Here is a 55,279-nt window from a genome sequence, read left to right as displayed (position 1 = left end):
GGCCGGTGATCCGCAACCGCGCCATGCTGGAAGAGGTGCGCCTGCATCACGCCCGCAGCGAAGGCTGGGACTCACCCTACATCGTCGCGCATCGGCCATTGGGCAAGGATTGCGTGACCTTGTTGGCGGTCGACTACCCAGAAACCACGTCCACCCTGACCAAGGGCCCGCAGGATGATTGGGGCATCAGCTTCGACGAAGCCTTGGCCATCGCCCTGGACAACCTGCGTGCAGCTACGCCCGATGCATTTGAAGAGGTCATCCCCGGGCTTTACCAGGGTGCCTGGAAGGACGGCTACGACACCAGCCGAGCGCTGCTGCCCGATGTTCTGCAGCGCGCGCCGATCAAGGGCCAACCGGTGTTTATGATGCCCACCCGCGATGTGCTGATGGTCACCGGAGACAAGGACCCTGAGGGCCTGCGCCATATGATCGAACTGAGTTGTCAGGCCGTGGAAAACGGCCGCGTCCTTTCCGGCCAGATCTACACCTACGATGAGCGTCAGATCATTCCTTTCGTCCTGCAGGATCCGGAACTTACAGAGCGGCTGGACGCCCTTGCACGGCTGATGTCCCAAGGTATCTACAGCATGCAAAAGGAGATGCTGGACAAGGTCCATGAGGATCAGAAAGAAGATGTATTCGTCGCCACGTACATGCTCTACGAAAACGCTGAAGACAATGGCAAGACCTTCTCCATAGCGGCCTGGACAGAAGGGGTCGAGACTTCCCTGCCCAAGACTGACCGGATTGTTCTGGTGCAACCCCATCATGAAGGCTCGGCAGTGACCGAGGTGTTCGCCTGGCAAGACGTCGAGTCGGTACTGGGGGAACTGCTTGCACCCGACAAAGACCTCTACCCGCCACGCTATCGCACCCTGGGTTTCCCCAATGCCGAGCAACGGAGTCGCCTGACGCCCATCGGCTGAGCAGCGGTTTAGAATGACGCTTGTGGCGAGGACGCCTGCTCGCGCTGGCCGGCAGGCATCACGGAGCGCGCAGGCCCGCCCCTTCACACAACAGTAAACCTGCCACAGGCAGCAGCTCGAACTTCATCCCCCCTGAACGGATTAAGGGAACACTTGAACAGCCTTGCCCGCCTCAGAATCAAATTGACCATCGGCGCAATCATTGGCCTGCTGCCGGTCACACTGGTGTTTATCCAGGGGACGTACGCGGCCCTGGTGCAGATCGTGGGACGGCTAGGCGTTGGCTCTGACACCTTTGTGCACGCGCTTATCATCATTGGCATTGCGACGTTCAGCCTTGCAATGGGCTGGAAGATCTATGCCATCGCAATGAGTTCCCACCCCAGGTTCGACAACAAATGCCTGCTGGTGTCGGGTGTCTTGACGGGAACGGCATTGGGCCTGCTGATGGTGGCGCTGGAGATGGGCTCCGACAGTCTGTATTGGATCACTTACCTGACGCCCGGCATTACCGCGACGGCGATGCTGGTCGTGACCCAGAAACGCATCGCTTTGGCGTCCAGAGCCGAGGATTGAACCAGGGGCCACGAGAAGTATCGAGTTGGGAAATGGCGGCCCGGGCCCCACTCGGGCAACACTTTTCCCCGCTATCGCTCACCGACTCAAGAACTTCACGAAAATCAGCTCGGGATCACCGGCGTCAAGATTCTCGATTCTGCCGCTGTCTTGATAGCCGAGCTGCCTGAGCAACTGGCGCATCGGCTCGTTCGAGGTGTTGGTCGAAGTGAAGATTTTTACCCCAGTGGAGCAGCGCTCCAGATGAGTCACCAATTGTTGGCCTATGCCACTGCGTCGCCATGCGCTTGAAACCACCACCAGCGAAATAAACCACTCTGCAAAAAAGCTTCGGTCGAGACAGCCATAACCGACCGGCACCCCAGGCTGGTTCGCAGCACAGGCCACCCAGCATTCTCCCGCAACTACGGCGCGCTCGATGTCATCCCGGCGGCCGGCATCGATCCGGGTCACGGGATCGATCTCCACCAGAAATTCTATGTCGCTCAAGACCGCCTGCCTGATGTGCCAACTCATTCACTTGCCCTCCATGCCGTGTATTTCAGCCCCACTGTTCACCCTCACTCCCGGCCGATCAGCGTCAGCAGTTCGGCAAAGCTGCCTGCCACCCGGCACAGGCTTGCATCCGGATCGACACCGTCGAAGGAAACGATTGGCAGCGGAGCTTCACCCCGGGTATCGAACGCGAACAACTGGCCGCCGCCATCGCTGCCAAATACAAACAACCCGGGAGCGATGTCCGCGAACATCTCGATTTGCTCAAGATCCGAGGCTGTTTCAGCCGGGTCCAGGCACAGGGTGAAAAAGGGATCAGGTAGCTCGCCTTCACCACCGTTGCTACCGGCCAGCAACTGGTAATACTCCAGAGGTAGAACCGATGGGGCCACGGATCGGAGGCGCTCCAGAGCGTCGACAGACGCGCCCTCATGTCCAACCCAGCCAGAATTGATCTGCACCGATAAAGCTCCTTGATTCGGCTTCGCGCCGGTCTGAACACCAATGTCCACCTCAGCCAAGCCTGTCTCGGCCTGCGACCTCAGGTTTAACTGAGCAGGCCCGAAGCTTGGGGGCACGCGAAAATCAATGCAACGAGATTTGCACGACGCTCCGCTGCGCCGTCCAGTGGTAGCCGGCGCATCCAATCGATGAACTATGATTCTTGCTCCACCCGAGGAAAACCATGATGTGTGGACGCTTGAGCCAGTACCGCGGCATTCACGACTTCGTCGCGGCCCTGGGCATGCCCGGGGCCATGGTCAACAGGGTCGGCGAGCAGGCCCTTGGCTGCTACAACGCGGCGCCGACGATGCAATTGGCCCTGCTCCATGTTGCCGGCGACACCTTGCATGCCGATACCGTGCGCTGGGGTTGGCGTCCGCACTGGGCCAAGGATCGGACCGTACCGATCAATGCCCGAATCGAAAAGGTCGCCCACGGCCCTTTTTACCGGCAAATCTGGCCGCACCGGGCGATATGCCCCATCGACAGCTGGTTTGAGTGGGTCGACGAAGGTAGCCCGAAAAAACAGCCCTACCTGATCAGGCATCGCGACGGGTCGCCTATCTTCTGCACATCGATCGGACAACTGCCCGGTCTCGATGAAGGCCACGGCCAGAGCGGCGGCTTTGTGATCATCACTGCCAACGCTCAGGGCGGCATGGTCGACATTCACGACCGACGCCCGGTGGTGCTTTCCCCCGAAATGGCCCGGGAATGGCTGGACCCGGCAACACCTGGAGAACGCGCCGAACAGATGGCGCTGCATCAAGGGGAAGCCGCAGAGGCCTTCGAGTGGTTCAAAGTCGGCACCGCCGTGGGCAATGTTCGAAACCACGGGGCGCAATTGCTGGAGCCACTGGCAGACACGGTCAGTGGCGAAGTGAGCCAAGCCAACGCCGATTTGATGTCCATCGGCCCTCTGCATGAATAACCTGTAGACGCGTCGCTCACCGCCCGAACAAAATGACGCACTCCCTAAAGGGCCGCCGCGGAATTGTTATTGAATGGCAAAGAAACAACAGATGCACACCGAGGCCGCGACTGCTGCCGATATTGAACGATCCATTCAGGCCCTTAACAAAATGGCCGAGCGCCTCTGGGGAGATGGCCGAGAGGTCGAAGCGAAAGCGCTCCTGGACGCACTGGATGGATTAAACAGGGCGTTGGACCGTATCAGAATCGGCGAAAGCCGAAGAGTCAAAACCCTTCATTAAGCCCCCATGCTGACCGCAAATGATGTGCAAATCAGGCCGACAACTTCGCTCCTCTGGTGCTGCTCTCTGCGCAAGCAAACACCGGTTCCACATCATCATCAGCCTGTGCCTGGCACTGAGCATGACGACTTAGTCACCCAGGAATTTCAAGAGTTGAGTCAATACCGACTCTTCTTGAACATCCAATGCGGCTTTGATCTCGCTACACCGGCCCTTCAGCGACACGCTATCGCCAGCCAGTATTTTTCCATTTGGCCTGCATATATCCCAGCGCAACACAGAAAATGCCGGCACCGACTTCCTCACCATCAAAAACAAGCTCAACTTCCGTGGGGAAAAACGTGACATAGACACATATCTTTTGACCCGAGTAGAAGTAGTGACCCTTGTTTCTCGTCAGTGAAATATTTTGACTTTTCGAAGCCTTCCTATAGAGGCCGTCTAAAAAACCTTCAAGAACATTAACAATGTCTAGCCCTTCACTCACTATCCAGCTCCTTGCGACTCAGGTATTTCAGTACGCCTCCAACAGCGCTAAGCCGAAGCCAAGAGCACTTCTATAAACGCCGGGCCTGGCAAATCCCTCACCTGCCCTTCATCAGTAACGACACAGCCAGCGGCGCCCGCGAAGAGTTCCTGATCTTCAGAAGCGATGTTCAGCCTGCAAACTACTCGATAGCGAAACAACCAGCCCTGCGCGACGCGACCGCACAGCTCCACCACCTGTTCATACCCGTCAATGCCCAAAGGCCCGGCACCATGAACTGCTGCAAGCCGGGTGGCCGCGTTAAGCGCCTGGATATCGTTATTTGCAGTATCTTCGTGCATCCGGGTTGGCCTGGATTGGTAATAGGGCTTGGCGTACGTGCGGCCCGCGGATGGTCGTTTTGCTAGAAAAGCCTGCGGTCGACCCAGGGCAGCACGCGCATGGGCTGCTGTTTTACCCGAACCCTGCACACGAGAACAATCGCATGCAGCGTCAAACCTCCTGAACCTCGGCAGTTCTGGCATGCAGCCGAACCACCCGCAGCACCGTAAAAACACCCAGGATCGGCGCCAATGCAAACACGCCAAACAACCAGCCGGCGGCGCTTGCCGTGCCGGCGATACCGCCGGGGTCCGTGAGGCCTGCGACGTTGGCCACCATCCCCGCCAACGCCGCACCGAGCGCAGTGGCGAACAACTGCACGGTGGTGATGGACGCTGCCGCCAGAGCCTGCTCGCCTACCGAGGCGACCTGAAACACGCGGGTCAGCAGATGGGGCCAAGCCAGCCCCACCCCCAATCCGATGGCCACAAGCGCAAGGCAGATCGGCGTGATCGCGAGCCCGCCGCTGGTACTTTCGGTGGGCATCAAAACGGCAAGCGCTGCCATGCCGGCCAGGCCGAGGATCGGACCGGCGAGGATGGCGTACCGGATGCTTTTACCCGTCGCCCCTGCGCTGGCAATTGACCCCAGCGTCCATCCGGCCGCCATAAGCGCTGCAAGATAACCGGCGGCAAGCGGGGACTGATGGTGAAGGACCTGCAGGAACAGCGGCACGAATATCTCGCCACTGGTAACCGCGACCGCAAGCAGCGACATCGTTGCATACAGCGCACCCAGCGCTGTTGTAATGCGCAATGCACCTTCCGGCAGCAGCCTATGGCGGGCGCGGCCTTCAGTGGCCACCAGCAGAGCCGTCAGGACAGCGGCGGCGACCAGGCCTGCGATGTTCCAGGACAGGGTCGAGGAAACACTGCCGAATGAGACGGCGAGAACCGCCGACGTCAGGAGAACGAGTTGGGCGAGTGGAAGCGGCGAGCGTTCGCCTTTATCAGCCCTGCGCTTGGGCAATACGGCGACAGCCAGCAGGGCAAACAGCACCGCGGCTGGGATCAGCGACCAGAATGCCGCTCGCCATACACCCAGTTCAGCGAAGATCCCGCCGACGGCAGGCCCGACCAGGGTGGCCACGCCCCACATGCCCGAGACTAACGCCATCGCGCGCGGCCATAAGGCTTCATCGAACACCAGCCGGATCATGGCGTAGGAAAGCGCGAACAAAAAACCACCGCCCAGCCCCTGAATCAGACGTCCCGCCAGCATGACGGGCATTGACGGGGCACTTGCACAGATGAAGGTGCCGATCGCAAACACCAGCGAGGCAATAACGTAGGCGCTGCGCGGTCCGGCGCTGGTGAGCAACCTCGCCGACAGGGCCGATCCGAGAATGGAGGCTGCGACGAACAGGGTGGTGTTCCAGGCGTAATAGTCGATACCGCCGATGTCCGAGACGACGGAGGGCAGAATCGTGGTGGCGATATACACATTGATCGCATGCAGCACGACACCCCCCGCGAGCGCGAGCGAACGAACACCATTCCAGCCAGACAGCAAGGCGGCCCACCCGGTTCTTGAGTGACGGTCCTGCGTCAAGGCGCTCGTCTCTGACGCAGTTTGCGAATAGTGACCAGAAGGAATATGACGCTTGTCCATGTGCACTCCACTTCGAGAATTCACCCGCTGCGGCGAATGAAGGCTTGCAAAGGCAAGCCGACGCTCTTTATAAAACCTCATGTATAGATGAGGTCAAGAGAGAGCAGACAGTCATGATCGATGTGCACGTGCCACTTTCGGTTGGAGAGTTGGCCCGCAGAAGCGGGGTCACTATCGCAACCGTGCACTTCTATGAAGCAAAAGGCCTGATTCAAGGGCAACGTAGCGCGGGCAACCAACGTCGTTATGCCCGGGACACTCTGCGCCGCATTGCCATCATCAAGATCGCGAAACGTGCGGGTGTGCCGCTCGCGGCGATCAAGGACGCGCTGGATGGACTTCCTTGCGGACGACCGCTGACGGCAAAAGATTGGACGCAGCTCTCAACGATCTGGAGGGACATGTTGACTGAGCGCATTCGCAGTCTCACGCAACTGCGCGATCAGCTCGACGGTTGCATAGGCTGTGGCTGTCTCTCCATGGACGACTGCCCTCTTCGCAATCCAGGCGATCGTCTGAGCCAGCTCGGGGAAGGTGCCGTTTTGCTCGAGAAAGACACCACGCCACCCGCGTGAACGAATCGACGAGCGTCATAACCGGCAAAAATAATACGGTCTTATTTGTCGTACGGGTCGTTGCGCCGACTCCCAAGCCGCATTTTTTCTAGGCCTTGTCTTGCTGCTGGTATTGAGCAACCAGCTTGTCCAGAAACTCAAAGAGCTTCAGGTTCATCTCGGCATAGGAATGGCTGCGCAGCGTCGCCGGCTGCTGTACGAAACGACGACCTGCCGACGCCGCAAGTTCTTCGCTGGAAGCGTTGATCAGTTGCTCCACCACGTCCGCCGTGAACTCCATATGGCACTGGAAGCCATAGACCAGATCGCTGTACTCGACAATCTGACGCGGGCAGCCCTCACTGTAAGCGAGGACCTTCGCATCCGGCGTCAGGCCCGGCATATCGTTGTGCCAATGCCCCACTTCAAGCACATCGCCAAAATGCGCAACCTTGGCATTCCCCTTCCCCGCCTCCGTCAACACGATCGGGAACTTGCCGATTTCTTTTTCCGGACTGTGGCCATGCGCAGCACCCAGCGCCTCACCGATCAGTTGCGAGCCGAGGCAAACACCCACCACGGCCTTGTTGGCCTTGACGGCTTTCACGATCAAATCGCACTCGGCCGCTGCGTCAAAATGAGCGCACTCCTCCTTCGTCGTCGCAGGAGACTGTGGCCCGCCCAGCACCACCAGCAAATCAATGTTCTCCACGCTCGCGGGCAAGGCATCCAATCCATGGACGCGCGAATAACTCGCTTCGTATCCACGCTCCCGAACCCAGGTCTCATAGGCACCGGGCGACTCGAATACTTCGTGAACCACGAAATGGACGTTCATTAAAATTCCTCGATGGGCAATTGCGCGGTGGGACGGATCGAATGACACGCAAAATACTATATGACACATTGTGTCACTAGCAAGTCTGACGTTTCCAAGATGCCGCCCTAAAGCCCCTGGCTCGAGTCACGTTCTAGATCGAAGGCCTGCGCCGCGCGCTCAGACTTCGCAGCAGCTGCGCTGCTCAAACGAGTCCATTTACTTCCCTGTCTTTTTCAGGGAAACCGGAATGCCCCAAACCAAGTCTTCCATGCCCACACTTCCAAGCATCTGGGTTTTCATCGGCTGAATGCGAGCAAGCACCTGGCGGCTTTTCTCGTTGAGCGTTGGCTGCGCGTTATCGACGAACTTCTTCGTCAGCTCGACTGGAGCAGGCCTCACATAAACCTGAACGTCGCGCAGTGCGCATTTTATGTTTTGTGTGTCGACGGCTTTGCAGGTTTTCTTGTCATAGCTCACCGCCGGCGTTTTCAAGTGGAAGCGGTCGCTGAGCAGTATCTGGCCTGGTTGGATGTTAAAGGCCAATGGTGCATAAGCGTCTGGTATCTGCGCTTGCAGTTTTATGGACTGGACATCCCTCATCTTCGTGCCGTCGGTCCAGCCAGCGTCCGATACCTTCTCGCGCGTGTTGTACTTTTGCTCTGTCCAGCCAACGCATTGGCCGGAGGCCACGTGCACCGTACTGCAAACATTCTGCGAGTTGGTCTTGTCCTGGTAGGTCTCACTACGCCAGTACTTCTCCTTGAGAAATTGGCGATACAGCACTGCGGACAGATTCACCATTCCACGGCCACTGGCCTTCGGCTGCCCTTTTGCGGCTCCCACTTGGGCAAGGGAGCTGTCTATCTTGTAATCGATCCCGCCAGACATCAGATAGGTTCCGGGCGGGACAATGTGGACTTCGAGGAAGTCCCACAGAAAGACTGTTTCCTTGATTTTCTCCAGGTCGTTATTGGCGAACGCCTGCATATAGCCTTTATCTGGCTGGTCCTTGTTCTTGAAAATGACGCGATGAGAGTAGCTTGAGAGGTCCGTCACACTCTTGTTCGGCATGAGTGCCGGCACCAGCACCACGGACATGCCGTCCCGAGTAGCGCCATCGATGATATCCAGGAGTTGATTGGTCGGGTCCTGCATGGCATTGCCATTGATGCCGGAGTTGCCAAGAGGTACACAGGCCGTCAATAAGGTCGCTGCACCCAGCACAGCGAAGGAGAACGGGTGCTTTGACAGAGTCTTCATTGGATATCCTTATCGGTAACGGGGCGATGGCTAAATCGCGCTATTTTGCGGTCGAGCCTATGCAGCGACAAATAGATCGAATGTGCTAATGGCAGCTAGCCATATCTGCCGCAGTACTCCAGGCCCGACACCGTGTCGAAGAGATCGTTAAGCCAAGGAAACAAGGAGAAACTTGCGCAGCGCCTGCCGATGGTTGCGGACCATCTGGCAAAAAACGGGGCGATAAAAATCGCTGCCGTAAGGGCTGTGGGACGATGCGTCAGTGAGCAACTGCAACGGCGCCAAATACATCGTGGTGCCAGAGGGAAACCACCCTATGTCTCCCGCGCGATGTAATTTCGTCGCCGCTGGATCGATGGTCTCGATCCCAAGGGGTTTAAACATGCGGCGCAGGGTCCAGGATCAGGGTCTCTACCTGGAACAGAGGCACGTGAGTGAGGACGGCGAAAGGTCGTTGAACAGGCACCCGCTGAAGTGTGTGGTCCGCTCTTCCATGAGCCTAAACATCGTGAAAATTCTTCAATCGAAATAAACCATAACCCACCAGGCAACAAACCCACTTAACGCGACTGTATGGACAATGAGTAAATCGCGTACACCTATTGGTCTGTCGGAAACTAACCAGTAGGCGATGACCAACGGATAGGAAACCAGACAGGTAACGCCTAAAACAGCCATCGCCAGCACAAATCTGAGGTCAGTTAAAAAGCCGGGTGGACTGGCCAAGCAGCCAATGAAAGCGACTGCGCCCAATGAAGCAACGATTATCAAAAACGCTATGATCACTCGCTGCGCATCAGTCTGATACTCCATAACTCTCAACTTTCAATCCTTTAAAGGGGGGGCTTGACCGCCGGCCATGATATCGCAGCCAGCGTTCAATAAGTGCCGAACGTAATACCAGATCTGTTGCAGGGGGCCAGGGGCAGTACAAAGGCGTATGCAAGAGGATGCCGCGCCGGCACTAAGTAAAAAACCTCAAGTTAACCCCTGAATGACAACTTGCTCAAAGCGCCGCATAGACGAGGGATGATAGCCGGCTAGGTCGAGGATCGATCATCGTATGGCTGCCCGAGGTCGTGGTGACAAAACCAAAACTCACTTGCCTTTCGGGATCGGCGAAACTTATCGGACCGCCAAGCCCGATATGACCAAAGGTGCCTGGGCCCATTGCGTGGGAAGCCGCTGGATCGAGTTGCTGCTCCAGCATGCAGCCTAATCCATAACGCATTGGGCGCATCCATATCCGATCCATGCCATGACTGTGCTCTCGAGTGAATTCACTGAGCAGTTCACGGCTGATGAAGTTTCCCGCCATTAATGCACTGTAGAAACCGGCCAAGCCGTGAGCCGTGCCATGTCCGCACACAGCCGGCTGCCGATAAGCCCACCAGCGAGGGTCACTGGTCCGTTTAGGCACCATTCCGGGATTGGTGAAGGCGTATGTCGCGATATGCGATGGCTCGTTTTTCAGCACTGTTCGCAGCGCTTGCGAGTAAGGATCACCGACTCGGCCCGTGGCATTGTCGAAACGAGCGATACGATGAAAGTGTTTCTCGTCCACGCCAAGGTGAACGTCGAGGTCATGGGGGTCCAGAATCTCTTCGTGGATAAAGACACAAGGGTCTCGTCCGTCCACACGACGAATCAACTCACCGAGAATCCAGCCAAAGGTAGTGGTGCCGTACCCCAGGTCTGTGCCCGCTTCCCACCAAAGCGGCTCGGCCTCCAGGACCCGTACCATGTGCTCCCAGTCATACATCATGGCGTTATGGTCGGGTGCTCGCAGCGCCGGCAGGCCCGCGGTGTGGCTCATCACCTGACGCAGGGTGACCTTTGCTTTCCCGCTCTGGGCGAATTCAGGCCAGTAACGCGCCACAGGCGCATCCAGCTCCAGCTTGCCCTGCTCAACCAACATCAGAACGGCCACCGCAACATAGGGCTTTATAACGCAAAAAGTATTGGCCAACGTATCGCGCGTCCAGGGCTTAGTGCCCTCTTGATCCGCCATACCGGCCCACAGGTCGACGACCACCTCTGCGCCTACCTGCACGCAGAGCCCGGCCCCACGCTCCTGCGGATCATCAAATATGTCCTCGAAGGCCTGCTTGACCGCTTCGAACTGCTTCGCACACATCCCTTGCGCTTTCATGCTAAGACTCCTCGTATTTGAAGTGTTGCCTTGATACTTGCCAAACTTGACCATCATCAAATCTGCCAGGCGATAAGAAATATCCCGCCGCCTGGCAGACCAGTACTTAAGTAACAACACGCTCTTGGACTGTAAAAGTTATCGCCTATCGGCGGCGCCCGCCATCAAGCAGATAATGTTTATGGGAGAACTCACCCCCGCGACCGAGTTTGAGAGTGCGCCATGGAAAAACGGTTGGCTCGCTTGTAGGTGCCGAAGTCATTGAATCTGACACCGGCCTGCGCCATGACTTTATGAGCATAAGGTGCCGTCATCTGGCGAAGATAGAACGGGTCTCTCACAACGAAGTGGTGAATACTGTGAGTACTACCGAAGTTGAAACAGAACATTTGAAATGGCCATAACCACCAAGGGTTCATCACCTGAGTTTGCTGCAATGCATTACGCGGAGCAACATCACCATAATAGTGCATATTTGAACTTATAAAAAACAGGCAGAACTGCCGTATCAAATTTGGAGCGATCAGAATAACGACCACGCTATTGACGACATCCATAATCGCCAATGTTGCAGCAGAACTGTGAACCTCCTGTCCCATGACTGACCCAAGCCAGACATACAGGTGGTAGCCGAGGAACACATACCAGCATCCCCAATACAAAAGGCCGAAAGGCGTATTGAGCCGAATAATCTTGCCTAACAATTTTACCTTTTGCCGCCATCCTGGCGCGAAAACCGCATTTAGAAAACCAAATACAAATCCATCCATCAGTTTCAATAACCGTAGTATTCCCCATGGGCTACCACTGGTCGTGATCCATGCTTCAACATCCGAGTCAGTTCCGGACTCCTTATGATGATGAAAATGCAGACTGCGTCTCAGCCAGGGACTGGGCATCCCCGGCCGAGCCAGCCAGCACATAAACATCATGACGTTATGGGCCAGCGGTTGCTTTCTGAAATAAAGGCGATGAATCAAATCATGTTCGATTTCATGAATGAATGAAGTCAGCAGCGCATTGATCAAAATACAGCTCCATCCTGGGATAAAACCCTTTATGTAGAGCCCTCCCGTGACGATCATCCCTACTAGGGAAAACGCCATGACACTCGCACCCAGAGCATTCTGATACTGCAAGATCGGATAACGCTTGCGTAGCTCATTTCCATGTTCGGTAATTCTCCGAGTTACATGATCAATCTTTTCCTGATCGGTATTTAGGCGATCAATTTCGATGGCTTTTTCCAAGACCTTCATCAATTCATCCTCTGCTTGCGTCGGGGAAGTACCAGCTTCATCAAGCCGGCCAAGTCAATTGTTGCAGCTATAAACAGTACGCATTGAAATTCACCGCGTGAATTCACGCGCATCATTCAAGAAATACGAAATCGACTGTTTGCCAAAAAAAAGTTGCCAGAATCATTCCAAGCTTTAAAATGATAAAACAAGTTAAATTCTTTGCAACTGTGTATTTTGGGTAAGCTCAGCGTTACAGGTATTTGTGTAAGGATTTAATAATTTAGTTACAGTTTGCATAAGTATAAAACGACTGCGTACAAGTATTGCCAAGGAGGCACCATGAGACTGCATCGCATCAAATATTTCCGGCTCTCTCTACAAGAACCCGAGGGCACCGTAGAGAAAACAACCAGCCATGATGTATTTGACGCCATGTTTTGCGATGAGCCCGCAGACAATGCCGTAAATCGCGCAGGCCTCGAAAGGCTAATCCGCTACATACAGTGCGGAGATACTGTGGTAGTGGACAGCATGGCAACGCTCACCTCCAGTACCGAGCAGTTGTGCACCATCATTCGCCGGCTGATTGAAAAGCAGGTAACACTTGAGTTTTTGAACGAGAACCTGATTTTCCGGCATGACTGCCTTGAAGTTGTGGAGCCCATCATCGCGGTAATGGAGCTGCTCGCAGAGTTCGAGCGCGCTGCTAGAAGGGAAAAACAGGCAGTCGGAATTGCTACCGCAAAAAACCGCGGCTCTTATAGAGGTCGCAAGAAGAAACTGTCGGACAATCAGGTTGTAAGTTTAATTGACCGCGCCTGCGCTGGAGAAAGCAAATCTAAATTGGCGCGTGACTTTGATATCAGCCGTCAGACGCTTTATCGATACTTGAGATCTACATAGAGGCCTCTGCAGGCACTTACTGATTCGATACCTATTTCGTGATTTATTTGAATTTAGGCTTTTCGCCGGCCGGTGCATCGTAGACACCTTGGGCGACAGTCGCCGGTCATGGCTGAACGATTTCACCGCCTGAGGTATCAACTCGGTACGACTATCAATCGGTTTCTGCGGATGGGGACTCGTCCCCTACCACCGAATGCCGAAGCCGCTTCAAGCGAGCAAAATTCGCCTTTTTGCGCATCGGAAATGGTGTGCAGCAGTCTCTGACAGTGCCGGGGTTTCCCAATTTTTACCTTAAGTGGTTTCGTCCTTATGGCCGCTATTATCTAGTACCAAAAAGGGCACCGCCGCGTTGGCGGAAGGGGAAAGGTAGGTACTGAAATCCAATTAGTGGCTGGATGTATGTACTTTCCTCATTTGTCCAGATTCAGTACATGGTGCATCCGTAAGCCAATTATTTCCCGCAACCACGCAGCATGAAACTCCATGTCTTCCAGAGAAGTGCCCTCAGCCAATCGATATTCAAACTCCTTGTCCCTCGGCCCCTGACACACGACGCTAAAATAGCCATGACGGTCATAACTGGCTAACACGTAAGGGCTGATACAAATAATGTCGCTAAATGGCACCTGCACCTCGGTGGGCTTACGACCGCGACGGGTGACCGTGAGGGTAAGCAGTTGCTGGTTTTCGTCGAACGTGAAGGCCAGCACTCTAGCGGCAGAGGAAATCCAGGCGAAGACCAGCCCCATGAGCACAACACAACCAATCAGCATCAGAATGAGCGTCGACATTTTGAGACTTGACCCATCGCTGTTCGGTTCACTTTGCATCGCGTCGAACCCGAGAAGGAGCAAGATCGTCAGCACTAAGCCTGGCAACAACCAAAGCACCACAAAGCTGAAACCCAAAACGGCCGCACCCGTGCTGCCAACGGTCATTAAGTCCGGGCCGCGATGCCAAATTGGGGGGTGGGCGACGGGGCTGTCAATGCTTGACGCGACTAGGGGCGCTGCGGCGCGGTGAGGGGGACTTTGACGAGGCATCTAGCGGGCTCCAGGATGGCTGCGTAGACGGTACCACTACTACCAGACCGTCTGCCCCAGGATCATCAGGCTTTTTTCACTGCATTTCATCCGTTTCGCACTCACCTGCGGCACATCTTCCGCGCCCCACATGGACCATGTACCTGAGCTTTTTGGAGGCTAACACCTTCCAGAATTGTCATGAGTAGCACCTTGAAGAAGCCGCGCCACTTCCCTCCCCCACCTTTTCGCCCAAAGCCTGTCTCGACACATCCAAAAAAATTTGAACTGCTTTTGCCCGCACTCGCCTAATGTTCAGCCTGTGAAAAATCTCACAGGCAATTTGCCAAAATCGGCATACCCGAGAGGTGGGCAACATGGCTAAAGATGAGAAGAAAAGCAAAGGTGAAGCTTCGAAAGCCAGCAAGGAATTAAAAGACAAGAAGTCATCACCGGCAAAGAAATCAACTGCGGCTTCGGCTCTTTCGAAATCATCCGAAAAGAAAGACAAGAAAAAAGACGTCGAACCAAAGAAATCTGCAAAAAAAACTGATAGCAAGCCAGAAAAAGCTAAGAAATCAGAGAAGGCGGAAAAGCCTGCTAAAAAGAAAAAGTGAAACCTGCTAGGGCTTTACGCCCTAGCTTTCTCAAGCGGTGCGGCCTTTAAAAGCCCCGATACTCGTCGCGCGCCGCGCCGTATGGCTTTTACGTCTTCAGTTATTTGTCATGTTTGCTAAGGCGTTTTAAATCCTCACTAGGCTTTGCCCATTCAGCGGTCATTCAATCGATATATTGAACTGCTTTTGCCATAAGGTTCGGGCGATCAAAGGTATCTATGGAGTCGATTTTTCCAAGCATCTCCTTAACCTTTGTTTTGAAGGTGTGGTTCTCCATATCGATCCAATAACGCGTTGGGCGATTGTTTTTTTCGTCGTATTCAGACGTGGTCGGATCTTGGCTCCGGTAGGGCTCATACAGTGGAATTTCAGGTAATGGACGTTGAATATCCATAAAATTTTGCAAGAAATCCCACAGCGCACATGGCTTTTGCGTCGTATTATCAGGGGTTATCAGGGCACTCAAATTGATGGTAGCGGCACTGTAGCGATGAGCCAGTTGCAATCCATTCGTCGGTAATCCTTGGCGATCCGGCGAAGTTACGATATATGCATCGAACTCGTGAAATGGCGCAACTATGTCGTGGGTTTGACCTTGTGTTTTAACATCCGCGCTATTGAAAATAGTCACCTGTCCTGTAACACGGTTCAACTCCCATAGTGGACCGCCAGGAGGTCGAAACCAAACTCGCGGGAAGTAATTGACAATGACGCTGCTAACCAGCCAAGGGGGAAGTAGTATTTTTGAAACAAGTACGGTAATGGAGTTATTTAGTAGCTCTCTTATATTGAGTCCCGCTGAATCCATTTCGAACAACAAATCAATCAAGATGCACAGTGGAAGGAGAATAATTAACCCCCACTTGCAAAACGTCCTAAGTGAGAGCCAAAACTGAGACCGGAAGGGCAACTGCGCGAATCGAAATCGCTCATGATCATATCGACAGTGCAGCTCTACGTCTTCGAATGGGCGTGGCACGTATTTCCCATTCGCTTTCATCTCAGCCTTTTCGTTCTCCCACCGCTCCCAGAAACGCAGATTTTCTGGTTTTGGATCTTCCATGATGTTGTCTGGAACCACATCCTGCGTGTAGCCCCAAGGCAAGCGGGTGCCGGTGAATTTGTGCAGGACACTTCGCTTTTCGGAGCCTGCCTGCACGGGTATGCGGTCCGACCGGTAAGCTTCGTGAGAATAGTAGAGCTGTGGTTCAGCGGTTTTTGACATGATCAGTCCTTGGTCGTGAGCTCGTCGACCCTGAACGGGCGGTTGATTTTGTCAAGCTCAATTGCGCACGTACGGCTCAGTAGTCGCACAGCTCCATTGCATCCTTGTCCATACGCTGTGCTTTATAAATTGCAGGGCTATCAGACGTTTTTTTTAGCTGATTGCGGAAGTGATTGCCTAAATCCAAGGCAATAAAAAACCCCTTAGATCATTGATCTACGGGGTCTTTAGAGTGGAGGCCGAGGTCGGAATCGAACTGGCGTAGGCGGATTTGCAATCCATATAAAACCTCCATAATTTCAGTAAGTTAATGAGAAACCGGTTCCGCAAGTGCCCTACTCTAGCAAGACTGGAGCGCACGGCCTATGGGGGGTAGGATTTTGATTGCGGAACTGATTTCTTAGGGGCTTCGAATGGTCAAAAGAGGTCAGTCATGAGCTGCTGCTTTCAGCCAATCGCGACCTCGCTCCACGACAACTTGGTTGCTCCCTCGACATTCTTGTGAGAGGTTTAAGTTTCGCTAATTTTAGGAAGAACATGGACATTCGATCGACGGAAGTAAAAGACTGGATGCTTTTGAAGCAAGTTCGTCTCGCAGCCCTTTTGGACACACCAACCGCGTTTGGTGTGAGCTACCAGACTGCCGCCCAATACAGTGACGAACAATGGAAAGACAGAGCCTCGTCGACCGGAACTGAATTCTGGCTGGCCTTGAAGGACGATAAACCGGTTGGCATGATCGGTGCGGCGGTCAGTGGCGCGAATCGCTGTAACTTGATCGGGATGTGGGTTGATCCTACTGCGCGGGGCTCTGGTGTGGCAGCTCAGCTGGTTGAGGCAGTGAAATCTCGCGCGATAGAGAAAGGCCATGATCGTGTTTTTCTGGACGTCTCTCCCGACAATGCCAGAGCCTCAAACTTCTATCTGAACCAGGGGTTTTCGTTCATAGATGAATGGGAACCTTTAGAAAGTCATCCCCATATCATGGTTCAGACAATGCTCTGGACTATTCAAAGCTAACTGGCAAGCTCTTCTGCTGGCTGGCCGTTGTTTGCGGATGTCTGCTATCGGCCATTTCCTGCCTCTCGCGGAGGTAAAATAGCGGCCCGGTTCGTCGAATCGCAGGGTGTTACTCCGGTGGAGATTCAGACACCCAATTAGAGCCCACAAGCTGAGCTAGAGTGGTAACCAGCGAATCGCTCTCACCAGTACCTTCAATGCAGGCTACCTAGCTTATGATTTGGAATCACTTAATTACCGCTCACTTAATCGCTGAAATAAGAGAGCTTTCCGCGTCAGAGCGCTGGCTGTATCCAGACGACCCTGGAGGCATACAAGTAGTGGAATTGAGCACGCGCGTTAGTTCTCCAAAGGAGTACAGTGCCTTCCGAGATACCCCTGAAGGCGCCTATTTGTTGTATGTAATCGAGGCATACGAGAATGCCATGAATGATGATTGGCTTCCCTATAAAATCATCGGCCTTCCGCTTGAGCGCGCACGGGAATTTATCATACAAGTCGCAAGTGAGTTGGAGTCGGGCCCGACACCTCAATTCATTCCAAACCTAAGGGCAGTTTATTCAGCACTCTCTGCTCTCTAAATCGACTTAACATGTCTGGTCAAGAGGGCTGCTTCTGGCCGATTACTGCCGTCGTAACTGGCAGGTATAGGTTGAAGGCAACTCATCACCTAGTTTTACCCATACACCGATTGTGCTCGGGCCTTTTCAATAAAGGGCATTGATTAGCGTAAAGATTGCCCCATTTTTGCCCCACTCAAACACATCCTTTTCCAGCAACCAGGTAGCCATATTGAAACCAGGGGAATAAGGATAGGGATTTACCCTCCTGCTACTGAACCTAACGGCAGCTATCGGCCAATAGCAGTCGTTCGTGGGCGGTTGCTTTCGATCCAATGCAGCCCTTCTTTTTCATTGCGTTTGTATCTGTCGGCTCTCGACAGGCCCGGCGCATCGGGCTTGCATTGAACTAGCGGCGTTCCAATGTATGCGTATTTGAAGGACATACTGGCGCGGCTGCCGATGCAACGGGCGAGCGAGATCGCCGAGCTGTTGCCGCATAACTGGAAGTCGATTCAGTCTTTAGAAACATGAGCGTTCGCGCTAGCCTGTGCATCAACGACTAAAATTTCGGTGAAACCCTCGCTCAAGCGTGGAGGCTGAAGTGCTTTAAAAACGTTTCTAATAGCATTCTCAGGAACCATCTCATCATTAGGACGCAATTGATTACGTGCCAAACAGTCTTCCAGCGAAGTAGTGAACCAAGTAGCTACCACATCTACCCCATGCTTCTTGGCAGCCTGTATGAGCGATTCACGCTCACAGCACTGAACCAGGATGGCATCAAAGATTACAGCGCCAGGCTCAACTAAAAGCGTCGATTTGGCCCAAGTGCTTTTTCCTGCACCCTGAGCGCCTATCAACAAATACAGACGAGAAGGCTTGGGAGTCACTAGCAGAGTCTCTGATAGGACAAGGTGAGCCCTCTGCCAAGCCAGTCTATTTAGCTCAGCATTAATAATGCGGCCCTTCTCCGTCTGTAGGAAGTGATCAGGATTGATGTGCATGAAGACGGCCTGCCAGGAAAAGCGTGAATGTAGCAATTGAAAGCAGGGCACGCCGGAAACTGTTTTTACGCAGGAGTTCGGAAAGGTCAGCCCTAAGCCGTGAAAATCTACGTCTTACACAACAGCATCGAAGGTGTGATAGCCAGACGCTTACGCTCCAATTGCTGCTGGGACTGTTTCAGTCGAAAGGTCAGGTGAGGACTTAGAACGCGGCTTAGCGATTCTTTCCTTGCGTACATGGATTAAAAATCTGGTTAATACTCTCGCTGGTACCTACATAAGTTTTGGTACCTGGTACTGCCACAGCCGAGTAACTCTTACGATCGGTTACCTGAATAAAATTTCCTTGCCCAGCCGTGAAGCTCTCAGTGTTTGGCGGCACTAGCACGCTAAGAAACTGGGCTTTCTTGTCGAGGGCTAAGGCACCTCCCACCGTAACTGGCGCCAGCATGGCGGCCCAACGTTTACTGAAAAGGTAGAAGGTGTCGGCTGCGGCTCTGCCACTTTGCATGTGGGCACACTGTACATCGCTGGCGTTGATGACTTCAGCCTGCTGGTAGACGCCACCCTTATAGAGGGCCAGCACTAGCTTGCTCTTTGTCAGCACACCTAGGCCTTGCTTGGGTCTGCACACTTGCAAATCACCATAGGGAAATAAGCACCAGTTGGTTTCGGTGATAGTGACGATTTCGTCTGCGCTGAGCTTCAGATCGCGTTCAATATTGGCGCGGGCTTCCGGGGTTTCGTAAGGGATGGCGCATGCGCTCAATAGAGTTGCGAGGGTAACGGCGAGTAGCGGGGTTCTCATCAAGCGTCCTTTGCTGTTGTAAGGCAGATGTAAATGACGAATATTTTTTGCAAATCTCTTCCTTCAACACTCTACGAGTCAAGCAATCGCGAGAGCGGAGAAAATAGCCGTCGTTGAGATTGGGTTCTGAGACAAGAACATCAAAGCAGACGATGTGATCGACAAACTCTGGCCGCTGATGACGGCTGAGCAGATCCTCCACCGGTCTACGCAATGGGAAAATTATACAGATCGCGCTGAGCTTAAGGAGCTGTTGGAGAGTCTGCTAAAAATAGTCGTTTGAATTTCTCGACAGCTAGCGCGCGACTGAGATCCATTTTGTGTCAGATGCCGCGTCGTGTACTGGCGTCCAAAAAGCAGTTATCGTGAGTGTCCTCTTTTGGCCGAAAGCTGTCGCTTCCACGAACCTAGCTTGAATACAACAATGGCTGAGGGGCAAGGTCGTTCATAGCCAAAAACGGCAATCATTCAAGCCAACATCCACCCTCAACTCATGCTCAATTGAGAGAGACTTCTCTTCAAATCGACGCTAAAAAGAGGCTAATTGCGGAAGCGATCTAAAAAATTGCGGAAGCGATTTCCCAAATCCCAGGCAATAAAAAACCCCGTAGATCATTGATCTACGGGGACTTTAGAGTGGAGGCCGAGGTCGGAATCGAACCGGCGTAGGCGGATTTGCAATCCGCTGCATAACCATTTTGCTACTCGGCCCCAAGTATCCAATACCCATGAAGCAGTGCTGGACACATACAAACTTGAACAGCGAACGAGATCTTTATCACCTCGCAACTCTTTGTTTTATAAAGAGTTTTTCCGCTTTCCCGTTAAGGAGTGGTCGCAATTATGGACTTGTTTTTCGTTCATGGCAACTCCCTCTGTGATTTTTTTCAACATTTCCCGTGACTTGCGTGATTTCACCCTGGAGAGGGGCAATGCGGCACCTGCTCCAGCGGGTGATGCCCCCCGCAATGATTGAGATTGGGCGTCGTTGCTTATTGCTCTCGCCGCAGTGTCTATACGCCGACGCGCTCGGGACCCGCTAGAATCCTGCGACTATCCGAGCAGATGAGAGCCAGGTTCATGAGCATCGATTTCGACACGGTTTACCCACGCCAAGGCACCGGAAGCACTAAATGGAGTCGCTACCCGGCGGATGTCCTGCCGATGTGGGTTGCTGATATGGATTTTGCCGTGGCGAGCGAAATCGTTCAGGCCCTGCAACAGCGTCTGGAGCATCCACTGCTCGGCTACAGCGTGGCCCGCGATGAAGTGCGCGAGGCGATAGTGGCTGACTTGTGGAGCAAGTACGCCTGGCGGGTGCAGCCCGATGAGTTGCTGTTTCTGCCCGGCGTCGAGCCCGGGTTCAATATGGCATTGCGGGGTTTTGTCGAGCCGGGACAGACGGTGGTGGTGCAGACGCCCAATTACCGTCCGCTGCGCATGGCGCCGGATAACTGGAACTTGCCAAAAATTGAACTGGCCTTCGAGCGCGACGCTCAAGGTGATTACCTCACGCCTCTACCGGCCCTGCGCCAGGCCCTGCATGGCGCAGGCGCACTGCTGTTGAGCAACCCGCACAACCCGCTGGGCAAAGTCTTTCCGCGGGAAGAGTTGCTGGCCGTAGCCAACGCCTGCCTGGAACAGGGCGCGCTGATCATCTCCGATGAAATCCACGCTGAACTCTGCTTCGACGGGCGCCGGCATATCCCCACGGCGTCCCTGAGCCCGGAGATTGCCAAGCGCACCATCACCCTGATGTCGGCCAGCAAGGCTTACAACATTGCCGGGATGAAAACCTGCTTCGCCATCATTCAGGATCGATCCACCCGTGAACGCTTCAACAATGCCCGGGCCGGCATGGTCGATAGCGTCAGCCCCCTGGGGCTGGAAGCCACCCTCGCCGCCTACAGCCACGGTGGCCCCTGGCTGAAGGCCCTGATCGAGTATCTGCAAGCCAACCGTGACTACCTGTTGCACGCCGTGCAGACCCGTCTGCCGGGCGTGGTGATGCACGCGCCGCAAGGTACTTATCTGGCCTGGCTCGACTGCAGCGCACTGGGCCTGGACGATCCCCATGGCTTCTTCCTCAGCCAGGCAAAAGTCGGCCTGAGCGCCGGCCTGGAATTTGGCGACGATTGCGGCCAGTTTGTGCGCCTGAATTTCGGCTGCCCGCGAGCCCTGCTCGAGGAAGGGATCCAGCGCATGGAGCGCAGCCTGCAACAACGTTGAGTGAAGTCCGGCGGGGAGGTGCAATGCCTCCTCGCACACGGGTCAGCGCCTCATTTATCCAGGCTCAGCTCCCCCGCCCCATGGAAATCAGACAATTCGTAGACAGCATAAGGATTGGTCTTATTCCCAGGTCTACGCCAGTTCCGCGAGCATGTAGCGCTCATTCACTCCGTGCCAACGAATGTCCGGGCCGCTCTGTAGCAGGCCAATTCAAGCTTCCCTGTCATCGATGTCGATGACCGGCCATCTCTCGGAGTACGCCCATCACCCCCACTGGACGAAGCAGTCTATGGAAGTTACCAACAACTGGTTCACCCACAGTCATGCCCAGCATGATGTGTACCTGATGATTGTGTGTGAACCGGGCCAGGACCGTTCGGCATTCAGTTATGTGGGACGGGTCAACTGCAAGGGCCATCATCCCTGCTACGCCTTGCGCTTCAGCTCGCCGCCCTTCGGCCATGACTACCTGTCCGCCGTTGCCGCACTTGAAGCGGGCCTGGCCCACAGCCATGCGATTATCGAGCGCTGGACCAGCCAAAGCCTTTGCTACTGCGCACGCTAGCGTGTAAAAAACTTCAGTCGCCGAGCTGAGCGCCCCTCGGGCGATGCAAGGTGCCGGACAGCCGCATCACCGCCCTTTCACTGAAGGAAACTCACCCGATGCCTTATATCAATCTGCAAATCACCAAGGGCGCCTCCCGCGAGCAGAAGGCCCAACTGGTCAAGGAGTTCACCGATTCCCTGGTGCGGATCCTGGGCAAGAAGCCCGAACAGACCCATATCGTGATTCAGGAGATCGACCCGCAGGACTGGGGCTTTGGTGGCTTGTTGAGCGACGAGCCCGAAGACTAGGCTTTATACGGCATCCGCCCGATCTCACTCGGTTGGTTCATCCGCCGCCGAAGCCTGCATGGCGGCGGCCGCACCGACCGCAGCGTCCAGGCCGGCATTGACTGAGCGCACGAAACCCGCGCTGCTCATCCCTTCCAGACCTGCCGCAGTGACACCTCGATAGCTGCGCAATGCATCCAGCAACTGCTCGGGGCGGTACGTGTCCAGTAACTGGCTAGCGTCCATCACCACCGCATCCACCGCCCGCCGGGCAATGGCTTGGGGCAGCCCCTGGGCCAGGGCATGCTCGAACATGGCCTGGGCCAACAGCGCCGGATACGCCGGGCCAGTCCCCACCAGCGCACTCAAATAGTTGAGGTCGGCTTCAGTGAAGACTTCGTCGGCGCCACCGCAGGTTTCAAACAGGCACTGGGTAAAGGATTTCTGCTCGGGTGTCACACTCGCGGTCGCCAACCAGGGGGTATAGGACTTGCCGATTTCAGCCGCCGCATTGGGCATGGCGCGAATCACCTGGGAGCAGCCGGTGTGACGCACCAGGCTGGCCATGGAGACCCCGGCCATCAGCGAAATCACCAGGCGCTGCACGCCGTCAAAACTGACCGCGGGAAACTGCTCGGGGCGTACCGCGACAATAATGACCTGGCACTGCTCCAGCAGCTCCTGGTTACTGCGGGTCATGCGCACCTGCGGCCACCGGGCATGCAGCGCCAGCTCACCGGTGGAACGGCTCGACAGGATCAAGGCCCGAGGTTGGACAAAGGCTGTTTCAAGCATCGATTGCGCAAGCGAACGGCCAAGCCATCCGCTGCCACCGATAATGCCAATCGTGGGTTCGCCGAACATAGTCGCCTGCCTTTCAGTCGGTCATGGCGCGATCCTAGAGGCTGCCCCCCCGCCCGGCAAGAATAAATGTACAGCAGCGTCCACCTTGTTGACACCGCTGTACATTCATCCCGCAGGCATACCGCTATCAGTGATTCAGTGGTTCGCCGAGCACGGGCTGGGCCGCCCTGAACTGCGGATGAGCATCGGCATCCCACGGAAAGAGACCACTGCGCGACGGCCAGACCACCTGGTACAGAGGGAAGTCATTGCCTTCGTAGTACCAGCGGGCAAAACCCACGAACTCGCGGTAGTGGGCCTTGGGCACCGGCACAAAGCAGCATGAATACCCCTCCAGCAAGGCGTCGGTGGGTTTATTCAGGTCAATCGGTTCGCCATCGCGCAGCGCCTGGCCGACGATATTCAGCAGTTGCTGCCCAAGGCGCGATGGCACGCCGAAGATGATCAGCTCCGGATGTTTGAAGGTTTCAAACAGACCCACAGTGAAGCTGTAGGCTGGCTCCTCGCCCTCTTCCAGAATGCCTACGCAATGCCAGCCAAACTCGGCCACATTGTCCAATAGCTTGCGCTCGCTCGCGTCCGTGCCAACCGTCCTGACCATAATCCTGCCTTCGATAATTCAGAGGGTCGGCATTTTGCCACAGCTGTGCCAGGCCGCACCGGCAACCTGATCCGGAAAGCCCGCTGGATGGCCAATTCGGGAAAAAAAGGCGAAAAAAAACGCCACTCCGAAGAGTGGCGCTTTCATCCCTGGGGGTCGAACGACCGGTCCCGGCGTTTCTTACAGGGCCAAATCCGACGCAGGGTTGCTTGGCTGCTCAGCCTTGGGCTTGGCAGCGGCATCCTGAGGAGCGGCAATGTTGCCGATCGCCGGTGGCGGGTCGAGTTGCAGGACCTTGGCGGTGTACGCCCACTCTTGAGCCACGCGCTCAGGGCTGACGTTCAGCGCAGTGCCATAGCTCGGCACGATCTGGTGCAGCTTCTCTTGCCAGGCTGGGGAGGCAACCTTGTCCTTGAAGACCTTTTCCAGCACGTTCAGCATGATCGGTGCAGCGGTGGAGGCGCCTGGCGATGCACCCAGCAGGCCGGCAATGCTGCCATCCTTGGAAGCAACGATCTCGGTGCCCAGCTTGAGCACGCCGCCCTTCTCTTCATCACGCTTGATGATCTGTACGCGCTGGCCGGCTTGCCATAGGCGCCAGTCTTGCTGCTTGGCTTGTGGGAAGTATTCCTTCAGCGCATTGAAACGGTCTTCGTCCGACAGCATCAGCTGGCCGGCCAGGTATTCCACCAACGGGTACTGCTCGACGCCGACTTTGGTCATCGGCCAGATGTTGTGGGTGGTGGTGCTGGTCAGCAGGTCGAAGTACGAGCCTTCCTTGAGGAACTTGGTGGAGAAGGTCGCGAATGGGCCAAACAGGATGACCCGCTTGCCGTCCAGCACGCGGGTGTCCAGGTGCGGAACCGACATCGGCGGCGCGCCAACCGACGCCTTGCCATAGGCCTTGGCCAGGTGCTGCTCGGCGATCGTCGGGTTATCGGTGACCAGGAACGAGCCGCCCACAGGGAAGCCGGCGTATTCGCGCGCTTCTTCGATGCCCGACTTCTGCAGCAGGTGCAAGGCACCGCCACCCGCGCCGATAAACAGGAACTTGGCGTCGGTCTTGGTTTCGCTACCGTCTTTCAGGTTCTTGTAGGTCACGCGCCACGAACCGTCTTCGTTGCGGGCGATGTCACGCACTTCGCTCGACAGCTTCAGGGCGAAGTTCGGTTTGGTCTGCAGGTGGGCAACGAACTGGCGCGTGATCTCGCCGAAGTTGACGTCAGTGCCGATCGGCGACCAGGTGGCTGCGACCTTCTGCTGCGGATCGCGCCCTTCCATCATCAGCGGGACCCATTTCTTGATCTGCACCGGGTCTTCGGAGTACTGCATGCCGGCGAACAGCGGGCTGGCCTGCAATGCCTCGTAGCGCTTCTTGAGGAAGGTGATGTTGTCGTCACCCCACACAAAGCTCATGTGCGGCGTGGAGTTGATGAACGAGCGCGGGTTTTTCAGGACATTTTGCTGAACCTGCCAGGCCCAGAACTGACGGGAAATCTGAAAGGCTTCGTTGATCTCGATCGCCTTGGGGATTTCGACCTTGCCGTTCTTGTCTTCTGGCGTGTAGTTCAGCTCAGCCAGGGCCGAGTGACCGGTGCCGGCGTTGTTCCAGCCGTTCGAGCTTTCTTCGGCGACGCCGTCGAGACGCTCGACCATTTCCATCGACCACTCCGGCTCCAGCTCATTGAGCCAGACCCCCAGGGTCGAACTCATGATGCCGCCGCCGATCAGCAGCACATCGACTTTCTTCGGTTCAGCCGCGTACGAGGACGAAAGCCCCAGCGACATAGCCAGGCCCAACAGAGCCGTGTTCACCTTTTTCAACATACTGTAGTACCTACGATAGAACGCCATCCGCCCTTCCAACCCTGATCACAAGCCACCCGGCTCACGGTATGGCAGCCGCCGGGACCTGCGTGTTCAGAAGATATGGAGGGTGGGCACACAAGGCCGACATGCAGCTCGACCCCACTTTTATATCGCTCTTGTGCTGACTTCTTATTCGTATTGGCTTCAGCGACGGGAGTGACACTGTTTTTCTGTTGCTATGTCATCGGGACGCAGGACATAAACAGTTCGACTCACCCCATAGACAGGATGAATCGATTCACCTGAAATAATATCATTACAGCATCAGCTGTGTCTTGGCTCGGCGATAGGCCGGCCGCAGGCCGCCTTCACTGGCTGTCGAGCAGACGAAACGACAGGCTGATGCGCTCCCCGGCATCCGGGGCCTTGGGAATTGCATGCAGCCATTGCGTCTGCACCGCATCGGACATGTAGAGCATCGAGCCACTGTCCAGCAGATAGGAAAACTCCAGGCTGCGGTCCTGCTTGTGGCGGTAGACGATAGGCCGCGCACAGCCCAGGGACACGATCGCGACCCCAGTGCCTTCGACCATCTGCTCTTTGGCATCGGAGTGAAAACCCATGGACGAGCTGCCATCCGGGTAGTAATTGATCAGGCAATTGTTCGGTCGAAAGCCCAGTTGCTGCTCAATCAGGCTGCACAACCGCTCCAGTTCCTCGGGCATCGGCTGGGCTGGGTAAGTGATCTGCGAATAATCGTACGGTGCACCGAAACTGGCGGTCTTGCGCGCACGCATGCGCTCGTCCCATTGCACCGATTGCTGCAGGCCTTCGAACAACGCCTGCGGGTCGGGAACGAAATCGGTAAACAGCTCAATGTTCGGAGGAGTCATGGCAACGCGGCTCTGGGTGGTGGAATCAGCGACCGGCAGTCTAACCCGGACGGCGTCGCACACGAACCCGTCCCCCACAAAAACGCCACCCCGAGGAGTGGCGCTGTTGCTGGGCCAGGGCTGGAAAAACCGCCCGCGTCAGGTGCTCAAGCCTTTTTCAGCAGGTCCAGGGCGACGTCGACAATCATGTCTTCCTGGCCGCCGACCATGCGCCGCTTGCCCAGCTCCACCAGGATATCCACGGTCTTCAGGCCATAGCGTGCGGCCGCCAGCTCGGCGTGGCGCAAGAAGCTCGAATAGACCCCGGCATAACCCAGGGCCAGGGATTCACGATCGACCCGTACCGGGCGATCCTGCAACGGCCGCACCAAATCATCCGCGGCGTCCATCAAGGTGTAGAGGTCTGTGCCGTGGTTCCAGCCCAGACGCTCGGCGGCGGCGATAAACACCTCCAGCGGCGCGTTGCCGGCACCCGCGCCCATCCCGGCGAGGCTGGCGTCGATGCGGTCGCAGCCCTCCTCCACCGCGGTGATGGAGTTGGCCACGCCCAGGGACAGGTTGTGGTGGGCATGCATGCCGGTCTCAGTCTCGGGCTTGAACACCGCCTTGAACGCGCGAAAACGCTCGCGCACATCCTGCATGGTCATCGCCCCGCCGGAGTCGGCCATGTACACACAGGTCGCGCCGTAGCTTTCCATCAGCTTGGCCTGCTGCGCCAGGTGCTCGGGCGCGATCATGTGGCTCATCATCAGGAAGCCCACGGTGTCCATGCCCAGTTCCCGGGCGAATTCGATGTGCTGCCTGGACACATCGGCTTCGGTGCAATGGGTGGCGACCCGCACCACCCGCGCACCGGCGTCGTAGGCGGCCTTGAGGTCGTGCACGGTGCCGATGCCCGGCAGCAGCAAGGTAGCGATCTTGGCGTGGCTGATGACATCGGCCGCCGCTTCGATCCATTCCAGGTCGGTGTGGGCGGCGAAGCCGTAGTTGAAGCTCGACCCCTGCAGGCCGTCGCCGTGGGCGACTTCAATGCTGTCGACCCGGGCCAGGTCCAGGGCGCGGGCAATGTCCTGCACGTTCTTGATCGAGTACTGATGGCGCACCGCGTGGCTGCCATCGCGCAGGGTCACATCGGAGATGTACAGTTTTTTACCGGGGTTGAAGGTCATCACGTTTCTCCTCAGGCCTTGAGCATCGACTGGGCCATGCGCTCGGCAGTGGCCAGGGCGGCCGAGGTCATGATGTCGAGGTTGCCGGCATAGGCCGGCAGGTAATGGGCGGCGCCTTCGACTTCAAGGAAGATCGAGGTCTTGAGCCCACTGAAGGCGCCCAGGCCCGGGATGTGCAGCGGGGCTTCGGGGCTGATCACCTCGAACTGCACCTGTTGCTTGAGCCGATAGCCCGGCACATAAGCCTGCACTGCAGCCGCCATTTCACTGATCGAGGCTTCGACCAGCCCCTGGTCGGCAGCCTCGGACAGCACGAACACCGTGTCGCGCATCATCGGCGGCGGTTCGGCCGGATTCATCACGATGATTGCTTTGCCCCGGGTCGCGCCGCCAATGGCTTCAATGGCACGCGAGGTGGTTTCGGTGAACTCGTCGATATTGGCGCGGGTGCCGGGGCCGGCCGACTTGCTGGCAATCGAGGCGACAATTTCCGCGTAGTGCACCTTGGCCACCCGCGACACGGCCGCGACCATGGGAATGGTCGCCTGGCCGCCACAGGTCACCATATTGACGTTGAGCCGGTCGAGGTTCTGCTCCAGGTTCACCACCGGCACGCAGTACGGGCCGATGGCCGCCGGGGTCAGGTCGATCAGGCGGATGCCCGGCTTGACCGAGCGCAAAAATGCATCGTTCTTGACGTGGGCGCCGGCACTGGTGGCGTCGAACACAAAGTCGATATCGGCAAACTCCGGCAAGCGCACCAGGCCTTCGATGCCCTCATGGGTCACGGCAACCCCAAGCCGGGCAGCGCGGGCCAGGCCGTCAGAGGCCGGGTCGATACCGACCATGGCGCCCATTTCCAGGAACCTGGCGTTGCGCATCACCTTGATCATCAGGTCGGTGCCGATATTGCCCGGACCTACGATCGCGACTTTCAGTTTTCTACTCATGCAAATACTCCAGGACGGCGGGCATCCGTGCCCGCCTGAACGATCAGGTGGCCTGTTCCAGCGCGGCGGAACGCGCGGCCGAGGCTTTCTTTTCCAGTTGGGTGTAGACGATGTAGGTCAGGATCACGCCGCTCAGCATCACCGCCGAAAGGAAGTACAGGCCCGAGGACAAGGTGCCGGTGTATTCCTTGAGGGCGCCGATCCCGAACGGACCGATGTAGCCGCCCAGGTTGCCGAACGAGTTGATCAAGGCGATGCCGGCCGCCGCCGTGGCCCCGGACAGGAAGCGCCCCGGCAAGACCCAGAAGATCGCCGTCACCGAGAACAGACTGAACGCGGTCAGGCACAACGCCGCCAGTTGCATCCCCGGCACTGTCAGCCAGGCACTGAGGAACAGGCCCAGGGCACCGAGGATGTAGAGCACGGTGAGGTGGCCATATCGGTCATTGAGGCGATCGGAACTGCGCGGCACCAGCAGCAGGCCGATCACCCCGAACACATAGGGAATCGCCGAGATGAAACCGGTGCTCAGGTCACTGCCGCCAAACTGATGCACCAGGGTCGGCAGCCACAGGCTCAGGCCGTAGGTGCTCAGGGTGCTCGGCAGGTACAACAGGGCCAGGATCAGCACCCGGCGGTCGGTCAGTGCCCGCAGCGGGTTGGTGTGTTCGGTCTGGCCATATTCCTTGCGGTCCTTGTCCAGTTCGCCAAGCAGCCACTGGCGATCGGCCTCGGCCAGCCAGCGGGCATCCTTGGGGGTGTCGGGCAGGATTTTCAGGGTCGGCCATGCCAGCACGATGGCCGGAATACCGATGGTGATAAACAGCCATTGCCAGCCCGCCAGGCCACCGATGCCATTCATGCCCAGCAACCAGCCCGCCAGTGGCCCGGTGACCATCAACGCGATCGGTTGCGAAAGGATAAAGAAGCCCAGCACCTTGCCCCGGTTGCGCACCGGGAACCAGCGGGTGATGTAGTACAGCACGCCCGGGAAGAACCCGGCCTCCGCCGCACCCAGCAGGAAACGCATCACATAGAAGCTGTAGGGCCCGGTGACGAATGCCATGCCCACGGTGATCAGGCCCCAGGTAATCAGGATCCGCGCGAACCAGCGGCGCGCGCCAAAGCGCTCGAGCAACAGATTGCTCGGGACTTCAAAGATGAAGTAGCCGATGAAGAACAGGCCCGCACCAAAGCCGTAAGCCATATCGCTGAGGCCGATGTCGGCGTTCATGTGCAATTTGGCGAAGCCCACCGCAGAGCGGTCGATGAAGGCAACGAGGTACAGCAGGATCAGGAAGGGAATCAACCTGAGCGTCAACGTGCGAATGATCCGAGCTTCCGGATTCATAGTCTTCTCCAAATTGTTTTTGTTATGGGGTCGTCAGCCCCCGACCGATCCCAGCGTCGAATGCGCTCGGTGTCGATCAGGTGGAGAGACAATATAGTAATACTATTTAACGCACAATGATTTCAAAAAGGCTTTTTATCGGGTAGATTTAGCAAAACAGCCTGCAATTAGTCATACAATAAGAGTGACCGCACCATGACCGATAAAAAAGTACCCCTGCGTTCCGCCCAATGGTTCGGCACCGCCGACAAGAACGGCTTCATGTACCGCAGCTGGATGAAGAACCAGGGCATCCCGGACCATGAGTTCCAGGGCAAGCCAATCATTGGCATCTGCAACACCTGGTCCGAGCTGACCCCCTGCAACGCCCACTTTCGCAAGATCGCCGAACACGTGAAAAAAGGGGTGCTGGAGGCCGGTGGCTTCCCGGTGGAATTCCCGGTGTTCTCCAGCGGCGAATCCAACCTGCGCCCCACCGCCATGCTCACGCGCAACCTGGCCAGCATGGACGTCGAGGAAGCCATTCGCGGCAACCCGGTGGATGGCGTGGTGCTGCTGACCGGCTGTGACAAAACCACCCCGGCCCTGCTGATGGGTGCTGCCAGCTGCGACGTGCCGGCGATCGTGGTCACCGGCGGGCCGATGCTCAATGGCAAACATAAAGGCAAGGACATCGGTTCCGGGACCGTGGTCTGGCAAATGCACGAAGCCTATAAAGGCGGGCAGATCAGCCTCGACGAATTCCTCTCCGCCGAAGCCGGGATGTCGCGCTCGGCCGGCACCTGCAACACCATGGGCACCGCTTCGACCATGGCCTGCATGGCCGAAGCCCTGGGCACCTCGTTGCCGCACAACGCGGCGATCCCGGCGGTGGATTCGCGCCGTTATGTGCTGGCCCACCTTTCAGGCATGCGCATCGTCGACATGGTCCGCGAAGACCTGCGCCTGTCGAAGATCCTGACCAAGGCCGCGTTCGAAAACGCGATCCGGGTCAACGCCGCCATCGGTGGCTCGACCAACGCCGTGATCCACCTCAAGGCCATTGCCGGGCGCCTGGGCGTCGAGCTTGACCTTGAAGACTGGACCCGCATCGGCCGCGGCACCCCGACCATCGTCGACATGCAGCCTTCCGGGCGCTTCCTGATGGAAGAGTTCTACTACGCCGGCGGCCTGCCCGCGGTGATTCGCCGCCTGGGCGAAGCCGGCCTGCTGCCCAACCCGGACGCTCTGACTGCCAATGGCCAGAGCCTCTGGAAAAACTGCCAGGCGTCGCCGCAATACAACGACGAAGTGATTCGCCAGATCGACAACCCGCTGGTGGCCGATGGCGGGCTGTGCATCCTGCGCGGCAACCTGTCGCCACGGGGTGCGGTGCTCAAGCCTTCGGCCGCGACCCCGGCGCTGATGCAGCATCGCGGCCGGGCGGTGGTGTTCGAGAACTTCGACGACTACAAGGCGCGCATCGCCGACCCCGAACTGGACGTCGACGAAACCTGCATCCTGGTCCTGAAGAACGCCGGGCCCAAGGGTTACCCGGGCATGGCCGAAGTCGGCAACATGGGCTTGCCGCCCAAGGTCCTGGCCAAGGGCGTGACCGATATGGTGCGCATCTCCGACGCCCGCATGAGCGGCACGGCCTATGGCACCGTGGTTCTGCACGTGGCGCCGGAAGCTGCTGCCGGCGGGCCTCTGGCCGCGGTGCGCAACGGTGATTTCATCGAGCTCGACTGTGCCGGCGGCCGCCTGCACCTGGACATCAGCGACGAAGAACTGCAAGCGCGCCTCAGCGACCTGAAGCCGGACACCAGCGCCAAGATCTTCTCCAGCGGCTATAGCCGGCTGTATGTCGACCACGTGCTGCAAGCCGACGAAGGCTGCGACTTCGACTTCCTGGTCGGCTGCCGCGGCTCCGAGGTGCCTCGCCACTCCCATTGACCCGTAACCCTGTAGCCACTGCCGAACCTGCGAGGCTGCGCTGGCCCTCAACCGCCACGCAATACCCCCGCTGCAACACCGGCGTCTTCAAGAACCAGCGCAGCCTCGTTCCTCGGCAGCGGCTACAGGATTTGCGACAAACCGTGGCGCTGCTGAAAACAGCACGGCGGCGGAGTATCAAAATCATCCAAACCCGCGCCGACTGTGCGGTCCATGGCGGCTGAATCCGCCAGGAGCGATGCTATGATGCACGGCATTTCGCCAGAGCAACGTTGCTGTTATGGATTACCAGACGCCCAAACCACGTAAAAGCATGCATGCCCAAATTGTCCAGGAACTGGGCATGCACATCGTTTCCGGCCGCTTCAAGCCGGAAGAGAAGCTGCCATCGGAGGCCACGTTGTGCGAGGAGTATCAGGTCAGCCGGCCGGTATTGCGCGAAGCAACCCGGGTGCTCAGCGCCAAGGGCCTGGTGTACTCCAAGCCGCGGGTCGGGACCGTGGTGCGGCCGCGTGTCGAATGGCACCTGCTGGACCCGGATGTGCTGTTCTGGCAGATGCAGTCCACACCCCACAGCGAGTTCTTCAACACCCTGGCCGGGGTGCGGCGGATTCTCGAACCGGAAATCGCCGCCCTGGCAGCGACCACCGCCACCGATGCCGACATTGCGGTCATCGAACACGCCTACCAACGCATGGAAAACGCCCAGACCCGGCAGGAGTTGCTGCAGCCGGACCTGGACTTCCATCGGGCCATCGCCGACGCAACCCACAACGACCTGCTGGCCTACATGTGCAACATGCTGTCGTTGCCGCTGCGCGAAACAATCAACGTCACCAACCTGCGCCCCAATACCCAGCAGCTCAGCCTGCCGCGGCACAAGGCGATCCTCACCGCGATCAAGAACCGCGACGCCCTGGGCGCGCGGCATGCCTCGCTGGTGCAACTCGACGACACCCGCGTCGCCCTCGATACCGTGATGAATGTCCTGACGCCGCTGTAGCGCCGCCGGGCCATGCGCCAGGGGTCGGCGACCGGGCTTTTTCCCCAAGGAGCCAGTCATGACCCCATCACACCCCCTGCCCCAAGCCTTCCTTGACGCCATGCACCAGTTGCTCGGCGATCGTTTCAGCACCGCCACCGCCGTGCGCGAGCACCACGGGCGCGACGAGTCGCTGTACGACCCGGTACTGCCGGATGCTGTGGCTTATGCCCACAGCGTCGATGACATCAGCGCCATCCTCGGCCTGTGCCATCAACACCGGGTGCCGGTGATCCCCTACGGCAGCGGCTCGTCCCTGGAAGGCCACCTGCTGGCGGTACACGGCGGCATCAGCCTCGATGTGTCGGCCATGGATCAGGTGCTGAGTTTCGAACCGCAAGACCTGAGCATCACCGTGCAACCGGGCATCACCCGCAAGGCGCTCAACGAATACCTGCGTGCCAGCGGGCTGTTCTTCCCCATCGACCCCGGTGCCGATGCCAGCATCGGCGGCATGTGCGCCACCCGGGCTTCCGGCACCAACGCCGTGCGCTACGGCACCATGCGCGAAAACGTATTGGGCCTGACTGCAGTGCTGGCCGACGGCCGGGTGATGCGCAGCGGCTCGCGGGCGAAAAAGTCCTCGGCAGGCTATGACCTGGCACGGCTGTTTATCGGCAGCGAAGGCACTCTCGGCGTGATCAGTGAAATCACCCTCAAGCTGCACCCGCAACCCGAGGCCATCAGCGCCGCCGTGTGCAGCTTCGCCTCGGTCGAAGGCGCGGTGCAGACAGTGATCGAGACTATCCAGATGGGCGTGCCGGTGGCCCGTGCCGAACTGGTCGACACCTTGGCGATCCAGGCCCTGAACCGTCACTTCAAGCTGACCCTGCAAGAATCCCCGACCCTGTTCCTGGAATTCCACGGCAACGCCGCCAGCGTCGCCGAACAGGCGCAAACCGTCGAAGAGCTGGCCGACGGCAACCAGGGCACCGGCTTCCAGTGGGCCACCCAGCAGGAAGAACGCAACCGCCTGTGGAGTGCGCGGCACAACGCGTTGTTCGCCTTCCTCCAGCTCAAGCCCGGTTGCCGCGCCCTGTCCACCGATGTCTGCGTGCCGCTGTCGAAGCTCGCTGAATGTGTGGTCGGCGCCGAAAACGACCTGCGCCAGTCCTACCTGCCGGCGCCGATCTTCGGCCACGTCGGCGACGGCAACTTCCACGTCTGCCTGCTGCTCGATCCGAACAAACCCGAAGAATTGGTAGAAGCCGAACGCCTCAACCACGCCATCGTCCACCGCGCCCTGGCCGCTGGCGGCACCTGCACCGGGGAGCACGGCGTGGGCTTGCACAAAATCGATTTCATGGTCGAGGAGCACGGCCAGGTGGCCATCGACACCATGCGCGCGATCAAGCAGGCACTGGACCCGCAGAACCTGATGAACCCGGGGAAGATATTTCGCCGCCTGGGCTGATCGCCGAGCAGGCGCACCCTGGGCATGCTCTGCAATAAAAAAGGCCGACCGTCATCAACGGTCGGCCTTTTTCGTATGACCGGTCAGTTTCAGCTCAGGGCGTCACGGCTGCTGACGCTGTCCACCAGGCGCTGGATGCCCAGGGGGTTGGCGTTTTTCAGGGCCTCGGGCAGCAGGCTGTCCGGGTAGTTCTGGTAGCACACCGGGCGCAGGAAGCGATCGATGGCCAGGCTGCCGACCGAGGTGCCGCGCGGGTCGGAGGTGGCCGGGTAAGGACCGCCGTGGACCATGGCCTCGCAGACTTCGACGCCGGTCGGGTAGCCGTTGAGCAGCAGACGCCCGGCCTTCTCTTCCAGCAGGCTGAGCAGGCCGCCGAAGACCTCGAGGTCCGCCGGCTCGGCGATCAGGGTCGCGGTCAGTTGCCCGCGCAGGCCGTGCAGGGCCTGGGTCAGCTCGGCCTGATCGGCCACCTCGACCACCACCGTGGTGGGGCCGAACACTTCTTCCTGCAACAACGGGTCGCCCTTGAGCAGCAGCCCGACATCGGCCTTGTACAGTTGGGCATGGGCCTGACGCCCCGTTTGCGCGGTGCCGGCCAGGTGCTCGATACCGGCATGGGCCTGCAGGTTGTCGAGGCCGTGGCAGTAGCTTTTCAGGCCGCCGGCATTGAGCAGGGTCTGCGCCGGTTGCTCATTGAACAGTGCGATCAGATGCTGCAGGAAGTCGCTGAACTGCGGCGAACGAATGCCGATCACCAGCCCCGGGTTGGTGCAGAACTGCCCTGCCCCCATCACCACCGAAGCTGCCAGTTCCTTGGCGATGGTCGCGCCACGCTGCTTCAGCGCCTCAGGCAGCAGCAACATCGGGTTGATGCTCGACATCTCGGCGAACACCGGGATCGGCTGCGGGCGCGCCGCCGCCATGTCGCACAGGGCGCGACCGCCGCCCAGGGACCCGGTAAAGCCCACGGCCTGGATGGCCGGGTGCTTGACCAGCCACTCACCGACGCCCGCACCGTAGATCATGTTGAACACCCCGGCCGGCATGGCGGTTTTCTCGGCGGCGCGGATGATCGCATCGGCCACCCACTCGGCCGTCGCCATATGCCCACCGTGGGCCTTGAACACCACCGGGCAACCGGCGGCCAGGGCCGCCGCGGTATCGCCACCGGCCGTGGAGAACGCCAGGGGGAAGTTGCTGGCACCAAACACCGCCACCGGGCCCAGGCCAATGCGGTACTGGCGCAGGTCCGGCCGTGGCAGTGGCTGACGATCAGGCAACGCGCGGTCGATCCGCGCACCATAGAAATCGCCTCGACGCAGAACCTTGGCGAACAGGCGCATCTGGCCGCTGGTGCGTCCGCGTTCACCCTGGATCCGGCCCGCCGGCAAGGCGGTTTCCTGGCACACCTGGGCGACGAATTCATCACCCAGGCCGTCGATCTCGTCGGCAATCGCTTCCAGGAACTCGGCACGACGGGCCGCCGACAGGTTGCGAAACGCCGGATAAGCAGCCTTGGCCGCCAGGGCTGCGGCGTCGACTTCGGCCTCGGTGGCCTGATAAAAATCGAATGGCAGGGCCTCGCCGGTGGTGGCGTCATGGCTGTGCAGGGTGACCTTGCCTGCGGCGCTGCGGATGCCTGCGATGTAGTTTTGACCGCTGATGCGCGTCATCTGTTGCTCCTTGACCTGATAGAGGGAGGATAAGTGAACGGGCTCAAAGTGCCCTGACCGCCCCTGGTGCCAGAGGTTCGGCCTGCGCGGCTATCCCGTTGCGCAAGGGCGCGCCGAACTCGCTCATTTCGATCTCGAAGGTGTCGCCCGGCCGAGCCGCGATCCCGTCGGCGAACGACAGGGTGGCGGTGCCGAAATAATGCACGTGGACATCACCGGCCCGCAGGAACTGCGCGTACTTGAAATGGTGGTATTCGAGGTTTTCCAGGCTGTGGCACATGTTCTCCTCGCCCGAGAGGAACTCCTTCTCCCAAAGCACCTGGCCAGCGCGATGGATGCGGCTGAAGCCCGACAGGTGCCTGGGCAGCTCGCCCAGGCGCAATTCCGGGCCGTAGGCACAGCGACGCAACTTGGAGTGCGCCAGGTACAGGTAGCTGCGGCGCTCCAGCACATGGTCGGAAAACTCGTTGCCCAGGGCATAACCCAGGCGATACGGCAGGCCGTCATGGCCGATGACATAAAGGCCGACCAGTTCCGGTTCTTCGCCGGCGTCTTCGGCAAAGGTCGGCACGGCAAAGTCCGCGCCTGGGCGCACGACAATGCTGCCATCGCCCTTGTAGAACCATTCCGGTTGCGCCCCGACCTTGCCGCTGCCCGGCTTGCCGCCTTCGACGCCCCATTTGAACATGCGCAGGGTGTCGGTCATGGTCGACTCATCCTGGGCCTTCTGCTGGTGCATCTTGTCCCGGGTCGAGGCGCTGCCCAGGTGGGTCAGGCCGGTGCCGCTGACCAGGCAATGGGCCGGGTCGACGTGGTCCAGCGGTGGCAGCACGCGGCCGTCCTGCAGCAGCTGCGCGTACAGCGGGCCGGCTTGGCTGCCCTGTTGCAGCACCTGCTCCTGCAGGCTGCGACCCGCGGCAATCGCTGCCAGGGCCAGCTCGCGGGTGGAACTCGCCTGGTTCACGGTGAGGATTCGCTCACCTTCGACAATGCCGACGTGGCGTTCACCGGTGGTGCTCTCAAACTGAATCAATCGCATGGCAGGGGCCTTCTTTGGGCAGGAGTTTGTTAGGGGCATGGGCTGAGCATCAGCCGTGACATGCGCCACTTTACGAATCGCCCCGCAGGCTGCCTAATGAGAACCCCTGCCCTCGCGATAACTTTTAGTCATCCCCATGATCGCTTCCCTGCCCTCTTTGGTTTCCCGTCTGCGCCTGCGCCAGTTGCGCCTGCTGATTGCCCTGGACGAACACGGCTCGTTGCACAAGGCCGCCGAACAGATGGCGATCACCCAGCCCGGGGCGACCAAGGCCCTGAATGAGATCGAGTCGGCGTTCGGCACCCGGCTGTTCACCCGCACCAGCCAGGGTCTTGAACCCAATGACCTGGGACGCTGCGCGATCCGCTATGCGCGTTTGATCCACAGCGACCTGGCGCACCTGCGCGAAGAAATGCTCGGCATCCTCCAGGGTCAGGGCGGGCGCATTTCGGTGGGCATCATCATGGGCGCGGTGCCGATGCTGGTCAGCAGCCTGGCGCGGCTGCGGCTGACCCAACCCGAGCTGTCGGTGGAAATTGTCGAAGACACCAGCGCCCGCCTGCTGGGCCTGATCGACCAGGGGCGCCTCGACCTGGCGATCTGCCGCACCAGCGTCAGCCCGCGCCCGCAAGCCTATGACTGCCAGGTGCTGAACCAGGAACAGCTGCGCGTGGTGGCCAACCCCCGGCACCCGCTGGCCCAGGCCGAATCGTTGCAGTTGGCGCAGCTGGAGGGTTATGGCTGGATCATCTACCCGGCCAACATGCCAATGCGCCTGGTGCTGGAACGGGAGTTCAGCGAGGCCGGCCTGGAGTTCCCGCGATTCCCCCTGGAAACCGCCTCGACCTTCACCACCCTGATGCTGCTGCAGCAGGACCCGCAGTTGATTGCACTGATGCCCGAAGAAGTCGCCGAAGCCGCCGCGCGCATGGGTGTGCTGGTGTCCCTGCCGCTGCACATGCGCTCGCGCAGCGAACCCTATTCCCTGGTAACCCGCCAGGGCGTGCAGCTGTCGCCGAGCGCCAGGCTGCTCTGGGACACCCTGCAGGACGCCGACTAGGCCAACTGCTGATACAGCGTCAGCGGCAAGCGGATACCCTCGTTCAACGCCCGCGCATACGCCTGCTGCTTGGCCTGCCCTGGATGATGAATGCCCAGGGCCGCCAGGCGCTGCATCTGCTGCGCCAGGCGCTTCTCGAACTGCTCGTCGAGCAGGTGCGGGGCAATGGCGATCACCAGCAACCCCGATCCCGGCGATTGCGCACCGCTGCGAAAGTCCGGCGCGTCCAGCGACCAGTTGCCGCCACCGACGCAGCACGCCAGCACCTCGACCATCAACGCGATATTGGCCCCACGGCTGCCGCCAAAGGCCAGCAAGGCGCCGTGCATGGCCTCCCGCGCGCTCAGGGTCGCAGCGCCCTGGGCATCGACCGCCCAGCCGGCGGGGATCGCCTCGCCGGCCTGCGCCGCCTTGAGGATATTGACGAACGCCGTGGCGCTGCTGGCCTGGTCGATCAGCACCTGGCGCCCATCGCCACTGGGTGCGGCGAACGCCAGGGGGTTGGTCGAATACATCGGCTGGCGCTGGCCGAGCACCGTCAACAACGGCGGACCGTTGCAGAAGGCCAGCGCCACCAGGCCCTCGGCAGCCAGGCGCCGGGTGTAGTAGCCCAGCTCGCCGCAGGTAAAGCCGTTGTGTTGGGCGAACAGGCTGATACCCAACTGCCGGGAGTTGTCGCACAGGGCGCCAAACGCCTGGTCGAAACCCAGTTGCGCGATGCCCTGACAGGCATCACTGCGGATCATCGCCGGGGCGACCTGAGTGATCAGCGGTTGCGCGGCGCAGGCAATGCGCCCGCTGGCGAAACCGCTCAGGTAGTCGGGCAAGTGCTCGAAACCGACGCTGGCCAAGCCATGGGCCTGGGCCGACACCGTTGCCTCGGCCAGGGCTTGGGCCACCTCCTGACTCGCGCCGGCAGCCAGGCAGCACTGCCGGGCAAACGCCCGGGCCTCTGGCAACGACAGGTGCTTGAACGCTGCGGGTGATTGCATGGGCTCTCCATCAAGGCCGGGGATGAGGTTGCCGGTTACTCCACCAGGCGTGGCGCACCGACGTCAGCGGCCTGCTTGTCGAGGCCGAACGAGCCGAGGATTTCAGCAATCTCGCCCGAGGCATGCAAGGCCTCGATATTTTCATTCAGCGCCAGGCCCAGCGCGGTGTTGGCCTTGGTGTGGGGGAAGCCGGTCTGCCCCGGTTCCAGGGTCGCCTTGACCCGTGGGTCGGGCTCCGAAACCTTGATGCTCTTGCCCTGGTACGCGCCCTTCTGCTGCGAGGCCACGCCCACGGCGAAGCTGTCCACACCCACGGCGATGCGTTTTGACGCCAGGTCCTGGGCCATGGCCACCGGGTTGGGGTACAGCACCAGGTTGTCGCCAAAGGTCTTTTTCAAGTCGTCGACCCACAGGTAGCCCTGCACCGTGCCGATGCGCTTGCCCTCGAGCTCGGAGATTTTCGAAAAGCCCTCACTGGAGATGATGCCCATCACGTCCAGGTACAGCGGCGCGGACAACCCCAGGGCCTTGCTGCGCTCGGCGGTGCGGTACCAGTCGCCGATACCGACATCGGCCCGCCGCGCGATCACCGACTGGATCACCGCTGCCGGGTCGACCACCGTGGCCTTGATCTCCAGGCATTCGCGGGCGGCGATGCGCTTGATGATCTCGCCGTCGACCCCGCTCAACTGGTTGCCCGGCCCGGGGATCGAGTACGGCGGGAAGACCCAGGCGGCGACGGTCAGCACCCCCGGGGTCAGGGTTTCAAACTGATGGGCCGGCTTGCAATCCGCCTGGGCCGCGCCGGCCATCAGGGTGGAACAAAGGACGGCCCAACGGGTCATGCATTTGAAGGAGCTAATCATGGCTTCACCTGTGCAAGGGTTGCATTAAGAGAGCAGCAGCCGAAAAACGGCCCGAGTCGGTCATGCGTGCTGGCTGGGTGCCAGTCTTTTCTCCAGTGCCGCCACGCCCAGGGTCGCAGGCGCACAAACAGCGGCATACATCAGGCCGGCCAGGGTCAGCACCGGCATGTACTCGAACGTGGATGAACCAATGGCCGAGGCGCGGCTGACGATCTCCGGCAGCGCGATGGTGAAACACAGCGACGAGGCCTGGAACATCATGATCGAGAACCCGAGCAACGATGGCAGCGCCACTCGCAGCGCCTGGGGCAGGATGATGAAGCGCAGCGCATCGAGGCGATTCAGGCCAATCACCTCGGCCGCCTCGTTCTGGCCCTGGGCCACCGCCTCGATACCGCCACGTATGATCTCGCTGGTATAGGCCGCCGTGCAGTAGGCCAGCGCCAGGGCCGCGGCCCAGAACGAGCTCAGGGTCAGGCCCGCCGAGGGCAGGCCGAAATAGAAATACTGCAACAGGATCAACGCCGGTGCGCCGCGCCCCAGTTCGACAATCAGCAGCGAGGGGTAGCGCACCACCCGGCGCGGTGCCGAAACCCCCAGTGCCAGCAGCAACCCCAGGACCACCCCCAGCGCCAGGCTGACGGCGGTGACCTGCATCGACAGCACAAAGCCTTTCCACAGCTCGGGAAACCAGGCCAGCCACATCGTCAGGAGCTCGCTCATCGGGCAATCCTCTGTTTCAGGGTGGCCGCCAGCCAGCGCGAGAATAGCGCCACCGGCACGCTCAGAATCAGGTAGACCACGGCCGCCGCGCTGTACACCCCTAGCCCTTGAAAGGTCTGCTGGGACATCTGGTACGCCTGGAAGCTGATATCGCCCACGCCGATGGTCGAGGCCACGGCCGAGTCCTTGAGCAGGCCGATGGCATAGGTGGCCGAGGTGGGAATGGCGATGCGCACCAGTTGCGGCAGCACCACATCAAAGAACCGCTGGGGGGCCGAGAGGTTCAGCACATGCGCCGCCTCGTACTGGCCCTGGGGAATCGCGGCAAAGGCACCGCGATAGACCTCGGACATATGCGCCGCGGTGATCAGCCCCAGGCCCAGCACCGCCGCAGCAAAGGGCGACAAGGCGATGTAGCCGCCACCAATGCCGAAGAAGATGAAAAACAACCAGACAATCGGCGGAATCGACCGCAGGGTCAGCACCAGCATCGCCGCCAGCCAGCGGCAGAATTTCAGGTTCGACATGCGCAGGGCGCAGAGCGGAAAGCCCAGCACCATGCCAATGCAGAAGGCGCCCAGGGTCACGGCCAGGGTCCAGGGCACACCGCGCAACAGGACCAGCAGAATATCCAGCATCAGCGATTCCTCACGGCCTGGAGAAACTGCACCACCCGCGCATGCTGCGGCTCGCGCATCACCTGGGCGCTGGGCCCCTGCTCGATAATCCGCCCTTCGGCCATCACCACCACCCGGTCGGAAACGGTCTCGGCAAAGTGCATCTCATGGGTCACCACCAGCATCGACATGCCCTCGCGCGCCAGCTCCTTCATCACCGCCAGCACTTCCAGGCCCAGCTCGGGGTCGAGGGCCGAGGTCGGCTCGTCGAACAGCATCAATTCCGGGTCCAGGGCCAGGGCCCGGGCAATGGCGATGCGTTGCTGCTGGCCGCCGGAGCAGCGCGCCGGGTAGGTATTGGCCTTGTCCGCCAGGCCGACCCGGTCCAGCAACTGCAAGGACCGGGCATCCGCCTCCCTGGCGCTGCGGCCCAGGGTGCGGATCTGCGCCAGGCTGACATTGCGCAGCACCGTGAGGTGCGGAAACAGGTTGAACGACTGGAACACCATGCCGATGCGCCGGCGCAGCTTGAGCAACTCGCTCCTGGGCAGCGGGCGCCCGGCTTCGATGTGCACCCCGGCCATGCTGACCCGACCCCGAGTCGGCGGTTCCAGTTGGTTGATGCAGCGCAACAGGGTGCTTTTGCCGGAGCCGCTGGGGCCGATGATCGCCACCACCTCGCCCTTGGCCATTTCAAAGCACACATCATGCAAGACGGGATAAGGGCCGAACTGCTTGTGGATCGCATCCAGGCGCAGGAACGGTTCGGCGCTGGACACCGGGCGCGGCGCCAGGGCGGCGGCGCTTTCGATCACGGTCATGCTGCTCATTGTTTTTTTCTCCGGACAGGGTAGACGCCATGCCTGCAAGAATCAGGCAACAACCGCTGTTATCGATCGCCGTCGACTAAGGGGGTACGGGAAAGCTTGACCGCTCCAGTGGCGGTAATCAGCACCTGCTCTTCGAGCTTCACGCCTTCATGGCCGCCCTGCTCGCCGATGTAACTCTCCACCGAGAGCACCATGTTTTCCTCGAAGTGACCGTCATAGCCCCACTCGGCAAAGTCCACCGCGTAGGCCACGCTGGGGTACTCGTCGACCAGGCCCACGCCGTGCAACATCATCATGTAGCGGTTGTGCTCGAACTGCCTGGGCACCGGCCAGCAGCCCTCGGCGAACTCGCGGAACGACAGCCCGGGACGCAGCAGCCCGAGGTTGAAGTTGATTTGCTGCGAGGCAATCTCCAGCAGGTCGCGCTGGGCCGCCGTCGATGCCTTGCCGGGGCAGATAAAGCTGCGGGAAATGTCCGAGAGATAGCCCCCCGGCCCCACCATGTCGGTGTCGAAGCAGACCATTTCGCCGGCGGCGATGACTTTGTCCGAAGCATCCTGAAACCACGGGTTGGTGCGCGGTCCGGAGTTCAGCAGGCGGCTCTCGGCCCACTCCCCGCCCTGGGCCACGTTGGTCCCGTGCATGATGCTCCACAGCTGGTTTTCGGTGATGCCCGGCACCAGGCTGGCGCGCATGCGGGCAATCGCCAGGTCGCACACATCCATCGACACCCGGTGGCTGGCGATCTCCTGCAGCGACTTGATCAGCCGCGCCTGCTCCATCAGCGGCTGGGCATCAAACAGCTGGATGCCCCTGGCCTTGAGTTTTTCCGCGCCCCAGGGGTCGCAGCGGTCCACCGCCAGGCGGCGATTGCCGGCGCCATGCCGGGTCATCAGGTCGGCCACTTCCAGGGCCCAGCGCTCGGCCTTCTCCTCGACCCGGGGGCCGGCCAGGAAATACAGCCAGGGGATGGCCGGGCGAATTTCATCGATGGTCTCGATGTGTTCGCTGTTGTGCCGGCTGCTGGTGAACTCGAACAGCACCACCGGACCATCGGTGGCCACAAACACGTAGCGGCTGGGGGAATGCATCACCCACAGGCCGAGGTTATTGGTGTCGGTGGCGTAGCGAATATTGATCGGATCGGCCAATAGCACGCCGGCGTAATCGTGCTCGCGCAGTTGCTGGCGAATGCGCTCCAGGCGGTACTGGCGCAGGGCCGGGCGATCGATGGCGGCATAGGCCGCCAGCAGGCCGTTATCGACCGGGGCCAGGGCATGCCCGGTAACGCTGGCATCGCTGCGATAGTGCAGCGGGCCTGGGGGTACGGCATTGAGCAGCTCGGTGAAATCGGTATCCGTGTGCATGCAACAACCTCCGCTGGGAAGAGTTTGACGTTAATCAAAACCAATCGGACCAACTTTCGGGGCAGTGACTTAAAGGCTTGGGAAACGGATGACGGCTGTCTTTCTTATTTTCAGGGCACGCTAATCAGCGCTCGCTAGAGGTCCTTGACCAGGCGCAGGGCGTCGTAGATCGCCGCATGGGTGTTACGCGATGACACCGCATCGCCGATTCGGAACAATTGGAAACGCCCCTGAGGGTTGGTCACCACGTTTTGCGCGGTGCCGGCAATCAGGTCCATGTACTCCACGGCGCCTTCATTGGTGGCCAGGGGTTGCAGTTCGAAATACAGCTCGTCCAGGGGGCGGGTGCCATGGTTGACCACGATCTGGTCCACCCGCCGGGTTTTCTCCAGGTCGCTGTAATCGGTGCCGATGGTCGCCAGCAACTGGTCGCCCTCACGGTCCACGGCCTTGAGTCGGTAAGTGACGGTAAAGGTGGTGTCCAGTTGTTGCAGCGAGCGCATGTAGGGCACCAGGTTCATGCCCATCACCTCCGGCGCGAACGAACGGTCGGGGGTCATGATCTCGGTCCTGGCCCCGCTGCGGGCAATGAACTCGGCGGCCTGCAAACCCGCGTGATCGCCGGCATCGTCATACACCAGCACATTGCGTCCGGGCTTCACGTCGCCGGAAATAATGTCCCAGCTCGACACCAGCCACTGGTTGCCCCGTTGCAGGACTTCGGTGTGGGGCAGCCCGCCGGTGGCGACTATCACCACGTCGGCGTTTTCATCGAGGACCATCGCCGCATCGGCCCAGGTGTTGAAGCGGAACTTGACCCCCAGGCGCTCGCACTGCGCCATGCGCCAGTCGATGATGCTGATCATTTCCTTGCGCCGCTCGGACTGCGCGGTCAGGCGAATCTGCCCGCCGGGCTGGTCGGCCACTTCCAGCACCAGCACCTCATGCCCGCGCTCGCCAGCGACCCGTGCGGCCTCCAGGCCACCGGGGCCGGCGCCGACGATCAGGATCTTGCGCTTGCGCGGGGCCTTGGGCACCTCGTGGGGCATGGTGGTTTCGCGGCCGGTGGCGGCGTTGTGGATGCAGTAGGCGGCGCCGGCGTTGTAGATCCGGTCCAGGCAATAGTTGGCGCCCACGCAGGGGCGGATTTCATCTTCCCGGCCCTCGATGATCTTGCGCACGATGTGCGGGTCGGTCATGTGCGCGCGGGTCATGCCCACCATGTCCACCAGGCCGGCGGCAATCGCATGGCGGGCGGTGGCGACATCGGGAATCTTCGCCGCATGGAAGGTCGGGAAGCCGGTCAGGGCGCGAATCTCCCCGGCAAAGTCCAGGTGCGGTGCATTGCGCATGCCCTGGATCGGGATGATGTCGGTCAGCCCGGCATCGGTGGCGATATTGCCGCGAATCACGTTGAGAAAGTCGACCATGCCGCTGTCTTTCAGCAGTTGCGAGATGTGCAGCCCCTCCTCTTTCTCAAGCCCGCCCGCCAGCACCTCGTCACCGGTGTAGCGAATGCCGACGATAAACGCCGAACCGACCCGCTGGCGGATCGCGCTCAGCACCTCGAAGGTGAACCGCAGGCGATTGTGCAGCGAACCGCCGTAGGCGCCCTCCAGTTCGTTGGTCAACGGCGACCAGAACTGGTCCATCAAGTGGCCGTAGGCTTGCAGCTCGATGCCATCCAGGCCGGCGGCCTGCATGCGTTCGGCGGCGTCGGCATAGTCGCGGACGATGCGCTCGATATCCCAGATTTCCAGCTTCTTGGGGAAGGCCCGGTGCGCCGGCTCCTGGTTGTGCGAAGGCGACACCACCGGCAGCCAGTCGCCCTTGTCCCAGCGGGTGCGCCGCCCCAGGTGGGTAAGCTGGATCATCACCGCCGCGCCATGCTCGTGGCATTCGTCGGTGAGGTCTTTCATCCAGCCGACCACTTCGTCCTTGTACGCCAGGATATTGTTGAACACCGGGGGGCTGTCGCGGGAGATCGCCGCCGAGCCTGCGGTCATGGTCATGGCCACGCCGGCCTTGGCGCGTTCGACGTGATAAGCCCGGTACAATTTCTTCGGCATACCCTCTTCGGGGTACGCCGGCTCGTGGGAGGTGGTGATAATGCGGTTGCGAAGTGTCAGGTGCTTGAGGCGATAAGGCTGAAGAAGCGGATCGTTATTCATATCGGTCTCGCATACAGGTCATCAGGCAAGGCAGACGATAGACCCCAATGTACACCAGTGTCAATAACGTCGACGGTGGTGTATATTCACCCCCATCAAGGTCAAGTGGACAAGGAAAAAACGCCCCATGAAAGCAACCACCAACAGTGCGGAAGCGGCCGGCCGCGGCTCTCTGGAGAGCTGGCTCAACGCGGCCTATGAGAGCCTCAAGGAATCGGGGGTGGATGCAGTGCGGGTGATGCCGCTGGCGAAGAAACTCAACCTGTCGCGAACCAGTTTCTACTGGTATTTCCAGGACCGCGAAGCGCTGCTCGAAGCCCTGGTGAGCCTGTGGAAAAACAAGAACACCTTCAACCTGGTGTCACAGTCCGAGGCCTATGCCGAATCCATCACCGAGGCGATTCTCAACGTCTTCGACTGCTGGCTGAACAGCGAGCTGTTCGATTCGCAGTTCGAATTCGCCATGCGCAGTTGGGCCCTGCAATCGCCCGAGGTGGCGGAAGAAATCCGCCAGGCCGATGCCCAGCGGGTGCAGGCCCTGGCAACCATGTTCGACCGTTTCGGCTTCGCCCATGACGCCGCCGTGACCCGGGCGCGCTCGATCTACCTGACCCAGATCGGCTACATCAGCATGAACACCCAGGAGCCGCTGGCCCAGCGCATGCGCTACATCCCCGAGTACTTGAAGATCTTCACCGGGGTCGAGCCCGAACCCCGGGAGCTGGAGCGCTTTTATCGGCGCAACGGTTTTTCTTCGGCCGACCTGCAGGGCTGAAGCGCGCGCCATCGGCGGCGTGCGCCCCCCTCACTCATGGCTGCTCGCCAGGCAGCCCCGGTATCAGGGGCGCCAGCGGCATGGCCTGGGCATCCTGCTCGTCCCACAGGCGCCGGTACAAACCGCCCAGCTCGAGCAATTGACGGTGGTTGCCGCGCTCGACGATACGCCCCTGATCCAGCACCAGAATCTGATCGGCATACTCCACCGTGCGCAGACGATGGGCAATCATCACCACCGTGCGGCCCTCGGCCAGGCGCGATAAAGCCTGCTGGATATCGGCCTGGGCGCAGGGGTCGACCGAGGCCGTGGCTTCGTCCAGCAGCACAATGCGCGGTGCCTTGAGCAGCATTCGGGCAATCGATAGCCGCTGGCGCTCGCCGCCGGACAAGCGCAGGCCGCCCTCGCCCAGCGGCGTGTCATAGCCCTGCTCCAACTGTTCGATAAACGCTTCGCAGTGGGCCTCGCGACAGGCGGCGCGCACCGCCTCCACACTGGCCTCGGGACGGCCGATGCGCACGTTATCCAGCACCGAGCCGTCGAACAGCTGCACATCCTGGAACACGAAGCCGACCTGCTGGTACAAGGCGTCGGTGCCCAGGGCCTTGAGGTCGACACCGCCCAGGGTGATCTGCCCTTGCTGCGGGTCGTAGAAACGCCCGAGCAAATGCAGCAAGGTCGACTTGCCACTGCCGGACGGCCCGACAATCGCCGTCACTGAACCGGCCGGCACCGTGAAGTCGATGCCCTGCACCACCGGCTCTTGGGCATAGCCGAAACTCACCTGTTCAAAGCGCAGCGTCGAATCCTCGGGCACCGCGACTTCGGTGGTTTCAGCCAGGATCGGCTCCGCCATCAGGGCACTCAGGCGCGCCGAAGACTGGCTCATCATGCGCAGTTGCGTGAGGTAGGCCGCGACCTCCAGCAGCGCGTCGATGATCTTGTACGACACCAGCACAAACAACAGCCAGGTCGCCACGTCCAGCGACTGCTCGACAAACAGCCAGGCCGCCATCAGCAGCAGGCTGACCAGGCCCATCTCGATCATCAGGCGCAACAGCTGCACCCCGCCGCCGCCCCAGGCTTCGATGCCCAGACTGCCACGGCGGATGCTGGCGAAGGTTTCTTCAAGGCGCGCGAGCATGCCGTCACAGCGGTGAAACAGACGCAGGGTGCGAATACCGCTGACAAACTCCACCAGCAGCCCCGAAGCCATTTGCAGGCGCCCGGATTGCCGCGTGCCTTCGCGCAGCAGGTAACCCATGCACCCCTGGTACAGCGCCCAGCCCAGGGGCAAGGTGACCAGCAGGCTCAGGGTCAGGCGCCAGTCGACCCAGACCAGCAGCAGGCAGAAAATCAGCGGCACGCTGATCCCGGCAATGACTTCGGCGATCAAGTGGGTGAAGACGTCCTCGACCCGCTTCACATCATCGGTCAGGGTTGCCGCCAACTCGCCGATCCGCCGCTGATGGAAAAATCCCAGGGGCACCAGGCGCAAGTGATCGGTCAGCGCCGCGCGATAACTCATCATCAGGTCATAGGCCCCGATAAAGCAGTCCATCTGGCCGAAGTGGGAAAACAGCAACTGGCCGATCAGACAAGCACCCAACGCCAGGCCCAGCCCCCACCACTCAGCACTCCCGGCGCTGCCGGCGAGCACCCATTGCAGCCCCAGCCAGGCCAGGAAGAACGGCGCGATGGAACAGGCCTGGGCCAGTACCCGCAGACCGATGCCGCGGTACACCCGGTACGGCTGGCGACCGGCAATGCGCACCACATCCTCAAGCATCGACATCCCTGACCTCCTGTTGGCGAATATGCCAGGCATGGGCCTGGAACTGGCTGTGCCACAAGCGCTGGTAAGTGCTGTTGCCGTGGAGCAATTGGGCATGGGAGCCGGACGCGACAAGGCGCCCCTCCTCCAGCAGCAGAATCTGCTCGGCATGGCGCACCGCGTACAAGCGATGGGCAATCACCAGCACCGTGGTCTGCGGGTAACGCTTGCGCAACGCCGTATAAAACGCGGCCTCGGTCAGGCTGTCGGCAAAGGCCGTGGCCTCGTCAAGCACCAATACCGGGGCTCCCGCCAGCAGCGCCCGGGCGATGGCGATCCGTTGCCGCTCGCCTCCGGACAAACGCGTCCCGCGCTCGCCGACCTGGGTGTCCAGGCCTTGAGGCAAGCTGCGCACCAGGTCCCGGGCCTGGACGATGGCCAGTACGTCGTACAACTGCCGATCACTGGCCAGGGGCTTGGCCAGTCGCAGGTTCTGCGCCAGGCTGCCCTGGAACAGAAACGCGTCCTGGCTGACCACGGCAATGGCCTGGGCCCGGTCTCGATCGCCGAGGCTGGCCAGGGATACCTCACCGAGCAGCACCTCGCCACTGTCGGGCGGCAACAGCCCGGACAGCAGATAGGCCAGCGTCGACTTGCCAGCACCGGAAGGACCCACCAGGGCGTTGAAGCTGCCGGGGCGCAACTCGAGGTTCAGGTCCTGCAGAATCGGCCGCGTCTGGTAACTGAACGACAGATGCTGCAAGCGCACCCCGGCATGGGCCGGCAAGCGGCTGCTGACCTGCACGGCCACCGGAACCAGCAGTGGCTGGATCCGCTCCACCCCACCGCAGATCTCGCGGATCACCGAAGAAAAAAACATCAGGCGCAGCAGCGGCTTGAGCAAACCGCTGCCCAGCACCAGAGCCAAAATCAGGTTGGGCAGCGGTAACTGGCCCTGGGCGTTGAGCCACAGCCCCAGGGGCAGCAACACGAAAATATTGGCCGTCAGCAGCACGACAAAAGCCGACCAGCCAGGCACCGCCTTGCGGCTAAAGCCTTCGACCAGGCGGTGGTACGCCTCCAGCCGCTCGCGCAGCAACTTGAAGGAACTGGCGCTCTGGCGGAACGCCTTCATCACCGGAATCCCGCGCAGGTACTCCACGGTGGCGCCGTTGAGCTGTTCGGTGGCGATGTTATAGCTGCGCACCCGCTCGTCCATGCCCCGCGACATGCAGGCCTGGGCCAGCCATGCCGGGATAATGGTGCTGAGCGCCGCCAGGGCCATGCGCCAGTCCAGCCAGAACAGAAAGCCGCCCGCAGCCAAGGGCGTGACCACGGCTGCGATCAGTTCGATGCTGTGGTGGGCGATAAAGGTTTCCAGGCGCTCGACGTCATTCAGGATGATCTTGCGCAAGCCGCCGGAGCTGTAGCGGCCGAGCATCTGCAACGGCAAGCGGGTCAAGGACTGGGCCAGGCGCAAGCGGACCTCGTAGAGGATCTGGAACGCCGCCACATGACTGAAATAGCCGCCGAGGGTCAGCAGCCCGTATTTGCCCAGCAGCGCCAGCAGCACCAAACCGGCCAAGTGCAGCAGGTCCCGGCCTGGCGGGGCATCGAGCAAGGCCAGCTCCGCCGCGCGGTACAACAGGTAATACAGCAACAGCTCCAGCAGCGCCGAGCCGGCGGCCAGGCTCACGGCCAAGCCCAGCCGAGCGCGCTGCCCCGCCAGCAAACCGATCAGGGTGGCCATCGGCGACGCGCGTTCCGATCCGGGGTTGGAAGATTGCATGGGCTCTCCTGAGCTGAAAATGCGCAGGCGCAAGGATAGAAACTCTCACCCAAGATGTAAATGCGAATCACTACTGATTGATCTCAAGCCTGCACCAAGCAAAAAAACTAAACCTTTTGCCCGGCCGCTGGCTCAACAGTAAGACGACATCCTCGTCCCCTGATAATGAAATGGAGATCACCATGAACACACTGCTGATGAAACAGATGGGCCTGTCCTTCCTGCTGCTGGCCGGTACCGTGGGCAGCGCCGCTGCCGCCACCTCCAACAGCTTCGTCAATGACGCGGCGCAAGGCGGAATCAACGAAGTCGAAAGCGCCAAGCTGGCCCTGGAAAAAAGCAGCGCAGCCGACGTCAAGGCGTTTGCCCAGCAGATGGTCACCGACCACACCAAGGCCAATCAGGAGCTGACGACCCTGGCGAAAAAACTCGATATCGAGGTGCCGGATGAAGCCTCGCTCACGGAAAAAGCCAAGAAGATGATTCTCGAAATGCGTGACGAATCCTTCGACAAGGCCTACGCCAACAACCAGGTCAAGGCTCACGAGGACACCGTCGCCCTGTTCAAAAAAGAAGCCGCCTCCTCGGATAACGCCGAACTCAAGGCGTTTGCCCAGCAGACCCTGCCGACGCTGGAGCACCACCTGGACATGGCGAAAAAACTGCAGGCGCAGCACGCCAAGTAACCGCCGGCCCGAACGCCCCAAGCAGCACCCGGACCCCGCCCGAAAGGCGGGGTTTGCATGGGAGCTCAATCATTGGGCAGCGGCATGTCCTTGTCGCTGGGGATGCCATCGCCGGCGCTGGGCTCGTTCCAGTCTTCGGGGCGCTCGCGGGTTACCACCTCGGGGCGCGCCAAGGGGTCCTTCTGCAACGGGTCGAACGGCTCGGCAGAGGGCTCGGCCGGTGCCGGATCGGGGCGTGGGGTTTGCGCTTGATCGTCGAAACTCGAATCAGTGGACATAAACACCTCAGGGCTTGGGTCCAGCCAACCTGGGCCATGATCTTTCGACGTTCGGAGCGGCGGTGCAGTGCATTCGAGGTGACGAATGGCCTGGGCTTGACTTGGGTCACGGAAATGCAATTGTCCTACAATTATTTTGAACCTTTTTGAACGAAATCGATTCTTTCTCACAAGCTAATGGAGGGCCTTATGGGAAACCCGGCAATTTACGTAATCGAATACCACCTACAGGGTGCACACAAGACCTTCGTCATCCGCGCCGACGGCATGGATAACGCACAGGCCTGGCATTGGGCCAGTTGTGACGCCGGCATCGGCACCATCCCCAAGTCTTCTCGGGACAAGGTCAAGCGCGTCACCCGCCCCCTGGCCGAACGCTACGGCCTGACCGATGTGCAATGGCGCCCCTCGACCCAAATCGACTGGACCGGAGAATCAAGCCTGTGAACGCCCACGCCCTGAAGACCAGCCTCGACTGCAACCCCTGGGACGAGGAAATCGCGCGCAACACCCAACTGTTCTTCGAGGCCGACCGCCTCGACGACCTGGCCTACACCATCATCGGTGGCCAGGACGGCCCGGACGCCGTGTGGGAACGCTACAGCCAGGCCAAGAAAGCCGCGGACGCCAAACGCACCGAGGCCTATCAGGACTGGATGCGCATCCGCCGCGCCATGCAGCAATCACCTCATGCTTCGTGATTACGAAATCCACTACCTGCTGCAGGGACACAAAAAAGTGTCCCTGCACGCCTCGACCCAGATGACCGAGTTCGACGCCTGGTTCTGCGCCGCCCTCGACTGCGCCATCCCCCTGCGCGAACTGCCGTCGCTGCGTTCCCTGGCCATCATCAAAAGCATCCTTGAGCCCCACGGCATCAGCTCGGTGCGCTGGAACTTGGCGCCGAAGACCTCGGTGGCTCAGAAGTAGTGTTTCATTGCAGTTTGTGGTGTTTCCAAGCTTTGGATTTTGGGTTGGTTAACGAGCTTAAAGACACAGCGCTGTAACGGGCGAATATAGCTCAGACGTATTGTGTTCATCGCGCAGCCTCGCCGTTCACTCGCTGTTTGACGGTAAAAAACGGATGGAGCGAATAATGTCGAGCACCTCCGGTAAAGCCTCCTCAGAAGTGGCAAGAACCGGTTTGTTGCGAGCTTGCCAGATTTCCCGAGGGTCGGCGCCAAGCCTGATACCGCCATTTCTAGTAATTAGCGTATGGTTTACATCGCCCATACATAGGCTGAGGATGCGTGGTCGAGGCGGGGCGACCCCGGTGAAAGTTGAAATATAGGCTTCAGTGTAATAGTGCGAATTAAGTGAGCCCAACTTGCGCATCTGGATGTCGCGAATATCCTCTGCGGAAAGCTCCCGGTACTCCTTAAACTCCATCGGACATACTTTGATAGCTGTATCAGGTCGACAACTAAAGGAGATCGATGGTGGCTGCCTACCTCCTAAATACCGATCGTAGCTGAAATAACCATACGGATAGAGTTATGAACTCTCGTCCGCCTGGGCTCTCCCACCCTCTTTTGCAACGAACTCGAATGCACAACCCTGTAGCGGAAGAACATACCGCTGCATGCCTTTGGGCAGTTTCTTATCTCCGGGCTCAGACGCTCTTTCAGCGTCGAGAACGGTTTTACCCACTGCGACATATGGAGCAAGTCCCAAAATCACGCCGGCCATAAGCAGAGGTATCAGATGTATTGTGTTCATCGCGCAGCCTCGTCTTTCACTCGCTGTCTGACGGTAAAAAGCGGATGGAGCGAATAATCTCCAGCGTCGCAGGAAGGGCAGTTTCAGAAGTGGACTGAAGTTTTTTTCCTGGGGTTTCGGAAACGTCTCTGGAATCGTAGCCAAGCTCGAATCCACCATTGCTAGTGATCAACGTATGGGTATTATCGCCCAGACAAAAGCTAAGACTTCTAACTTGGCCCGGCAAGGAGCTATTAAGAGGAAACGACGATATCTGGGCGATATTAAAGTAAGCGGGGTGCAAATTCTCCAAGCGACGTATGTTGTAGTATCGGATATTTTCTGTGGGCTCAACGGGAAGCAATTTTAGGCATAACTCCGTGGCATTACCGGGGTAGCAAATGAAGGATGTCGATGGTGGCTTTTCACCATTCACATAACGACTGTAACTGAAAAAGCCGTACGGATTGGGTGATAAACTCTCGCTTGCCCTAGCTCTTCCTCCCTCTTTTGCAACGAACTCAAAAGCACACCCCAGTAATGGAAGAACATAGCGCTGCATGCCTTTTGGCAGTTTTTTATCACCGGGCTCAGACACTCTTTCAACATCTATAGCGGTTTCACCCACTGCGAATTGTGAGGCGAGGCCCATTAGCAGACCAGCCATAAGCAGAGGGATCAGGCGTATTGTGTTCATCGTGGCTCCTCACCTTTCACTCGCTGACTGCCGGCAAAAAACGGATGGAACGAATAATGTCGAGCACCTCCGGTAAAGCCCCCTCGGAAACGGGAAGTACTGGTTTGTTGCGGGCTTGCCAGATTTCGCGAGGGTCGGTTCCGAGAAAGATACTGCCGTTTTCGGTAACAAGCGTATGGTTTTCATCGCCAATACATAGGCTGAGGCTACGTGATCGAGGCGGGGCGACTCCAGTGGAGGTTGAGATATACGCCTCAGTGTAGTAGTGCGAATTGAGCGAGCCCAACTTGCGCATTTGGATATCGCGAATATCTTCTGCGGAAAGTTCGCGGTACTCCTTAAACTCTATTGGGCATATTTTAGTGGCTGCGCCTGATCGGCAACTAAAGTAGAGCGATGGCGGCTTCTTACCATTCACATAGCGGCTATAACTGAAAAAACCATACGGATAGGGCGAGAAACTCTCGCTTTCCCTGGCTCTTCCTCCTTCTTTTGCAACGAACTCGAAAGTACACCCCTTTAGCGGAAGAACATAGCGCTGCATGCCTTTGGGCAGTTTTTTATCACCGGACTCAGACACTATTTTAACATCTATGGCGGTTTCACCCACTGCGATAAATGGGACAAGTTCCACGAGCAGACCGGCCATAAGCAGGGGGATCAGACGTATTGTGCTCATCGTGGCTCCTCACTTTTAACGTGGTAATTCGCTGGTAGAAACTGCATCACACCATTGGTATCAGGAAAGATACTTTGATCAAGTAGCAACACTTGCGCGTAGGCATGGGCGTGATAACGGTCGACTAAGCCGTTGAGCTGCGGGTTGATACGGTTGATATGGCCAGGCAGATTGATCAGGCAACTCACACGACGAAATGACACATGCTCATAAAAGGTGAAGCGTTGGCCCGGCCATTGTTGGCTACTGGTATGAATAGTGAAGGGATGGCGGACATTCCGCGATGCCACATCCGCTTCCCGATTGGCTGTGTTCATGGCCCAGTAGTATCCGGCACTGTCCGTGGCGTCGTACGGTGTATCTGCGATGTTGACGCGCCAATCCACCATTTTCCTTGGCAGTTGCGTTTCCATTTCCTGCAATGGCTGATTGCTGCGTTGGGCATTAGCTTGCTGTTGTGCCAGCCTCAACCTGCGCTCCACATCAGCATCAATTGCGCGGCCACGCCAGTACCAATAGTCGAGGTAATTGCTGGGATGAGTGAGTTGTAGGAAGCCTCGCCCTATCCAGGGTGCATACCACCGGTTAGTGGCCTGAACTTCCTCTGTCAGGCGTAGCCAAGCAGTTTCCTGTACGGCGTTACCGAAAAAGGCCGCCAAACGGGCGGGAGTGTTGATGCCATACTTGCTCAGCACGCGATTGAGGTCGGCTGAGTGGGCCAGGACTAATCGACCAGCATCAAGATGCACCCTTTCATATACGATCTGAGCAGGAATGCCTGCTCCAGCCCCACGCAACGCCCGTGCCGGAACCATCTGCCTAAGTTCGGCAGGACTCAACCACCCACACCTCTTGAACACCTCAATAAACCGCAACGGATGAAAGTGATAATGCACCTTGCCCAAGGCCAGCCCTTCTTTCACCGCGTCCTCCCAAAACGCCAGCGCTCCATGGTGGTGCTTGAGCTTGTCGTAGGCCTCAGGTGACAGGCACAGGCTGAGCAGCACGTTGGCCGGAACGTCGTTTGGATCGTCGCCTTTGATCCAGCCCCAGCGCTGGTCGAAGTCGTCGCGCGACCACTCGGT

The 55,279-nt window shown here is 59.3% G+C and carries 58 protein-coding genes, 1 tRNA gene and 1 pseudogene (1 of these 60 cut by a window edge); 21 read left to right on the top strand and 39 right to left on the bottom strand.

The window, feature by feature from the left end:
- Both AC19YX_RS33740 and AC19YX_RS33735 read left to right on the top strand, forming a co-directional pair.
- Nucleotides 1–929 carry the 3' portion of a DUF1444 domain-containing protein gene (locus AC19YX_RS33740; protein WP_500607968.1) on the top strand. It extends 298 nt beyond the left edge of the window, so 929 of the gene's 1,227 nt are visible here — the last part of the coding sequence; its start codon lies beyond the left edge, outside the window; the stop codon is at nt 927–929.
- A 153-nt stretch (nt 930–1,082) separates the two neighbouring features.
- Nucleotides 1,083–1,505, top strand: coding sequence for a hypothetical protein (locus AC19YX_RS33735; RefSeq protein WP_500607967.1), 423 nt, complete (start codon nt 1,083–1,085; stop codon nt 1,503–1,505).
- Nucleotides 1,506–1,583: 78 nt separating this feature from the next.
- Here the strand turns inward: AC19YX_RS33735 and AC19YX_RS33730 are convergent, their stop codons facing one another.
- Together AC19YX_RS33730 and AC19YX_RS33725 are read right to left on the bottom strand one after the other, a co-directional pair.
- Nucleotides 1,584–2,021, bottom strand: a complete 438-nt coding sequence (locus tag AC19YX_RS33730; protein ID WP_078473084.1) for a GNAT family N-acetyltransferase — start codon at nt 2,019–2,021, stop codon at nt 1,584–1,586.
- A 44-nt stretch (nt 2,022–2,065) separates the two neighbouring features.
- Entirely contained in the window at nt 2,066–2,461 is a 396-nt protein-coding gene (locus tag AC19YX_RS33725; RefSeq protein ID WP_153050278.1) for an SMI1/KNR4 family protein, read from the bottom strand.
- A 227-nt stretch (nt 2,462–2,688) separates the two neighbouring features.
- Here AC19YX_RS33725 and AC19YX_RS33720 point away from each other — a divergent pair, with 227 nt between their 5' ends.
- Nucleotides 2,689–3,435 carry an SOS response-associated peptidase family protein gene (locus AC19YX_RS33720; protein ID WP_500607966.1) on the top strand — a complete coding sequence of 249 codons (747 nt, stop codon included), beginning with the start codon at nt 2,689–2,691 and terminating at the stop codon, nt 3,433–3,435.
- 73 nt (nt 3,436–3,508) lie between these two features.
- Nucleotides 3,509–3,718 (top strand): hypothetical protein, encoded by a 210-nt coding sequence (locus tag AC19YX_RS33715; protein WP_078473087.1) that lies wholly within the window; start codon nt 3,509–3,511, stop codon nt 3,716–3,718.
- Between the two features lie 226 nt (nt 3,719–3,944).
- Here AC19YX_RS33715 and AC19YX_RS33710 read toward each other — a convergent pair whose 3' ends face one another.
- From AC19YX_RS33710 to AC19YX_RS33700, 3 genes are all read right to left on the bottom strand, one after another.
- Nucleotides 3,945–4,205: a hypothetical protein gene (locus AC19YX_RS33710; protein WP_500607965.1), complete on the bottom strand. Its 261-nt coding sequence runs from the start codon at nt 4,203–4,205 to the stop codon at nt 3,945–3,947.
- Between the two features lie 47 nt (nt 4,206–4,252).
- Nucleotides 4,253–4,546 carry a hypothetical protein gene (locus tag AC19YX_RS33705; protein ID WP_500607964.1) on the bottom strand — a complete coding sequence of 98 codons (294 nt, stop codon included), beginning with the start codon at nt 4,544–4,546 and terminating at the stop codon, nt 4,253–4,255.
- A gap of 151 nt (nt 4,547–4,697) precedes the next feature.
- Entirely contained in the window at nt 4,698–6,197 is a 1,500-nt protein-coding gene (locus AC19YX_RS33700) for an MFS transporter (RefSeq protein WP_500607963.1), read from the bottom strand.
- Nucleotides 6,198–6,310: 113 nt separating this feature from the next.
- Here AC19YX_RS33700 and soxR point away from each other — a divergent pair, with 113 nt between their 5' ends.
- On the top strand, nt 6,311–6,772 hold the full coding sequence (gene soxR, locus AC19YX_RS33695) for a redox-sensitive transcriptional activator SoxR (protein WP_078473113.1): 462 nt from the start codon (nt 6,311–6,313) through the stop codon (nt 6,770–6,772).
- 88 nt (nt 6,773–6,860) lie between these two features.
- Here the strand turns inward: soxR and AC19YX_RS33690 are convergent, their stop codons facing one another.
- The 6 genes from AC19YX_RS33690 to AC19YX_RS33665 all read right to left on the bottom strand — a co-directional run bounded on the left by AC19YX_RS33690 (nt 6,861) and on the right by AC19YX_RS33665 (nt 12,242).
- Nucleotides 6,861–7,589 carry a type 1 glutamine amidotransferase gene (locus AC19YX_RS33690; protein ID WP_500607962.1) on the bottom strand — a complete coding sequence of 243 codons (729 nt, stop codon included), beginning with the start codon at nt 7,587–7,589 and terminating at the stop codon, nt 6,861–6,863.
- Between the two features lie 198 nt (nt 7,590–7,787).
- A complete protein-coding gene (locus AC19YX_RS33685; protein ID WP_421546687.1) occupies nt 7,788–8,831 on the bottom strand; it encodes a hypothetical protein in 1,044 nt (347 codons plus the stop codon).
- 147 nt (nt 8,832–8,978) lie between these two features.
- Nucleotides 8,979–9,215: a hypothetical protein gene (locus tag AC19YX_RS33680; protein ID WP_421546686.1), complete on the bottom strand. Its 237-nt coding sequence runs from the start codon at nt 9,213–9,215 to the stop codon at nt 8,979–8,981.
- 135 nt (nt 9,216–9,350) lie between these two features.
- Complete coding sequence (locus AC19YX_RS33675; RefSeq protein WP_153050279.1) at nt 9,351–9,644, bottom strand: hypothetical protein; 294 nt, start codon at nt 9,642–9,644, stop codon at nt 9,351–9,353.
- A 193-nt stretch (nt 9,645–9,837) separates the two neighbouring features.
- Complete coding sequence (locus AC19YX_RS33670; protein WP_201131157.1) at nt 9,838–10,983, bottom strand: serine hydrolase domain-containing protein; 1,146 nt, start codon at nt 10,981–10,983, stop codon at nt 9,838–9,840.
- Between the two features lie 191 nt (nt 10,984–11,174).
- On the bottom strand, nt 11,175–12,242 hold the full coding sequence (locus AC19YX_RS33665; RefSeq protein ID WP_078473095.1) for a fatty acid desaturase: 1,068 nt from the start codon (nt 12,240–12,242) through the stop codon (nt 11,175–11,177).
- A 321-nt stretch (nt 12,243–12,563) separates the two neighbouring features.
- Between AC19YX_RS33665 and AC19YX_RS33660 the strand changes: the two genes are divergently transcribed.
- Nucleotides 12,564–13,127 (top strand): recombinase family protein, encoded by a 564-nt coding sequence (locus tag AC19YX_RS33660; protein WP_421546684.1) that lies wholly within the window; start codon nt 12,564–12,566, stop codon nt 13,125–13,127.
- Between the two features lie 413 nt (nt 13,128–13,540).
- On the opposite strand, the gene AC19YX_RS33655 is transcribed toward AC19YX_RS33660, so the two are convergent.
- Nucleotides 13,541–14,068 carry a hypothetical protein gene (locus AC19YX_RS33655; RefSeq protein WP_500607961.1) on the bottom strand — a complete coding sequence of 176 codons (528 nt, stop codon included), beginning with the start codon at nt 14,066–14,068 and terminating at the stop codon, nt 13,541–13,543.
- Nucleotides 14,069–14,520: 452 nt separating this feature from the next.
- Between AC19YX_RS33655 and AC19YX_RS33650 the strand changes: the two genes are divergently transcribed.
- Nucleotides 14,521–14,769: a hypothetical protein gene (locus AC19YX_RS33650; protein ID WP_078473097.1), complete on the top strand. Its 249-nt coding sequence runs from the start codon at nt 14,521–14,523 to the stop codon at nt 14,767–14,769.
- Between the two features lie 163 nt (nt 14,770–14,932).
- On the opposite strand, the gene AC19YX_RS33645 is transcribed toward AC19YX_RS33650, so the two are convergent.
- A complete protein-coding gene (locus tag AC19YX_RS33645) occupies nt 14,933–15,994 on the bottom strand; it encodes a hypothetical protein (RefSeq protein ID WP_500607960.1) in 1,062 nt (353 codons plus the stop codon).
- A 537-nt stretch (nt 15,995–16,531) separates the two neighbouring features.
- Here AC19YX_RS33645 and AC19YX_RS33640 point away from each other — a divergent pair.
- Entirely contained in the window at nt 16,532–17,014 is a 483-nt protein-coding gene (locus AC19YX_RS33640) for a GNAT family N-acetyltransferase (RefSeq protein WP_500607959.1), read from the top strand.
- Between the two features lie 971 nt (nt 17,015–17,985).
- Nucleotides 17,986–18,108 (top strand): annotated as a pseudogene (locus tag AC19YX_RS33635) (transposase domain-containing protein); the annotation flags it as partial.
- Here AC19YX_RS33635 and AC19YX_RS33630 read toward each other — a convergent pair.
- The 3 genes from AC19YX_RS33630 to AC19YX_RS33620 all read right to left on the bottom strand — a co-directional run bounded on the left by AC19YX_RS33630 (nt 18,090) and on the right by AC19YX_RS33620 (nt 20,100).
- Entirely contained in the window at nt 18,090–18,581 is a 492-nt protein-coding gene (locus AC19YX_RS33630; protein ID WP_500607958.1) for an AAA family ATPase, read from the bottom strand. The pseudogene AC19YX_RS33635 and the gene AC19YX_RS33630 overlap by 19 nt on opposite strands.
- A gap of 214 nt (nt 18,582–18,795) precedes the next feature.
- Entirely contained in the window at nt 18,796–19,389 is a 594-nt protein-coding gene (locus AC19YX_RS33625) for a hypothetical protein (RefSeq protein ID WP_500607957.1), read from the bottom strand.
- Nucleotides 19,390–20,026: 637 nt separating this feature from the next.
- Nucleotides 20,027–20,100, bottom strand: a tRNA-Cys gene (locus AC19YX_RS33620).
- 369 nt (nt 20,101–20,469) lie between these two features.
- Here AC19YX_RS33620 and AC19YX_RS33615 point away from each other — a divergent pair.
- From AC19YX_RS33615 to AC19YX_RS33605, 3 genes are all read left to right on the top strand, one after another.
- Entirely contained in the window at nt 20,470–21,618 is a 1,149-nt protein-coding gene (locus tag AC19YX_RS33615) for a MalY/PatB family protein (RefSeq protein ID WP_500607956.1), read from the top strand.
- A gap of 289 nt (nt 21,619–21,907) precedes the next feature.
- A complete protein-coding gene (locus AC19YX_RS33610; protein WP_078474081.1) occupies nt 21,908–22,183 on the top strand; it encodes a hypothetical protein in 276 nt (91 codons plus the stop codon).
- 80 nt (nt 22,184–22,263) lie between these two features.
- Nucleotides 22,264–22,473, top strand: a complete 210-nt coding sequence (locus tag AC19YX_RS33605) for a tautomerase family protein (protein WP_500607979.1) — start codon at nt 22,264–22,266, stop codon at nt 22,471–22,473.
- Between the two features lie 24 nt (nt 22,474–22,497).
- On the opposite strand, the gene AC19YX_RS33600 is transcribed toward AC19YX_RS33605, so the two are convergent.
- From AC19YX_RS33600 to AC19YX_RS33570, 7 genes are all read right to left on the bottom strand, one after another.
- Nucleotides 22,498–23,316 carry a pyrroline-5-carboxylate reductase family protein gene (locus AC19YX_RS33600; protein ID WP_500607955.1) on the bottom strand — a complete coding sequence of 273 codons (819 nt, stop codon included), beginning with the start codon at nt 23,314–23,316 and terminating at the stop codon, nt 22,498–22,500.
- 127 nt (nt 23,317–23,443) lie between these two features.
- On the bottom strand, nt 23,444–23,917 hold the full coding sequence (locus tag AC19YX_RS33595) for a DUF4262 domain-containing protein (protein WP_421546663.1): 474 nt from the start codon (nt 23,915–23,917) through the stop codon (nt 23,444–23,446).
- 180 nt (nt 23,918–24,097) lie between these two features.
- Entirely contained in the window at nt 24,098–25,744 is a 1,647-nt protein-coding gene (gene mqo / locus AC19YX_RS33590; RefSeq protein ID WP_078474085.1) for a malate dehydrogenase (quinone), read from the bottom strand.
- A gap of 350 nt (nt 25,745–26,094) precedes the next feature.
- On the bottom strand, nt 26,095–26,619 hold the full coding sequence (locus tag AC19YX_RS33585; RefSeq protein ID WP_500607954.1) for an alpha-ketoglutarate-dependent dioxygenase AlkB family protein: 525 nt from the start codon (nt 26,617–26,619) through the stop codon (nt 26,095–26,097).
- 146 nt (nt 26,620–26,765) lie between these two features.
- The gene (gene dmpG / locus AC19YX_RS33580; protein ID WP_500607953.1) at nt 26,766–27,788 is read right to left on the bottom strand and encodes a 4-hydroxy-2-oxovalerate aldolase; all 1,023 of its coding nucleotides are present in this window, start codon (nt 27,786–27,788) and stop codon (nt 26,766–26,768) included.
- An 11-nt stretch (nt 27,789–27,799) separates the two neighbouring features.
- A complete protein-coding gene (locus AC19YX_RS33575; RefSeq protein ID WP_078474088.1) occupies nt 27,800–28,738 on the bottom strand; it encodes an acetaldehyde dehydrogenase (acetylating) in 939 nt (312 codons plus the stop codon).
- 43 nt (nt 28,739–28,781) lie between these two features.
- The gene (locus tag AC19YX_RS33570) at nt 28,782–30,089 is read right to left on the bottom strand and encodes an MFS transporter (RefSeq protein WP_500607952.1); all 1,308 of its coding nucleotides are present in this window, start codon (nt 30,087–30,089) and stop codon (nt 28,782–28,784) included.
- A gap of 195 nt (nt 30,090–30,284) precedes the next feature.
- Here AC19YX_RS33570 and AC19YX_RS33565 point away from each other — a divergent pair, with 195 nt between their 5' ends.
- From AC19YX_RS33565 to AC19YX_RS33555, 3 genes are all read left to right on the top strand, one after another.
- The gene (locus AC19YX_RS33565) at nt 30,285–32,024 is read left to right on the top strand and encodes an IlvD/Edd family dehydratase (RefSeq protein ID WP_020294811.1); all 1,740 of its coding nucleotides are present in this window, start codon (nt 30,285–30,287) and stop codon (nt 32,022–32,024) included.
- 280 nt (nt 32,025–32,304) lie between these two features.
- Nucleotides 32,305–33,027, top strand: coding sequence for a FadR/GntR family transcriptional regulator (locus tag AC19YX_RS33560; RefSeq protein ID WP_500607951.1), 723 nt, complete (start codon nt 32,305–32,307; stop codon nt 33,025–33,027).
- A gap of 58 nt (nt 33,028–33,085) precedes the next feature.
- Entirely contained in the window at nt 33,086–34,480 is a 1,395-nt protein-coding gene (locus AC19YX_RS33555; RefSeq protein ID WP_201131169.1) for an FAD-binding oxidoreductase, read from the top strand.
- Between the two features lie 89 nt (nt 34,481–34,569).
- Here AC19YX_RS33555 and AC19YX_RS33550 read toward each other — a convergent pair whose 3' ends face one another.
- On the bottom strand, nt 34,570–36,153 hold the full coding sequence (locus AC19YX_RS33550) for an aldehyde dehydrogenase (NADP(+)) (RefSeq protein WP_500607950.1): 1,584 nt from the start codon (nt 36,151–36,153) through the stop codon (nt 34,570–34,572).
- Nucleotides 36,154–36,196: 43 nt separating this feature from the next.
- Entirely contained in the window at nt 36,197–37,192 is a 996-nt protein-coding gene (araD1, locus tag AC19YX_RS33545) for an AraD1 family protein (RefSeq protein ID WP_500603183.1), read from the bottom strand.
- Nucleotides 37,193–37,328: 136 nt separating this feature from the next.
- Here araD1 and AC19YX_RS33540 point away from each other — a divergent pair, with 136 nt between their 5' ends.
- Complete coding sequence (locus AC19YX_RS33540) at nt 37,329–38,252, top strand: LysR family transcriptional regulator (protein ID WP_500607949.1); 924 nt, start codon at nt 37,329–37,331, stop codon at nt 38,250–38,252.
- On the opposite strand, the gene AC19YX_RS33535 is transcribed toward AC19YX_RS33540, so the two are convergent.
- The 7 genes from AC19YX_RS33535 to AC19YX_RS33505 all read right to left on the bottom strand — a co-directional run bounded on the left by AC19YX_RS33535 (nt 38,249) and on the right by AC19YX_RS33505 (nt 45,818).
- Nucleotides 38,249–39,244, bottom strand: coding sequence for an Ldh family oxidoreductase (locus tag AC19YX_RS33535; RefSeq protein ID WP_500607948.1), 996 nt, complete (start codon nt 39,242–39,244; stop codon nt 38,249–38,251). The genes AC19YX_RS33540 and AC19YX_RS33535 overlap by 4 nt on opposite strands.
- A 35-nt stretch (nt 39,245–39,279) precedes the next feature.
- Nucleotides 39,280–40,110: an ABC transporter substrate-binding protein gene (locus AC19YX_RS33530; RefSeq protein ID WP_078474095.1), complete on the bottom strand. Its 831-nt coding sequence runs from the start codon at nt 40,108–40,110 to the stop codon at nt 39,280–39,282.
- 60 nt (nt 40,111–40,170) lie between these two features.
- Nucleotides 40,171–40,833: an amino acid ABC transporter permease gene (locus AC19YX_RS33525; protein WP_078474096.1), complete on the bottom strand. Its 663-nt coding sequence runs from the start codon at nt 40,831–40,833 to the stop codon at nt 40,171–40,173.
- A complete protein-coding gene (locus tag AC19YX_RS33520; RefSeq protein ID WP_078474097.1) occupies nt 40,830–41,471 on the bottom strand; it encodes an amino acid ABC transporter permease in 642 nt (213 codons plus the stop codon). Before AC19YX_RS33520 ends, AC19YX_RS33525 begins: the two co-directional genes overlap by 4 nt.
- A complete protein-coding gene (locus AC19YX_RS33515) occupies nt 41,471–42,280 on the bottom strand; it encodes an amino acid ABC transporter ATP-binding protein (RefSeq protein WP_078474098.1) in 810 nt (269 codons plus the stop codon). Before AC19YX_RS33515 ends, AC19YX_RS33520 begins: the two co-directional genes overlap by 1 nt.
- A 59-nt stretch (nt 42,281–42,339) precedes the next feature.
- Nucleotides 42,340–43,647 carry a M24 family metallopeptidase gene (locus tag AC19YX_RS33510; protein ID WP_500607947.1) on the bottom strand — a complete coding sequence of 436 codons (1,308 nt, stop codon included), beginning with the start codon at nt 43,645–43,647 and terminating at the stop codon, nt 42,340–42,342.
- Between the two features lie 134 nt (nt 43,648–43,781).
- Nucleotides 43,782–45,818, bottom strand: a complete 2,037-nt coding sequence (locus tag AC19YX_RS33505; RefSeq protein ID WP_078474100.1) for an NADH:flavin oxidoreductase — start codon at nt 45,816–45,818, stop codon at nt 43,782–43,784.
- Between the two features lie 127 nt (nt 45,819–45,945).
- Here AC19YX_RS33505 and AC19YX_RS33500 point away from each other — a divergent pair, with 127 nt between their 5' ends.
- Nucleotides 45,946–46,593, top strand: coding sequence for a TetR/AcrR family transcriptional regulator (locus AC19YX_RS33500; RefSeq protein ID WP_078474101.1), 648 nt, complete (start codon nt 45,946–45,948; stop codon nt 46,591–46,593).
- A gap of 34 nt (nt 46,594–46,627) precedes the next feature.
- Here the strand turns inward: AC19YX_RS33500 and AC19YX_RS33495 are convergent, their stop codons facing one another.
- Together AC19YX_RS33495 and AC19YX_RS33490 are read right to left on the bottom strand one after the other, a co-directional pair.
- Nucleotides 46,628–48,388 carry an ABC transporter ATP-binding protein gene (locus AC19YX_RS33495; RefSeq protein WP_500607946.1) on the bottom strand — a complete coding sequence of 587 codons (1,761 nt, stop codon included), beginning with the start codon at nt 48,386–48,388 and terminating at the stop codon, nt 46,628–46,630.
- On the bottom strand, nt 48,375–50,156 hold the full coding sequence (locus AC19YX_RS33490) for an ABC transporter ATP-binding protein (protein WP_421546651.1): 1,782 nt from the start codon (nt 50,154–50,156) through the stop codon (nt 48,375–48,377). Before AC19YX_RS33490 ends, AC19YX_RS33495 begins: the two co-directional genes overlap by 14 nt.
- A 182-nt stretch (nt 50,157–50,338) precedes the next feature.
- Here AC19YX_RS33490 and AC19YX_RS33485 point away from each other — a divergent pair, with 182 nt between their 5' ends.
- On the top strand, nt 50,339–50,842 hold the full coding sequence (locus AC19YX_RS33485) for a DUF4142 domain-containing protein (protein WP_078474107.1): 504 nt from the start codon (nt 50,339–50,341) through the stop codon (nt 50,840–50,842).
- Nucleotides 50,843–50,907: 65 nt separating this feature from the next.
- Here the strand turns inward: AC19YX_RS33485 and AC19YX_RS33480 are convergent, their stop codons facing one another.
- On the bottom strand, nt 50,908–51,120 hold the full coding sequence (locus AC19YX_RS33480; RefSeq protein WP_020294829.1) for a hypothetical protein: 213 nt from the start codon (nt 51,118–51,120) through the stop codon (nt 50,908–50,910).
- A 189-nt stretch (nt 51,121–51,309) separates the two neighbouring features.
- Between AC19YX_RS33480 and AC19YX_RS33475 the strand changes: the two genes are divergently transcribed.
- Genes AC19YX_RS33475 through AC19YX_RS33465 form a run of 3 tightly spaced genes read left to right on the top strand, consistent with a single transcriptional unit; the run spans nt 51,310 to nt 52,050 of the window.
- Nucleotides 51,310–51,567 carry a DUF6555 family protein gene (locus AC19YX_RS33475; RefSeq protein WP_020294830.1) on the top strand — a complete coding sequence of 86 codons (258 nt, stop codon included), beginning with the start codon at nt 51,310–51,312 and terminating at the stop codon, nt 51,565–51,567.
- Nucleotides 51,564–51,821, top strand: a complete 258-nt coding sequence (locus AC19YX_RS33470; protein WP_078474103.1) for a hypothetical protein — start codon at nt 51,564–51,566, stop codon at nt 51,819–51,821. Before AC19YX_RS33475 ends, AC19YX_RS33470 begins: the two co-directional genes overlap by 4 nt.
- Entirely contained in the window at nt 51,811–52,050 is a 240-nt protein-coding gene (locus AC19YX_RS33465; RefSeq protein WP_078474104.1) for a DUF6555 family protein, read from the top strand. The genes AC19YX_RS33470 and AC19YX_RS33465 overlap by 11 nt, the downstream gene beginning before the upstream one ends.
- A gap of 126 nt (nt 52,051–52,176) precedes the next feature.
- Here AC19YX_RS33465 and AC19YX_RS33460 read toward each other — a convergent pair whose 3' ends face one another.
- The 4 genes from AC19YX_RS33460 to AC19YX_RS33445 all read right to left on the bottom strand — a co-directional run.
- Nucleotides 52,177–52,509, bottom strand: a complete 333-nt coding sequence (locus AC19YX_RS33460) for a hypothetical protein (RefSeq protein WP_500607945.1) — start codon at nt 52,507–52,509, stop codon at nt 52,177–52,179.
- 346 nt (nt 52,510–52,855) lie between these two features.
- The gene (locus AC19YX_RS33455) at nt 52,856–53,515 is read right to left on the bottom strand and encodes a hypothetical protein (RefSeq protein WP_500607944.1); all 660 of its coding nucleotides are present in this window, start codon (nt 53,513–53,515) and stop codon (nt 52,856–52,858) included.
- Between the two features lie 16 nt (nt 53,516–53,531).
- Entirely contained in the window at nt 53,532–54,194 is a 663-nt protein-coding gene (locus AC19YX_RS33450) for a hypothetical protein (protein ID WP_500607943.1), read from the bottom strand.
- The coding region (locus AC19YX_RS33445) for a hypothetical protein (RefSeq protein WP_500607942.1) at nt 54,191–55,279 on the bottom strand (1,089 nt) is incomplete at its 5' end. The genes AC19YX_RS33445 and AC19YX_RS33450, both read right to left, overlap by 4 nt.

This window comes from Pseudomonas sp. MF09150 (assembly GCF_059862355.1).
The sequence above is the reverse complement of the archived record's forward strand: the minus strand, read 5'-3'. Positions and strand labels throughout refer to the sequence as shown.

Excerpts from the sequence above, each read along its gene's own strand:
- AC19YX_RS33730 (WP_078473084.1), bottom strand. The coding sequence starts at position 2,021 with ATGAGTTGGCACATCAGGCAGGCGGTCTTGAGCGACATAGAATTTCTG.
- AC19YX_RS33720 (WP_500607966.1), top strand. The coding sequence starts at position 2,689 with ATGTGTGGACGCTTGAGCCAGTACCGCGGCATTCACGACTTCGTCGCG.
- AC19YX_RS33715 (WP_078473087.1), top strand. The coding sequence starts at position 3,509 with ATGGCAAAGAAACAACAGATGCACACCGAGGCCGCGACTGCTGCCGAT.
- AC19YX_RS33705 (WP_500607964.1), bottom strand. The coding sequence starts at position 4,546 with ATGCACGAAGATACTGCAAATAACGATATCCAGGCGCTTAACGCGGCC.
- AC19YX_RS33700 (WP_500607963.1), bottom strand. The coding sequence starts at position 6,197 with ATGGACAAGCGTCATATTCCTTCTGGTCACTATTCGCAAACTGCGTCA.
- soxR (WP_078473113.1), top strand. The coding sequence starts at position 6,311 with ATGATCGATGTGCACGTGCCACTTTCGGTTGGAGAGTTGGCCCGCAGA.
- AC19YX_RS33690 (WP_500607962.1), bottom strand. The coding sequence starts at position 7,589 with ATGAACGTCCATTTCGTGGTTCACGAAGTATTCGAGTCGCCCGGTGCC.
- AC19YX_RS33685 (WP_421546687.1), bottom strand. The coding sequence starts at position 8,831 with ATGAAGACTCTGTCAAAGCACCCGTTCTCCTTCGCTGTGCTGGGTGCA.
- AC19YX_RS33680 (WP_421546686.1), bottom strand. The coding sequence starts at position 9,215 with ATGTTTAAACCCCTTGGGATCGAGACCATCGATCCAGCGGCGACGAAA.
- AC19YX_RS33675 (WP_153050279.1), bottom strand. The coding sequence starts at position 9,644 with ATGGAGTATCAGACTGATGCGCAGCGAGTGATCATAGCGTTTTTGATA.
- AC19YX_RS33670 (WP_201131157.1), bottom strand. The coding sequence starts at position 10,983 with ATGAAAGCGCAAGGGATGTGTGCGAAGCAGTTCGAAGCGGTCAAGCAG.
- AC19YX_RS33665 (WP_078473095.1), bottom strand. The coding sequence starts at position 12,242 with ATGAAGGTCTTGGAAAAAGCCATCGAAATTGATCGCCTAAATACCGAT.
- AC19YX_RS33660 (WP_421546684.1), top strand. The coding sequence starts at position 12,564 with ATGAGACTGCATCGCATCAAATATTTCCGGCTCTCTCTACAAGAACCC.
- AC19YX_RS33655 (WP_500607961.1), bottom strand. The coding sequence starts at position 14,068 with ATGACCGTTGGCAGCACGGGTGCGGCCGTTTTGGGTTTCAGCTTTGTG.
- AC19YX_RS33645 (WP_500607960.1), bottom strand. The coding sequence starts at position 15,994 with ATGTCAAAAACCGCTGAACCACAGCTCTACTATTCTCACGAAGCTTAC.
- AC19YX_RS33640 (WP_500607959.1), top strand. The coding sequence starts at position 16,532 with ATGGACATTCGATCGACGGAAGTAAAAGACTGGATGCTTTTGAAGCAA.
- AC19YX_RS33630 (WP_500607958.1), bottom strand. The coding sequence starts at position 18,581 with ATGCACATCAATCCTGATCACTTCCTACAGACGGAGAAGGGCCGCATT.
- AC19YX_RS33625 (WP_500607957.1), bottom strand. The coding sequence starts at position 19,389 with ATGAGAACCCCGCTACTCGCCGTTACCCTCGCAACTCTATTGAGCGCA.
- AC19YX_RS33615 (WP_500607956.1), top strand. The coding sequence starts at position 20,470 with ATGAGCATCGATTTCGACACGGTTTACCCACGCCAAGGCACCGGAAGC.
- AC19YX_RS33610 (WP_078474081.1), top strand. The coding sequence starts at position 21,908 with ATGGAAGTTACCAACAACTGGTTCACCCACAGTCATGCCCAGCATGAT.
- AC19YX_RS33600 (WP_500607955.1), bottom strand. The coding sequence starts at position 23,316 with ATGTTCGGCGAACCCACGATTGGCATTATCGGTGGCAGCGGATGGCTT.
- AC19YX_RS33595 (WP_421546663.1), bottom strand. The coding sequence starts at position 23,917 with ATGGTCAGGACGGTTGGCACGGACGCGAGCGAGCGCAAGCTATTGGAC.
- mqo (WP_078474085.1), bottom strand. The coding sequence starts at position 25,744 with ATGTTGAAAAAGGTGAACACGGCTCTGTTGGGCCTGGCTATGTCGCTG.
- AC19YX_RS33585 (WP_500607954.1), bottom strand. The coding sequence starts at position 26,619 with ATGACTCCTCCGAACATTGAGCTGTTTACCGATTTCGTTCCCGACCCG.
- dmpG (WP_500607953.1), bottom strand. The coding sequence starts at position 27,788 with ATGACCTTCAACCCCGGTAAAAAACTGTACATCTCCGATGTGACCCTG.
- AC19YX_RS33575 (WP_078474088.1), bottom strand. The coding sequence starts at position 28,738 with ATGAGTAGAAAACTGAAAGTCGCGATCGTAGGTCCGGGCAATATCGGC.
- AC19YX_RS33570 (WP_500607952.1), bottom strand. The coding sequence starts at position 30,089 with ATGAATCCGGAAGCTCGGATCATTCGCACGTTGACGCTCAGGTTGATT.
- AC19YX_RS33565 (WP_020294811.1), top strand. The coding sequence starts at position 30,285 with ATGACCGATAAAAAAGTACCCCTGCGTTCCGCCCAATGGTTCGGCACC.
- AC19YX_RS33560 (WP_500607951.1), top strand. The coding sequence starts at position 32,305 with ATGGATTACCAGACGCCCAAACCACGTAAAAGCATGCATGCCCAAATT.
- AC19YX_RS33555 (WP_201131169.1), top strand. The coding sequence starts at position 33,086 with ATGACCCCATCACACCCCCTGCCCCAAGCCTTCCTTGACGCCATGCAC.
- AC19YX_RS33550 (WP_500607950.1), bottom strand. The coding sequence starts at position 36,153 with ATGACGCGCATCAGCGGTCAAAACTACATCGCAGGCATCCGCAGCGCC.
- araD1 (WP_500603183.1), bottom strand. The coding sequence starts at position 37,192 with ATGCGATTGATTCAGTTTGAGAGCACCACCGGTGAACGCCACGTCGGC.
- AC19YX_RS33540 (WP_500607949.1), top strand. The coding sequence starts at position 37,329 with ATGATCGCTTCCCTGCCCTCTTTGGTTTCCCGTCTGCGCCTGCGCCAG.
- AC19YX_RS33535 (WP_500607948.1), bottom strand. The coding sequence starts at position 39,244 with ATGCAATCACCCGCAGCGTTCAAGCACCTGTCGTTGCCAGAGGCCCGG.
- AC19YX_RS33530 (WP_078474095.1), bottom strand. The coding sequence starts at position 40,110 with ATGATTAGCTCCTTCAAATGCATGACCCGTTGGGCCGTCCTTTGTTCC.
- AC19YX_RS33525 (WP_078474096.1), bottom strand. The coding sequence starts at position 40,833 with ATGAGCGAGCTCCTGACGATGTGGCTGGCCTGGTTTCCCGAGCTGTGG.
- AC19YX_RS33520 (WP_078474097.1), bottom strand. The coding sequence starts at position 41,471 with ATGCTGGATATTCTGCTGGTCCTGTTGCGCGGTGTGCCCTGGACCCTG.
- AC19YX_RS33515 (WP_078474098.1), bottom strand. The coding sequence starts at position 42,280 with ATGAGCAGCATGACCGTGATCGAAAGCGCCGCCGCCCTGGCGCCGCGC.
- AC19YX_RS33510 (WP_500607947.1), bottom strand. The coding sequence starts at position 43,647 with ATGCACACGGATACCGATTTCACCGAGCTGCTCAATGCCGTACCCCCA.
- AC19YX_RS33505 (WP_078474100.1), bottom strand. The coding sequence starts at position 45,818 with ATGAATAACGATCCGCTTCTTCAGCCTTATCGCCTCAAGCACCTGACA.
- AC19YX_RS33500 (WP_078474101.1), top strand. The coding sequence starts at position 45,946 with ATGAAAGCAACCACCAACAGTGCGGAAGCGGCCGGCCGCGGCTCTCTG.
- AC19YX_RS33495 (WP_500607946.1), bottom strand. The coding sequence starts at position 48,388 with ATGTCGATGCTTGAGGATGTGGTGCGCATTGCCGGTCGCCAGCCGTAC.
- AC19YX_RS33490 (WP_421546651.1), bottom strand. The coding sequence starts at position 50,156 with ATGCAATCTTCCAACCCCGGATCGGAACGCGCGTCGCCGATGGCCACC.
- AC19YX_RS33485 (WP_078474107.1), top strand. The coding sequence starts at position 50,339 with ATGAACACACTGCTGATGAAACAGATGGGCCTGTCCTTCCTGCTGCTG.
- AC19YX_RS33480 (WP_020294829.1), bottom strand. The coding sequence starts at position 51,120 with ATGTCCACTGATTCGAGTTTCGACGATCAAGCGCAAACCCCACGCCCC.
- AC19YX_RS33475 (WP_020294830.1), top strand. The coding sequence starts at position 51,310 with ATGGGAAACCCGGCAATTTACGTAATCGAATACCACCTACAGGGTGCA.
- AC19YX_RS33465 (WP_078474104.1), top strand. The coding sequence starts at position 51,811 with ATGCTTCGTGATTACGAAATCCACTACCTGCTGCAGGGACACAAAAAA.
- AC19YX_RS33460 (WP_500607945.1), bottom strand. The coding sequence starts at position 52,509 with ATGGAGTTTAAGGAGTACCGGGAGCTTTCCGCAGAGGATATTCGCGAC.
- AC19YX_RS33455 (WP_500607944.1), bottom strand. The coding sequence starts at position 53,515 with ATGAACACAATACGCCTGATCCCTCTGCTTATGGCTGGTCTGCTAATG.
- AC19YX_RS33450 (WP_500607943.1), bottom strand. The coding sequence starts at position 54,194 with ATGAGCACAATACGTCTGATCCCCCTGCTTATGGCCGGTCTGCTCGTG.